Below are 56,910 nucleotides of genomic sequence, written 5' to 3'. Positions count from 1 at the left end.
CGTCGACGACGACATCGCCGCTCAGGCTGCGCTCGTCACCCGGCATGATCTCGAAATCTCGCAGCTGACCGGCCAGTCCGAGACGGCCCGGTCGCGGCTGGCCGCTGTACGCGGCGAACAACTACGGCAGCAGAACGCCCTCGACGCGGCGTTCGATCGCAGCGAGAAGGCACAAAGTCAGCTGGCCGAGCTCGAAACGGCCGTGACCGAGGCCGCCGAAGAACCAGACTCCGACGACCTGTCCGAGGCACTCGCACTGGCGCAGACCGCAGTGCAGCGCGTCGAGGCCGACGTGGAACGACTGCGCGATGAGCTGCACCAGCACGAACGCGAGCGCGACGCCCAGGCGGCCCGGCAGGGTGCATTTTCCCTCGCACTCGACCAGAAAGACGGTTCCTCCGCACTCCTCGGCGCGCAGCTCCCCGGTATCCGTGGCCTGGTGGCCGATCGGGTGCGCGTGCAACCCGGGTTCGAGGCGGCGATCGCCGCCGCGCTCGGGTCTCTCGCCGACGCGGTGCTGGCCGACAACCGCGAGGCAGCACTGGAAGCCATCGGCCACGCCCACACCGACGATCTCGGCCGGGTCGAACTCCTCATCGCGGACGGTGCCGACACCCTGGCTCCGGGCGTTGATTCCAGCGTTGATCTGGGCGCGGGCATCCGTTGGGCGACGTCGGTCGTCGACGGGCCGGCCGGAGTGCGTGCTCTGCTCGCCCAGACCGTGATCGCCGACGATCTCGCCGTAGCCCGCGCCGCCCAGCTGACCGACACCGTGACGATCATCACACTCGTCGGTGAGGTGCTGGGCCCGTGGGTCGTGCGCGGCGGATCCGGCGCCCGGCCGAGCAAACTCGAACTCGTCGCCGAACGCGACACCGCCGCCGAAAAGCTAACCACCGTCACAGCACTGATCGAGCGGGTGCGCTTCGACCTCAGCGATCAGCGTACCCTGCTGCACGCGCACAAAGAGCAGTCGGTCAGCGCGCGGGCGGCCGTGCGCGCCCTCGAAACGCAGCTCGCCACTCAGACGGAACGCCGCGGCCGCCTCACCGTGCAGGCCGACGCCGCGACCGCCGACCTCGCCCGGGTCAGCGCCGCCCTGACACTCGCGACCCGCGCCGTCGAAGAGGTCGAAGCCGTCGTCGCCGAGGCGTCCGCCACGCTGGTCACCGCCCAGTCCCGGCCACGACCCCTCCTCGATGCGACCGTGCGCGATGCGCTCTACCGTGAGCTGGAGGTCGCCCGGGATCGTGAGGTGGAAGCTCGCCTCCAAGTTGAAACGGCCCGCGAACGGGTGCGGGCCGGTGAGGCACACGTCGTCGCCCTGACCGAGCAGCTCGCGGCCGAGCATACGGCCGCCGAGGCCGCGGCCCGGCGCGCCGTCATTCGCCGCCGCCAAGTGGATGCCGCTTCCCGCGTTGCCGAGGCGCTCCCGGCCGTGCTCGCCGCGGCCGACCGCTCGGTCGCCGAGGCCCGGCTGCGTCTGGCCAGCGCCGAGGCCGAACGCACCAGTCAGAACACCGAACTGCAGCAGCTTCGCCTCGACGAGAGCGCCTGGCGTGAGCGGCTGGCCGCGATCACCGAGAACGTGCACGGTCTCGAACTCGAGATCTACGAGAAGAAGCTGCACCTCTCGGCTCTGCTCGAACGGGCCGGCAGCGAACTGGGCCTGACCGAAGACGTGCTTGTGGCCGAGTACGGGCCCGATCAGCTGATCCCGACCGACGGCATGATCGTCTCTGACGACTCCGGCGCCGACAGCACCCCGCACGCCAGTGGGGCCAGTGAACGCGCTGCCGGTGAGCGCGACAGCGACAACCGCACCGCGAGCGATCGCGACATCGCGGGCCGCAGAGCCGACGGCATCCGCTTTAATCGGGCTGAACAGCAGAAGCGGTTCGCGGCCGCCGAACGCAAGCTCGGCCAGTTGGGCAGGGTCAACCCGCTCGCGCTCGAAGAATTCGCCGCGCTCGAGCAGCGGCACCGATTTCTCACCGAACAGCTCACCGACCTCACCGAAACTCGCAGCGACCTGCTCACCATCATCGCCGACATCGACGAGAAGATGCAGGCCATCTTCTCCGACGCCTTCGACGACACCCAGGCGGCCTTCGCCGAGGTGTTCCCGGTGCTGTTTCCCGGCGGCAGCGGCAGTATCTGGCTCACCGACCCCGATGATCTGCTGACGACCGGCATCGAGGTGTCGGTCAAACCGGCCGGCAAGAAGATCGAACGGCTCTCGCTGCTCTCGGGCGGTGAACGTTCCCTCGCCGCGGTCGCTCTGCTGATCGCCATTTTCAAGGCCCGCCCCAGCCCGTTCTACATTATGGACGAAGTGGAAGCGGCCCTTGACGACGCCAACCTCGGCCGGCTGCTGACCATCTTCGAAGATCTGCGCGAAACCAGCCAGCTCATCGTCATCACGCACCAGAAACGCACCATGGAAATAGCGGATGCCCTCTATGGCGTCAGTATGCGGCAAGACGGGGTCAGCGCCGTCGTCGGTCAGCGCGTGGGGACTCGTGCTGACCAACGAGAGCGCGACCGGGAACCGGCGGCGTCCTGACCGCTCGGCGTCTGCCGTCTGCTAACCTGAGCCTGAAATCATGCACATTATTCGACTTGACTCTCTTCGACCCGCCCCCTGGCGTAACGGCGGAGGGACCACCCGCGAGGTGGCGTCCTTCCCCGCCGGCGCGGTGGACTTCGACTGGCGCATCAGCATCGCCGACGTGACCGCGGCCGGTGATTTCTCGAGTTTTCCAGGGGTCGACCGCATCCTCACGGTGATCGAGGGCGAGCTGATGGTCGTGATCGTCGATGGCGAAGAGCACGCCATGGAGCAATACCGGCCATTCCGGTTTTCCGGTGACAGCGCGACGAGCTGCGCCCTGCCGGTCGGCGATACCAGAGACCTGAATGTGATGACGAGGCGCGGAGCATTCAAGGGCTTTCTGTCGATCGTCGAGCTGTCGAAGAAACGCGCCCACCCGGTGTTCGACGACCAATTCGCCCTACTGCTGAAGGGGTACGCCGTCGTGACCGCCGGCGGCGAGGAGGCCAAGCTGGGTGCCCTCGATACCGTGCGCGGCGACGATCCAGCCCCGGAAGTTCTCGGACGGGGATTCCTCGCCGTCATCACCCTGGAAGCGGTTCCGACCTAAGCGGATGCTGTTGCGGCATTCGCCACCGCTTCGTTGCCGAGCAAGCCTGCGGCATACAGAATCACGAGCGCGATGAGAAGTGCTCCTGCAATGAGCAGTGCTACCCACATTGCCGGCCTCAAGCCCGAGCCTTATCCATAGCGTGCAGAATATCAGTCGCGCCGTTACCCCTGCGGCGGCACCGCGGAGATGATGGGGTGGTCCTTGGCGAGCACGCCGACCTTGGCCGCGCCGCCCGGGGAGCCGAGGTCGTCGAAGAATTCGACGTTGGCCTTGTAATAGTCGGCCCACTGTTCGGGCAGGTCGTCTTCGTAGTAGATGGCCTCGACCGGGCAGACCGGTTCGCAGGCGCCGCAGTCGACGCACTCATCGGGGTGAATATAGAGGGAGCGTTCGCCTTCATAGATGCAGTCCACCGGGCATTCGTCGATGCAGGCACGATCTTTCACATCGACGCAGGGCAGCGCAATCACATAGGTCACAGTGTCAGCAACGCTTCCGTGCGAGAGATCGCAACCTGTTCGGCCCGAGAGACGACTTTGACTCGCTCCCGACCGGGAGTGACCAGGTCCTGCGCGCCGAGCAGCTGCTCGTGCGCGTCCAGGGTGCGCCAGCCCGCCCAGGTCGTGAACTCGACGCCGCGCTCCGCCAGCAGGGTCAGAATCGCCTCCGCTGATTCGTCAGCCGTTTCGCCGGAGACGAGCGCGGGCAGGTCGGCCACGAGCCGGGTCACCGTCTCGAGGGCGTCGCTCTTGGTATGGCCGATCAGGCCGACCGGGCCGCGCTTGATCCACCCGGTGGCGTACAGCCCGGAAAGAGGCTCGCCGGCGGCATCAAGCACCCGCCCGCCGTCGTTCGGAATGACGCCGCGCACGGCGTCGAACGGCACCTCGGTCAGAGCGCTGCCCCGATAGCCGACCGCGCGATAGACGGCCTGCACCGGGTAGTCGACGATCTGGCCGGTCGACCGCACGCCACCGTCTCCGGTGTGTTCGGTACGTTCAAAGCGGATGCCTTCCACTCGTCCATCGCCGTAGACCTCGACCGGCGAGTGCAGAAAGTGGAGGTGCAGGCGACGTGAGGCGCCGAGCGGAGCCTTGGTGAGCCATCCGTTCAGCGTGCGGGTCATGATCTTGACCTGGTTGTTGCTGGCGACGAGCTGTTCGCTGTGCGAATCGGGAGTGAAGTCTTCGGCGTAGACGACGAGGTCGACGTCGGGAATATCGGCGAGTTCGCGCAGTTCGATCGGGGTGAATTTCACCTGTGACGGCCCGCGGCGGCCGAACACGTGCACGTCGGTCACCGGGGATCCGGCGAGCCCGGCGTAGACCGAGGCGGGAATGTCGGTGCTGAGCAGATCGTCGGCGTGCTTGGCCAGGATGCGGGCCACGTCGAGGGCGACGTTGCCGTTTCCGATGACGGCCACGTCGGTCGCGTCGAGCGGCCATTCCAGCGGCACATCGGGGTGGCCGTCGTACCAGGAGACGAAGTCGGCGGCGCCGAACGAGCCGGGCAGGTCGATGCCGGGAATGACGAGCGGGGCGTCGAGAATGGCGCCGGTGGCGAAGATGACCGCGTGGTAGTGCTCGCGCAGATCAGCCAGGGTCAGGTCGGTGCCGTAGGTGACGTTGCCGATGAAACGAATGATGCCTGCGTCGAGCATCTCCTGCAACGATTTGACGATGCCCTTGATGCGCGGGTGGTCGGGGGCGACGCCGTAGCGAATGAGTCCGTAGGGGGCCGGCAGCGCATCGAACAGGTCGATGGCCACGGTGTGACCGGTTTCGAGCACGAGTCGGTTGAGAATATTGCCGGCGTAGATTCCGGCCGGGCCGGCGCCGATAATGGCAACGCGCAGTGCACAGGGAGAGGGGGTCATAAGGAGCCTTTCAAACAAAGGGAAGAAGAGTGGATGCGGGCGGGTCAGCGCAGGCCAGCGGCCATCAGTCCGCGGCGGCGCAGCAGGCGACGCTCGATCGGGGCGAAGATCACGAGTTCCACCAGGATTCCGACGAACAGAATCACCAGGATCGTGGCGAGCACCCCGGACAGGTCGGCAAGCTCGCGGCTTTGGTGCAGCATGGAACCGAGACCGAAGCCGATCGTGCCGCCCATGGTGATGATCTCGGCGGCCATGAGTGAGCGCCAGGCGAAGGCCCAGCCCTGCTTGAGGCCGGAGAAATAGCCGGGCAGGGCGGCGGGCAACACCACGAGGGTCGCCATCTGCAGGTGCGAGGCGCCGAGTACCGTGCCGACGCGGCGCAGCTGCGGTGGAATCTGGTCGACGCCCGAGACGAGCCCATTGGCAATCGAGGGGACAGCGCCCATCAGAATGACGAAGTACACCGTGGCGTCGGTGAGGCCGAACCACATGATCGCGGCGGGAACCCAGGCGACCGAGGGGAGCACCTGCAAGCCGGAGAGCAGCGGTCCGAGCGCACGCCGCACCGGGCGGCACTCCGCGAGCAGCAGCCCGATCGGGGTGCCGATGGCGATGGCGATGAGAAAGCCGAGACCGCCGCGCTCGAGGCTCGTCGATACCGCGAGTTGCAGGCGGTCGCTCGACCAGGCACTCACGAGGGAATCGAATACGTCTAAGGGGCCGGGAGTGAGGTCGGGCCGGGGTTTGACGATGAGAATGTAAACCTGCCAGGCCGCGACCAGCGCAATGAGCAGCAGAATCGGGGGAAGGACACCGTCGAGGGTGCGGCGAAAGGCGCCGCGGGGCGTTTCGGGAACGGCCTGCAGCGAATCCAAACCGGCTTCGAGGCGGCGCAGTTCGTCGTGGCTCGGGTCGTTGGTTGCTCCGCCACGAATGGTGTCGGTGCGAGCATCAAGCGGCATTGCGGCGGATCTCCTCGCGCAGCTGGTCAGTGATTTCGTCACCGAGGCGGGCGACCTCGGGGGACTCGATCCGGCGGGAGCCGGTGTCGGTGATGGTCCATTCGTTGACGATGCGGCCTGGGCGTGAGGACATCAGCAGAATGCGCTGTCCCAGCCGTGCGGCCTCGCGCACGTTGTGGGTGACGAACACGATCGTGCGGCCGGTCTGGCGCCAGACCCGTTCGAGTTCTTCGTGCAGCAGGTCGCGGGTGATGGCGTCGAGCGCGGCGAAGGGTTCGTCCATCAGCAGCACCTTGCGGTCCTGCGCGAGCGAGCGGGCCAGGGCGACCCGCTGCCGCATACCCCCGGAGAGTTCGTGCGGGCGTTTGTCGGCGGCATCGGCGAGGTTGACCAGGTCGAGCAGTTCGAGGGAATCCGCTCGGCGGTCCTTGCGCGGAACCCCGCGCAGTTTCAGGGCCAGCTCCACGTTGCGGCCGGCCGTCAGCCACGGAAACAGCGCTGCGTCCTGGAACATGACGGCGGCCTTGCCGCTCGCCACGGTGACGGCGCCCTCGGTGGGTTTCTCCAGGCCGGCAATGATGTTGAGCAGCGTGGACTTTCCGCATCCGCTTGCCCCGAGCAGGCAGACGAACTGGCCGGCTTCGATCGACAGGTTGATGTCATCGAGCACGAGCGGACCGGTGCCGTAGCGCTTACCGAGGCCATCGATCGTGATCGCGACGGGTTCGAGCGCGGTCGGGGCCGGGGCGACAGACACGCTGGTCAGGGAGGTCACGGCGACACGTCCGACCCGGCACCCGAGCCGTCGCCGGCGCGGGTGGGCTCGCCCGGCGCGGTGACGATACCGGCGGCCAGGGTTGCGCCGTCCTGCGGGTGAATGACGAGGAACGCCCCGGAGCGACGATTCTGCGCATAGCGTTCCACCGGCAAATCGCGCGACAAACGGATGTTGGCCTGCCCGATATCGTTCACGGCCAGGCTGGTGGCGGGTTCGACGCCGAGGGTCGTGAGGTCGAGGCGGCCGGTGACCTCGCGAATCAGGGCCTGCACGACGGTCGTGCCGAACTTCAGGAGCACGCGGGCTCCCGGTGCGAGCGGACGCGGGTCGAGCCAGAACAAATCGGCTTCGAGGGCGCGGGTGACCGGGGGCAGGCTGCCTGCGGCCGCGATGACGGCCCCTCGGGCGATGTCGAGGTCGTCGGCCAGGCGCAGCGCGATCGACTGGGGCGCGAAGGCCTCGTCGAGCTGCACTCCGGCGAAGTCGATACCGGTGACGGTGCTGGTGCCGCCGCCGGGCTCGACGCTCACCATGTCGCCGACCTTGATGCTGCCGCTCGCGACCTGCCCGGCGTAGGCCCGGTAGTCGCGGTAGGAATCGGCCAGTTCCGGGGAGACGACGACCGCGCCCTGCGGCCGCAGCACGAGCTGAACCGGCAGGCGGAACGCTTCGGTGGCGCGCCCGGAATCGTCGAGGTCGTCGATCACGGTGAGGGTTTCGAGCAGTTCGAGCAGGCTCGGACCGGCATACCAGGGGGTGCGCTCGGAGCGGTCGACGACGTTGTCGCCGACCAGGGCCGACACCGGAATGACGTGGACCTCCGCACGCGAGTCAGAACCGAGGCCGAGTTCGGCGGTGACCAAGCGAACGCTCGCCTCCACCTCACGGAAGGAGGCCTCGTTGTAATCGAGGAGGTCGATCTTGTTGACCGCGACGATTACGTGCGGCACGCGCAACAGGGCGACAACGCTGAGGTGCCGGCGGGTCTGCTCGAGCACGCCCTTGCGGGCGTCGATGAGCATGATGACGGCATCCGCTGTGGTGGCGCCGGTGACCATGTTGCGGGTGTACTGCACGTGGCCGGGGCAGTCGGCGAGAATGAACGAGCGGGCGGGAGTCGCGAAGTAGCGGTAGGCCACGTCGATGGTGATGCCCTGTTCGCGTTCGGCGCGCAGGCCGTCGGTCAGCAGGGCGAAGTCGATGCCACCGCTCTCGCCGCCGAAGCCACGCTCGGTGGACGTGCGGGTGACGGCTTCGAGCTGGTCGGCGAGGATCGCCTTCGAATCGTGCAGCAGCCGGCCCACCAGGGTGGACTTGCCGTCGTCGACCGAACCGGCCGTCGCGAAGCGGAACAGGGTGCCTTCGGGGGCGGCGACGGCGGCTTCCGTGGTGAGGTCCTGGGTGTCAATGGTGAGGGTCATGCGATTACTCCGTTCCGAGTCCGGCGGCCGAAACAGGCGCGCCTTGCGCTGCGGCGAGAATGCCGTTGAGCTGGGTCAGGTCAAACAAGCCATTGAGGTCGCCGTCTTTTGCGAGGCCGGCAGAGACTGCTCGTTTCAGCGAGACCGGAAAAGTGCCGGCCAGGGGGTCATTGGTGAAGTGCAGGCCGACCAATGCGCGTTCGATGACCGCGTCGGCGAGCGGCTTGCCGGTGTCGGCGGTCAGCTTCGCGTTGATCACGCCGGCCGCCTCGGCCTGGTGCTCGTTCAGCCAGGCAATGGATGCCGTGTGTCCCTCGAGCAGCGCCCGCACCGTTTCCGGGTGGTCGCGATTGAAATCAGCACCGACAAGCAGCACGGTCGTGGGGAATTCGCCCTTCGGCCACCGGGATGATTCTTCGACGAGCACGTGAGCATCCGCTTCGAGCACCAGCCGAGAGACCCAAGGTTCGGGCAGCCAGGCGCCGTCGATCTGCCCACTCTGCAGCAGGGTGAGCGCGCGGGCGTTGTCGGTCGGGGTGACCGTCACGTCGCCGCCACCGGTCGTGCTGGTCTCGTAACCCTCGTCCTCGAGCCAGGAGCGGAGGGCAACGTCCTGCGTGTTGCCGAGCTGCGGGGAGGCGAGAGTCGTGCCGGCGAGGTCGGCGGGGGAGTCGATGCCGTCGCGCACGACGAGGGCGGCGCCGCCGATTGTGGCACCCGCCACGATCACCGCGCTCTGCCCCTTGCTCTGAACAAACGTGTTGATGGCCGGGCTCGGACCGACGTAGGCGGCATCGATAGCACCGGCGCTGAGCGCCTCGATCGCGGCCGGACCGGCACCGAAAGCCTGGGCGGTCAGGGTCGTTTCGCCGAGGGCGTCGGCGAAGAATCCCTGCTCGATGCCGACCAAGGCCGGGGCATGGGTGAGGTTGTCGAAGTAGCCGAGTCGGATTTCCTGGACCGGCCCGGTGGCGGAGGCCGCGCCGGAGCATCCGCTCAGCAGCAGCGTCACGGCCAGGGTGACGCCGACCGCGGAGTTGGGGACGCGCATCAGAAGTATCCTTCCTTCTTGCGGTCTTCCATGGCGGCCTCTGAAATGCGGTCGTCGGCGCGGGTTGCGCCTCGTTCGGTGATGGTGGAAACGCCCACTTCGCGCACGACATCGGCGACGGATGCTGCGGTCGAGTCGACCGCACCGGTGCAGCTCATATCACCCACCGTGCGGTACCGAACCGTGCGCGTTTCGACGGTTTCGTCGGCACGGGGCAGGCTGACCGGGCTGACCGAGCGCCACATATTGTCGCGGCGGTAGACCTCACGCTCGTGGGCGTAGTAAAGCGGGGGCAGCTCGATGTTTTCGCGTTCGATGTAGCGCCAGACGTTGAGTTCGGTCCAGTTGCTGATCGGGAAGGCGCGCACGTGCTGGCCGACGGTGTGGCGGCCGTTGTAGAGGTTCCACAGTTCGGGGCGCTGGTTGCGCGGGTCCCACTGGCCGAATTCGTCGCGCAGGGAGAGGATGCGTTCCTTGGCGCGGGCTTTGTCTTCGTCGCGGCGGGCGCCACCGAAGACAGCGTCGTGCCGGCCGGCGGCGATGGCGTCGAGTAGCGGGAGGGTCTGCAGCGGGTTGCGGGTGCCGTCGGCGCGTTCGGCGAGACGGCCGTCGGCGACGTAATCCTCGACCTTGGCGACCGTGAGGCGCACCCCGTGCGCTGCGACGGTCTTGTCGCGAAACTCCAGCACCTCGGGGAAGTTGTGGCCGGTGTCCACGTGCAGCAGCGAGAAGGGAATCTTGCCCGGCCAAAAGGCCTTCGCGGCGAGGTGCAGCACCACGACGGAGTCCTTGCCGCCGCTGAACATGAGCACGGGCCGCTCGAACTCGGCGACGACCTCACGAATAATGTGGATGGCTTCGCTCTCGAGCACGTCGAGTTCGGAAAGGCGGTGTGCCGTCGTGGTAGTCATAGGTGGAGCCCGCATTCTGTCTTCTCGAGGGTGGCCCAACGGCCGGAACGGGGATCGGCTCCCGCCGCGACGGGCTGGGTGCACGGGGCACAGCCGATGGAGGGGTAGCCCTGCGACAGGAGTACGTTCACCGGCACGTGATTCTCGGTGGCGTAATCCATCAGTTCGTCGTAGCTCCAGGCGGCGACCGGGTTGACCTTGACCAGGCCATTGCGTTCGTCCCAGGTGACCAGGGGCGTGTTGGCGCGGGTAGGGGCTTCGTCGCGGCGCACACCGGTGAACCACAGTTCGTAGTCGCCGAGCGAACGCTGTAGCGGTTCCACCTTGCGCATGGCGCAGCAGGAGTTGGGGTCGCGGGCGAACAGTTCGGCGCCGTGCAGGGCGTCCTGCTCCGGAACTGTCGTGAGCGGCAGCACGTCAACGACAGTCACCGGAAGGGCGGCGGCGACAGCGTCGCGGGTCTCGTAGGTTTCGGCGAAGTGGTAGCCGGTATCGAGAAAGAGCACGTCGACGTCGGGCAGCTGCTTCGACACGATCTCGGGGAGTACCGCGTCGGCCATGGAGCAGGCGACGGCGACACTGTCGGCGCCGAAGTTGCGCGCGACCCAGGCCACGACCTCCGCAGCGGTGGCCTCGCGCCCGTTGGCTGCTGCGGCCGCTTCGAGTTCGGCTGAGCCAGCTTCGGCGAGGGCCTGCAGTTCGGCGGCCGGTCGGCGCGGCGGCAGGTCACGGGCAACGGATGCCGCGGCCTGTTTGACCGCGTTCAGATTGATGGCGCTCATTTGAGGTCCTCCTCGTCGGCGCGGTGCGCCCACTGGGCAAAGGTTTCGTCGTCGGTGCGGGCGGCCAGGAAACGCAGCACGAGGCTCTCGACATAGTCGGCGAGGTTCTCGGCGGTTACCTTGAGGCCGCGCACGGTACGGCCGAGGCCGGCCTCGTCACGGTCAGCGGAGACCAGGCCGCCGCCGAGGTGCACCTGGAAGCCGGGGGTGGACCCGCCGTTGCCGTCGGGCAGCAGCTGGCCCTTGAGCCCGATGTCCGCAGTCTGAATGCGGGCGCAGGAGTTGGAGCATCCGTTCACGTGCAGGCTGATCGGGTGCGGGGCATCGATTCCGGCGAGCCGTTTCTCCAGCTCGAGGATGGCATCCGTTGCCGTCTGCTTGGTCTCGACGATGGCTAGCTTGCAGAATTCAATGCCGGTGCAGGCGATGGTCGAGCGGCGGAACAGGCTCGGGCGGGCCGACAGCCCGATCTCGTCGAGGGCCGCGATCAGGGGTTCGACGTGTTCTTCGGCGATGTCGAGCACGACGAGCTTCTGGTGCGGCGTGGTGCGCAGTCGGCTCGAACCGTGGGCTTCGAGCAGGTCGGCGACACGGGTGAGGGTCTGACCGGAGATACGACCGACGAAGGGGGCCAGCCCGATGTAGAAGCGGCCGTCCTTCTGCTTGTGCACACCGATGTGGTCGCCCTGCGTCTTCGGGCGCGGTGCGGCAGGGCCGTCGGGCAGGGTATAACCGAGATATTCGTCTTCGAGAATACGACGGAACTTGTCGGTGCCCCACTCGGCGAGCAGAAACTTGAGGCGGGCCTTGCCGCGCAGGCGGCGGTAGCCGTAGTCCCGAAAGATGGAGACGACGCCGCGCCAAACCTCGGACACCTGGTCGGGAGCGACGAAGGCTCCGAGCCGTTCGGCCAGACGCGGGGTGGTGCTGAGCGCGCCGCCGACCCAGAGATCGTAGCCGATGCCGAGTTCGGGGTGCTCCACGGCCACGAGGCCGATGTCGTTGATCTCGTGCACGACGTCCTGGCTGGGGTGACCGGTGATGGCGGTCTTGAACTTGCGCGGCAGGTTGGCGAATTCGTCGGTGCCGAGATATTTGCGGGCAAGCTCGTTGATCGACTCGGTCGGGTCGATGAGTTCGTCGGAGGCGATGCCGGCCACGGGGGAGCCGAGGAACACGCGCGGCACATCACCGCAGGCCTGGGTGGTTTCGAGTCCGACGGCTTCGAGGCGGCGCCAGATTTCGGGCATGTCCTCGATCTGGATCCAGTGCAGCTGAATGTTCTGGCGGTCGGTCAGGTCGGCGGTGTCGCGGCCGAAGTCGCGGGACACCTCACCAATCACACGGACCTGTTCGGTCGTGAGCTGGCCGCCGTCGATGCGCACCCGAAGCATGAAGTAGCGGTCTTCGAGCTCTTCCGGCTCCAGGGTGGCGGTCTTGCCGCCGTCGATGCCGGGCTTGCGCTGCGTGTAGAGGCCCCACCAGCGAAAACGGCCGTGCAGGTCGGTGCCGTCGATCGAGTCGAAGCCCTGCTTGGAATAGATCTGCTCGATGCGTCCGCGCACGGCGAGGCCATTGTCGACCTGTTTCCAGACCTCGTTGCCGTTGAGCGGTTCGGTGCCGTCGATCTTCCACTGGCCGTTCGGACGGGTGGATGGCCGCGGCGAGCGAGCTGCTGCCAGCTTGGTGGCTGCCGCCGGAGCGTTCTCGGCCCCCGTCGTGACGGTGGGCACCGTCTCGGTTTCGTTCGGCACGTCGGCTCCCTCGGTTTGCGGCGCCGCTCCAATGATTTCGATCGCAGCGACCCCGCCAACGCTACTGCGACCACGGTGCAATGTCGCAGCCGAGGGTCACGTGCTGTCACACACTGTCACGCAGCGTCACACAGACCGCCGGGTACTCGGCGCGCCTTCCGGGCAGTGGATGACGGCGGCGCCTGAGTGGTGTCGCGGACATCCGCTTGGTTGGTGCCGCTCACCGGCCATTGCTGCCACGGGGACAAGCTGGTGCCGCTCGCCGCGCGCAAGGCGGCGGCGCCCCCGTAGGCTAGGGACATGGCTGAACGCACCCCCTGGTCCCTCTCCGGCGCACTGCGCGGAATGTTCACGAAGAAGACCATCGACGCGCAGACCTGGGACGACCTCGAGGACGCCCTGCTGCAGGCCGATTTCGGCCCGAATATCACCGAGTCGGTCATCGCCGACCTGCGTGCCAAGGTCGCCAAGTACAACACGACCGACCCTGCCGATTTACAGCGGATGCTGCGCGAAGGAATTGAAGAGCGGTTGTCCGTTCTCGACTCCACCCTGACCCTCTCCGAACGGCCGGCCATCGTGCTCGTCGTCGGCGTCAATGGCGTCGGCAAGACCACCACGATCGGCAAATTCGCCAAGTTTCTGCAGACCTACGGTCGCAGCGTCGTTATCGGCGCGGCCGACACTTTTCGGGCGGGGGCGGTCGAGCAGCTGGCGACCTGGGCCGAACGAGCCGGGGCGCAGATCGTGAAGCCGCAGATGACCGGCCAGGATCCGGCCTCCGTCGCCTTTCAGACCGTGGAGAAGGCGAAGAACGAGGGCATCGAGATCGTGCTCATCGACACCGCCGGGCGGTTGCAGACCAAGGGCGGACTGATGGACGAGCTGACCAAGATTCGCCGGGTCGTCGAAAAGCAGGGACCGATCGCCGAGGTGCTGCTCGTGCTCGACGCCACGACTGGTCAGAACGGGCTTGCCCAGGCCGAGGCGTTCATCGAGCACGCCGGGGTGACCGGGCTCGTGCTGACCAAACTTGACGGCTCAGCGCGTGGCGGCTTCGTGCTCGCCGTGCAGGAAAAGACCGGCATTCCGATCAAGCTGGTCGGGCAGGGTGAGGGCATCAACGACCTCACCGGTTTCACCCCGCACGTGTTCGCACAAAAACTCGTCGGCTGATGAAGAATTTAAGAGGAGCACTATGAGCATCGAACACGATTTCTTCGGAATTCTCGGCGACGAAGACGAGGGCGAGGTGTACTGGTCGGAGTCGGCTGAGCTCGGAGACCAGAGCGTCGAGATCGACCTCAGCTCGCCCGACGAAGATTCGGTCACCGCCGAAGCGCTCGATATCGCCGCGGCCATGATCGGGTCGATGGAGGACCTCGACTCCCAGGTGCGGGAATCCCTCGTCGCCGATCTGTCGGCCGAGGTCTCCGTGACCAGCCAATACATCGCCGAGCAGCTCGACGAAATGGACCAGGAAGCGATCGAAAACGCCATCATCTGGGATTCCGGCGACCAGCAGATTGACTTCCTGCGCTCGCTGCGCCTGCAGCGCATCGGCTTTCACCCGCACCGCGCCGGCAGCGAAGCGCACTTCGCGGTGCTCGAATACGCCATCAGCCCCGACGACACCGACGGCCTGCTAGTCGTGACAATCGACGTACACGGCGACACCGTCCAGGTAACCCTGGACAGCTAACCCATCATTTCCGGGCCCGGGCCCGGGCCCGGGCCCGGAAACCGGGCCCATGATTTATCGTGGGCCCGGTTCCTTAGGGTGGGCCCAGGTGAGCGCCGGCAGCCCCGAACCGGGCTACCCGAGGTGTGCGGCCTGCCCCGCGCCGAGCAGGTCTTCCTTGCGCGGGCGCACCAGGAAGAAGGCGATGGGCCCCGCCGCGAAGATAATGATGGCCGCCCACAGGAAGGCGGACTGGTATCCGCTCACGAGAGCGCCCAGCTGAACGACTTCGGTGGGAACCTTACCGATCAGGTACGAACTCACGGCAGCGGTGTACAGCGCGGTGAACAGGGCGGTTCCGAGCGAACCGCCGATCTGCTGCATCGCAGTCACGGCCGCGCTCGCCGCACCGGCATCATGCTCGGCAATTCCCGACAGAGCCACGTTCTGCAGCGGCACGAAGATCATGGCGAGTCCGGCGCCGAGCAGAATGAGCCCCGGCAGCACCTCGAGCGAATAGTTGCCGTTCACCGTGATCTGAGTCATCCAGAGCAGCCCGGCCGCGCCGACGATCGGTCCGACGGTCATCGGAATGCGCACGCCGGTACGCGCCAGAAACTTCGACAGCACGCCGGCACCGATCATGATCGTCGCGGTCATCGGCAGGGAAGCCAGCCCGGACTGAATCGGGGTGTAGCCCAGCACGATTTGAAAGTACAGGGTGAGAAACAGCAGCCCTCCGAGCAGCGCAGCACCCGAGAGCAGCGCCGTGAGGAAGGCTCCGCCGCGTACCTTGTTTGCCATAATGCGTAGCGGCAGCAGCGGATGATTCGACCGCTTTTCCACCAGCACGAACAGCACGAGCAACACCAGTCCGAGCGGGAGGCAAACGAGCACGGGCGAGCTGGCCCACCCACTCTCGGCCTGCGCGAAGCCGAATACCAGGGATCCGAGGCCGAGTGCCACGAGAATAGTCCCCGGCACGTCATATCGGGTATTTCCGTGTGCCTTGCTCTCGCGAACGACCGGGATGGCGGCCGCAATCGCCACGATGGCGATCGGCACGTTCACGTAGAGGCACCAGCGCCAGCTTGCGTACTCGGTGAGCACGCCGCCGAGGATGAGGCCGACCGCCGCGCCGCCGCCGGCGATCGCGCCGTAGACGGCGAAGGCTTTGATGCGGTCCTTGCCGCCGGGAAAGTTGACCGTGAGCAGGGCGAGCGAGGCTGGCGCGAGCAGCGCGGCGAACAGGCCCTGCAGGCCGCGGGCGGCGAGTAGCTCCCAGGTGCTCTGGGCGGCGCCGCCGAGGGCCGAGGCAATGGCGAACCCGGCCATGCCCACGATGAAGGAGCGTTTGCGGCCCCAGAAGTCGGCAATACGCCCGCCGAGCAGCAGCAGCGCGCCGAAGACAAGCGAGTACAGCGTGACGACCCAGGTGCGCTCGCCGTCGCTCATGCCGAGCGCGGTCTGTGCCTGGGGGAGCGCGATGTTCACGATGGTTCCGTCGAGTACGACGGTGAGCTGGGCGAGCGCCACGATGGCCAGCAGCAACCACTTTCGTGGGTGGGGCGCGGTGGCCGCCGACGCGGGCGGGGCAGAACTGGACTGGTTTGTACTGATACCGGGCATAACAATGACTCTATCGTGCAAACCGAACGAACTAGTTCGTTTTGTGAAGTATAGTGAAAACATGGCACGCGACGGAGCAGACCCCCAGACCCGCATTCTTGAGGCGGCGCGCACCGAATTCGCCGCCTACGGACTAGCCGGGGCCCGCATCGACCGCATCGCCAAGAGCGCCGCGGCGAGCAAGGAACGCCTCTACGCCTACTACTCCGACAAGCAGCAGCTGTTCCTCGAGGTGTTGGAGCTCAACCTGCGCGAGTTCGCGAGCGATGCCGTGCTCACCGACAATGACGTGCCGGCCTTCGCCGGAGCGCTGTTCGATCACGGAATGCTGCACGGTGACCACCTGCGCATGATCGACTGGGCCCGCCTCGAGACCGATGGTACCTGGCTGCCGGCCCTCGAGGTCATGCTGGGCTATCGGGACGAACAGGTGCGGCGCATCCGCTTGGCACAGACAGCCGGTCGGGTCGATGCTTCCTGGCAACCGGTGCAGCTCATGACGCTCATCTTCGGCATCGCCTCAGCCTGGGTTCACGAGCCCGGGGCGGTGCTCGCGCACGGGGGCCCTCCTCCGGACGTGACGGCAATCGCGGTTCGCCGAGCCAACGTCGTTCGTGCGGTCGAGCGGCTGATTGCACCGAGTGTGGCGGCGCAGAACTGACGCTCGCCCGAATTTGACGGAACCGCGCCTCAGCATCCGTTTCGAAGTAGCAGCGGCCACCGGTTAAACTAAACGCATCATGGCAACTTTTGGAAACCTCTCAGATCGTCTTGCCGAGACGTTCAAAAACCTCCGCACCAAGGGCAAGCTCAGCGCAGCGGATGTCGACGGCACCGTTCGTGAGATCCGTCGCGCCCTGCTCGACGCCGACGTCGCCCTCGAGGTCGTCAAGGATTTCACCGGCAAGGTGCGCGAGCGCGCCCTCGGCGACGAGGTCAGCAAGGCGCTGAACCCGGCCCAGCAGGTTGTGCAGATCGTCAACGACGAGCTCATTACGATTCTCGGCGGCCAGCAGCGCCGGCTGGAATTCGCCAAGAAGCCGCCGACCATCATCATGCTCGCGGGCCTGCAGGGTGCCGGTAAGACCACCCTCGCCGGCAAGCTCGCGAAGTGGCTCGCCAAAGACGGCCACACCCCGCTGCTCGTCGCCGCCGACCTGCAGCGCCCCAACGCGGTCACCCAGCTCGAGGTCGTCGCTAAACAGGCCGGTGTCGCCGTCTACGCGCCCGAGCCCGGAAACGGTGTCGGCGACCCGGTCAAGGTCGCCCGCGACGGCGTGAAGTACGCCCTGCAGAAGGTTCACGACGTCGTCATCGTCGACACCGCCGGACGTCTCGGTGTCGACGCGGAGCTCATGAAGCAGGCCGCCAACATTCGCAAGGCGATCGATCCAGACGAGGTGCTCTTCGTCATCGACGCCATGATCGGCCAGGACGCCGTCGCCACGGCGAAGGCCTTCCAGGACGGCGTCGACTTCACCGGCGTCGTGCTCACCAAGCTCGACGGTGACGCCCGCGGTGGCGCCGCCCTGTCGGTCGCTTCGCTCACTGGACGCCCGATCATGTTCGCCTCGACCGGTGAAGGACTCGACGACTTCGAGCCGTTCCACCCGGACCGCATGGCCGGTCGCATCCTTGACCTCGGTGACATCCTCACCCTGATCGAGCAGGCGCAGGGTGCCTTCGATGAGGACGAGGCCCGCAAGGTCGCCGAGAAGTTCGCGACCGACTCCTTCACCCTCGACGACTTCCTCGGCCAGATGCAGCAGCTGCGCAACATGGGTTCGATCAAGAAGATGATGAGCATGCTGCCCGGCGCCGGCGCCATGAAGGCGCAGCTCGAGAACTTCGACGAGCGCGAGATCGTGCGCACCGAGGCCATCATCCAGTCGATGACCAAGCTTGAACGCACCACCCCGAAACTGCTCAACGGATCGCGCCGCATGCGCATCGCGAAGGGTTCGGGCATGACCGTCACCGAGGTGAACCAGCTTGTGCAGCGCTTCGAACAGGCCGCCAAGATGATGAAGACAGTCGCCAAGGGTGGCATGCCCAATATCCCCGGCATGGGCCCCATTCCCGGTGCCGGCTACGGCGGCAAGCCCAAGCAGGTGGCCAAGAAGAAGGGCTCCAAGTCGGGCAACCCAGCCAAGCGCGCTGCCGAGAACGCCGCGATTGCCTCGGGCGTTAAGTCTGCCGGTGAGTCTTCCAAAGCGGATGCCGCCGGCTCCGGTTTCGGCCTCGGCTCCGGCGCCCAGCCGGGTAAGGGCAAGGCCGGCGGCCCCACCGAAGAGGAAATGGCCGCGCTGCAGAAAATGCTCGGCCGGTAGTATCCGTTTGGGGAAAGCCTTTGGTGGGCCGGGCCCGCCTTACGGAAGCGGGCCCTTGATGGATCATGGGCCCAGTTTCCGGGCCCGGGCCCGGTCGCAGAAGGTGGGCCCAATCTGCTCGCTGAGTCCGTGGACCGCGCGTAACTCCTGCAAATCGTGAGCGCCAGAAGCCCGTTCCGTGCAAATTACTGGGATCTGCGGTGATCGCCGAAGAAATGGCAGGAGTTGTGCGCGTGCAGTGGCCTTCGGTCGGCGCTGGAGGCCTGGAGGCCTGGAGGCCTGGAGGCCGGGGGCCTGGGCGCCGGGGCACGAACCGTGGGCGGTCTTAGGCTGGACGCATGACTTCGACGGCGAACCACAACGTGCGCATCGGTGTGCAGATCGCCCCGCAGCACGCCCAATACTCCAAGATTCGCGACACCCTCACCGAGGTCGAGGCCCGAGGCGCCGACATCGCCTTCAACTGGGACCACTTCTTTCCGCTCACGGGCGAGCCCGATGGTCTGCACTTCGAGTCGTGGACCATCCTCGCCGCCTGGGCCGAGCAGACCACGACCCTCGAGTTCGGCGCCCTGGTCAACTGCAACAGCTACCGGAACGCCGACCTGCAGGCTGACATGGCGCGCACGATCGACCACATCAGCGGCGGTCGCTTCATCTTCGGCACCGGCGCGGGCTGGTTCGAGCGCGACTACCAGGAATACGGCTACGAGTTCGGCACTCCCGGCACTCGGCTGAACGCCCTCGATGCCAGCCTGGGCCGCATCGAGGCCCGCTGGGCCAGGCTCAACCCGCCGCCCACCCGCGACATCCCGGTGCTCATCGGCGGTGGCGGCGAAAAGAAAACCCTGCGCATCGTCGCCCAGCACGCCGATATCTGGCACTCGTTCTCCAACCCCGAGGTGCTCGAGCACAAGCTCGGAGTACTCGGCGCCTGGTGCGACGAGGTCGGCCGCGACCTGAGCGAGATCGAGATCTCCACCGAGCTGCGCGGCCGCACGGTGGACGACGCTGACGCGCTCTACGACCTCGGCACGCGCCTGTTCACCGTAGGAATCTCCGGCCCCGACTACGACCTCGGCCAGGCCACCGACTGGCTGGCCTGGCGCGACAGCAAGAACGCCTGACCCGAGCGGATGCTGCTGCGCGGCCCCGCGCTGCTTGCGCGGCTGGTGTGCGCCGCGCGCGAGCCAACAAGGGGCGCCCGTGCAGCGAACCGGCGCGTGGCGACCGCACGGCTTGGGCGCGCGTGCATCCAACGCGCTAGCTCCCGAGCCCCTCCGCGAGCTCGTGGCTGAGCGCCGCAACCACCGCCGGCAGGCTGCCGTCATGCGTGGCCGCGACGGCGAGCTGCCGCTGGTAGCTCCCGCCCTCATCGATGATGCGGTGCAGTCCGAGCAGCTCCGGCAGGCAGCCGAGCCGCTCGGCGACGGGGGAGAGGGTCTCGATGAGGCGACGCACATCATCCGTTACCAGGCATTCGGCGCCCGCAGCATCGAGGATGATCTCGGCGTCGAGCCCGTAGCGGGCGGCCCGCCACTTGTTCTCGCGCACGAACCACGGCTGCATGCGCGGAACGTCTTCCCCCGCGTCGAGGCGGGTGGACATCCACTCGACCAGGCACTGGATGAACGCGGCGATCGCGCCGAGCTCCACGGACGTCGAGACGCCGTCGCAGACTCGAATCTCGATTGTGCCCCAGCGCGGCGACGGGCGAATATCCCAGCGCACCTCGGTGACGTCCTCGATGATGCCGGTCACGGCCATGTCGTCGACGTAGCGCTCCCAGGCTTCCCAATCGGGCAGGTCCCAGGGCAATCCAGCGGTCGGCAGCTGCTGGAACATGAGCGAGCGGTTGCTGGCATAGCCGGTGTCGACCCCGGCCCAAAACGGGCTCGACGCGCTCAGCGCCTGCAGGTGTGGCACGTAGGTGAGCAGGCCGTTCATGATCGGAATGACCTTGGCCTTGTCCTCGATGCCGACGTGCACGTGGATTCCCCAAATCATCATATTGCGGCCCCACCACTGGGTGCGGTCGATGAGCTTGTGATAGCGGGCTTTGTCGGTGACGGTCTGGTCGAACCACTGCGCAAACGGATGCGATCCGCTGCAGATCAGGTCGACCTCGCGTCCCGAAAGCACGCGGCGCACCTCGCCGAGCTGGTCGGCGACATCCGCTACCGCACCGCCTACGGTGGTGTGCACGCCCGAAACCAGCTCGACCGTATTGAGCAGCAGCTCGCCGGTGATCGTTGGGTGGGCCGAGCCGTCGGGGCCGCGCAGGGCGTCGAGCACTACGTCGGCGATATTGACCAAATCGCCGGTCGAGCGGTCGACGAGGGCGACCTCCCACTCGATGCCCACGGTGGATCGGGCGGATCGGGCGAATTCCAGTGGCACGGGGGCTCCTTGAGTGGGCCGGTAAAAGTCGTTGAGGTCCGATTATCACAATGCCCGCAATCTCTGACAGAATGATTAGTCGCGATCCGTTGTGCCCGACCCTCTATCTCGGTGCAACGTGATCCTATAGAGCTTATGCCGAGTGTGCCCCCACGCTCACGGCCCAAGGTTCGCCAAACAACGAATTAACACTGGAGAATTGTGGCTGTCAAAATCCGTCTGAAGCGCATGGGCAAGATCCGTGCACCGTACTACCGCATTGTCGTTGCCGACGCGCGCACCAAGCGCGACGGTCGTGTCATCGAAGAAATCGGCATCTACCACCCCACGGAGGAGCCCTCGGTCATCGAGGTCAAGTCCGAGCGTGCGCAGTACTGGCTGAGCGTCGGCGCTCAGCCGACCGAGCAGGTTGCTGCACTCCTCAAGCTCACGGGCGACTGGGGCATCTTCAAGGGCGACAAGAACGCTAAGAACACCGTCAAGGTGAAGGAACCGAAGGTCGCTTTCGTCGCTGACGAGAAGAAGAAGCCGGTTCTCAAGCCCAAGGCCGAGAAGCCGGTCGTCAAGGCCCCCGAGGTTGCTGCCGAAGCAACCGAAGAGGCGTAACTGTTGCTTGCTCCCGCGCTCGAACACCTCGTCAAGGGGATCGTTGATCACCCCGATGATGTGCACGTTGCAGAAAAGAACTCGCCCCGAGGCGAGGTGCTCGAGGTTCGTGTGAACCCCGAGGATCTCGGCCGGGTCATTGGTCGTGCCGGTCGCACAGCCAAGGCCCTGCGCACCCTCGTTGCGGCTCTGGCCGATGGTCGACGCGTACGTGTCGACGTCGTCGACACCGATTTCTAGTTCAGTGAACGACACGACGGTGAACGATAGCGAGAAGGACCGCACCCAGCAATTACGGGTGGGGCGCCTGACTAAGGCTCACGGCCTCAAGGGAGCAATCAAGCTCGAACTGTTCACGGATGACCCGGGACGACGTTTCGTCCCGGGCGCCGTGTTCACCCTGCAGGTTCCGACCGGGTCGGCCTGGCACGGCAAGACGATTGAACTCGTCGAGCTGCGCTGGTATAACCAGCACGCGGTCGGTTTTTTTAAGGATGTTCCCGACCGCTCCACGGCAGAAACGCTCGCCAAGGCGATCCTCTGGATCGACGCGGACGTCGCCGAGCAGTCGGATGAAGAAGACGCCTGGTACGACCACCAGCTCGTCGGGCTCGCCGTCATGCGTGACGGTGTGCGCATCGGCACCATCGGTCGCCTCGAGCACATGCCCGCGCAAGATCTGCTGATCGTGAAGACGCCCACCGGCGACGTCATGATCCCCTTCGTGAAGGCCATCGTGCCGAGCGTCGATGTGAAGGCCGGCATCGTCACCATCACCCCGCCGCCCGGACTGCTCGAAGAGCTGCCCGAGGACCCGGCCGATGCTGCAGCCGACGCCGTGGCCGAACCGGTCTCTGAAACGGATGCCGCGGCATCCGCTCTCGAGACCGACCGCCCGTAACGCGCTCCATTCACAGCGCGCGGGACTTGCGCCGCTGCGCGGGAGGCGCAACTCCCGCGTACTGGCGCAGTTCCCGCGCAGGGCGAGGCGCCGGTCACGAGTGGTACCGCCCGGCCTACACGTTGAGCCGGTAGCCTCGTTTGACCACGGTTGCAACCAGTCCGGGCACGGCGAGCGTCTGCCGCAGGCGGCTGAGCGATACCTCCATGGCGTGATCGTCGGAGTAGCCGGCCAGCGCGAGGTCTTCGCGGGAGACGACCGCTCCGCGCGCCCGCACGAGAGCGCGCAGAATGGCGAGTGCCGTCGGGGGAAGCTGCACGCGTTCCTCGCCGATCTGCACGATCGAACCACGCAACTGCAAGAGTCCGTTCTGGGTTTCGATGCGCTCGACCATGTTCTGTTCCAGGTGTTCGCAAACCAGGCGAATCAACGCGCCCATGCGAAACCGGGTCGGTTGAATCGGCGCGATCCCCGCGGCAATCAGCGGCGCACTGGTCACCGGTCCGACGGCGGCCGCGCAGACCTGAGTCTGTAACGCTGCAATCAGCTCGGGGTAGACATCCATTCCCTCTGCCGCGGTGAACAGGGCGTGCACGGCCGGGGCGCTCGTGAAGGTGACGCAGTCCAGCTGACGGGAGCAGATGGCCTCGACAAGCTTGTAGACGCGCGCGTCGCTGTCGTCCATGGCAATCCAGCGGTACGGCGCCACGACGAGCACACGCTGATGCACGGCGCGCAGCCGGTCGAGTTGTACCTCATCGGTGGCCCCGTGCACCTGAATTCCGATGGTCAGTCCCGGCGGATACTCGGCCAAAACCTTGTCAACGAGCGAGGCGGTCGTCTCTGAATCGCTCATTCCAGAGTCATTGAGCCCGGTTGCGCGAATGCCGCCGCGGGCCTTGGGCCCTCGCACCAGAATCGTGGTGTCGGCGAGCGCATCGGTCAGTTCGGAGCCGATTCCGTCGGCCTCGGCCACCTCGAACCAGCGCCGTACGCCGTAGCCGGTCGTCGCGAGCAGTAGATCGGGCCGCGCGGCGATCATGGTGCGGGTATCGTCGAGCAGCGGGCCATCCTGCTGCGAGTGGGCGATGCGCAGCGTCGGTGCGTGAACGACCCGCGCGCCGCGTCGTTCGAAGGCGTCGATCAGGTCGCTTGAGCGGCGATCACTGGTCACGCCGATGCGAAATCCCTCGAGCTGGTTTGGCTGCAGAAACGGGGCAGCGACCTCAATGGGCTCGGTCGCTCCCGGCAGGCGTACGTGCTGCGCCTGCCGGTCCGGTGCCGGCAGCTGCGAAGCGGATTCCGCCGGCTCGCCTCCCGAAGCAGCCTCGGCCCCGTCGTTCGTCGCCGCCATCAGTCGGTCACCGAAAATTCGGCGGCGCGGGCCACGAGGTCGTTCGCGGCCGCGTCACCGCTGAACGCGAGGCGTACGACCTCGCCGACGACCAGCACGGCGGGGCTGCGTACGCCGGCCGCGGCCGCATCGGCCAGCACCGTCCCGAGCGTGCTCACGGTCGTGCGCTGGGTGGCACTGAAGCCGCGCTCGATAATCGCCACCGGCATGCCGACTGGCATGCCGTGGCGGAGCAGGCCCTGGCTCAGGGTCGGCAACGTGCCGACTCCCATCAGCACGACGATGGTGCTGCCGAGCAGAGTGAGACCCTCGAGCTCGTTGTCGGTGAGCGGCGCGTGGCCGCTGATCACGGTGAACGCGTGGCTGATGCCGCGGTGGGTGAGCGGGATTCCCGCCGCCGCCGGAACGGCGATCGCACTGGTGACGCCGGAAATCACGGTCACTGGAATGCCGTTGCGGTGGCAAGCCAGAACTTCTTCGCTGCCGCGCCCGAAGACATAGGGGTCGCCTCCCTTGAACCGCACCACGCGCTTGCCAGCCAGGGCATGTTCGACAATGAGTTCTTCGATGCCGGTCTGCGAGACCGGATGGCTGCCGGCGCGCTTGCCGACGTCGATGAGGACCGCGTGGGGCGCGAGCAGGGCGAGTTCGTCGTTCGGGGCGAGGCGGTCGAACAACACGACATCCGCTTGAGCGATGGCCGTCACTGCTGCGACGGTCAGCAGTCCGGCGGCGCCGGGGCCCCCGCCCACGAGTGTGACTGATCCGGTGCTGACTGACCCAGTCGTTCGGGAATTCTGGGCTGTCATTTGCTTACTCTTTTCGTACAGGAATGCGGCTTCCGCTTAGGAGAACAGTACTCGACGAGGCTCGCTCGGCCGGGGTCGCCGGCCGGATTTGGTCACGCTCCGTAACGAGCACGATGCTCGGGTCGGGTTCGGTCGGCGCGTTCACGAAGGAACGGAACCGGCGCAACCGCTCCGGATCAGCGAGCGTCGCCGCCCACTCGTCCTCATAGTTGTCGACGTGGGCGAGCATGGCCTGTTCGAGTTCCTCGGCCAATTCGAGCGAATCATTGATAACCACGTCGCGCACGTGCTCCAGGCCGCCCTCGAGGTCTTCCATCCAACGGGCGGTGCGCTGCATCCGATCGGCCGTGCGAATGTAATACATCAGGTAGCGGTCGATGTACTTGATCAAGGTTTCTTCGTCGAGGTCGGTCGCGAGTAGCTGCCCGTGGGCCGGCTGAAAGCCGCCATTGCCGCCGACATGCATGTTCCAGCCGTTGTCGCTCGCGATGATGCCGACATCCTTGGCGCGGGCCTCTGCACACTCGCGGGCGCAGCCCGAGACCCCGAACTTGAACTTGTGCGGCGCGCGCAGCCCGCGGTAACGCAGTTCCAGGCGGATCGCGAGGCCGACGGCATCCTGTACTCCGAATCGGCACCAGGTTGACCCGACGCACGATTTCACGTTGCGCAGCGCCTTGCCGTAGGCCTGCCCGGATTCGAATCCGGCGTCGACCAGGATTCGCCAGATGTCCGGCAGCTGCTCCAACCGCGCACCGAACAGGTCGATTCGCTGGCCGCCGGTGATCTTGGTGTAAAGGTCGAAATCGAGAGCGACCTGCGCGATCACGGCGAGTTTGGTCGGAGTGATCTCGCCGCCCGGAATGCGCGGAACGACGGAGTAGGTGCCGTCTTTTTGCATATTGGCCATGGCGCGGTCGTTGGTGTCCTGCAGGGTGCCGCGGCCGGCATCCAAAATGTAGGCGGTGTTCTGACTGGCCAGAACCGAGCCGAGGGCGGGCTTGCAGACATCGCAGCCGCGGCCGGTTCCAAAGCGGGAGAAGATCTCATCGCTCGACGTGAGGCCGAGCACCCGCACCGATTCGAACAGTTCCTGCCGGCTTAACTCGAAGTGTTCGCACAGCGCGTGCGACACGGTTTGACCGGATGCCGTCAGCTCGGCCTCGAGGATCTTCTTGACCAGCGGCACGCACGACCCGCACTGGGTGCCGGCCCGGGTGCACACCTTGAGCGCGCCGAGTTCGGTGCAAGCTTCCGTTTGGTGTTCATTGTTCACATCGGCGCCGCGCACGGCGCTCCGCACCGTTCCGGCCGAGACCATGTTGCAGGAACAGACCAGCGCGTCGTCGGGCAGTTCGTCGCCGGCCGGAGCCTCGGTGCCGGCGGCCGAGAGGTAGGCGGCGGGTTCGCTGCTGAGCTCGCGGCCGACCATGGGGCGCAGGGCCGAGTAGGGCGTGGCGTCGCCGACGAAGATGCCGCCGAGCAGGGTCTTGGCGTCGTCGGTCATGACGAGCTTTTGGTACAGGCCGCGGGCCGGGTCGGCGTAGACGATTTCGAGCGACCCCGCCGTGGTGGCAAGTGCGTCGCCGAAACTCGCGACGTCGACGCCGGAGAGCTTGAGCTTGGTGGCCTCGTCGACGGTTGTGAACTCGGCGCTGCCACCGAGCAGCCGGTCGGCCACGACCTCGGCCATGGCGTTGGCCGGGGCGACGAGGCCGACGCAGCGGTCGTTCCAGCTGGCAACCTCGCCGATGGCCCAAATATTCGCATCGCTCGTGCGGCAGTCGTTGCCGATCGTGACGCCGCCGCGGGTACCGACGGCGAGTCCGGCGTCCCGGGCGAGCTCGTCGCGCGGGGAGATGCCGATCGCGTAGACGACCATATCGGCGGCGATCGTACGGCCGTTGCCGAGTTGCAGGCCGGTCACTGCGGTGTTGTCATCGTTCGTGAGAATGGTGCGGGCCCGAGTGCCGAGGTGCAGCTCGATGCCCTGGGCCACGATGAGCCGGCCGAGGGCCTGTCCGCCGCCCTCGTCGAGCTGGGCCGACATCAGCCAGCCGCCGGAGTGTACGATGGCGGATTCGGCGCCGAGCTTGTGCAGTCCGCCGGCCGCTTCGAGGCCGAGCAATCCGCCGCCGGCCACGACGACCTTGGGGGTGCGGCCGAGTGAGGCCGTGAGGGCGGCGAGTTCGTCGACGAGGGCGTCGACGTCGTCGACGGTGCGGTACACCCGAATGTGATCGCGACCGGGCATCTCCGGAACGGGCGCGCTTGACCCGGTGGCGAGCACGAGGTCGTCATACTCGAGCACGGCGCCGGCCCCGGTTGTGACTGTCTGGTTGACCCGGTCGATGCGGGTGGCGCGTTCGTTGATGCGCAGGGCGATCCGTTCGCTGTCCCACGGCGCGGTGGGCTCCAGAGTGAGGTCGATCATTCCGGCGAGCCGCTGGCTCAGCGCGACCCGGTCGTAGGGGCGGTGGTTCTCCTCGGCCAGCACGACGATCGACAGGGTGTGCTCGATGTCGCGGGAGTGCAGGGCGTCGGTGAGGCGGTGGGCAGCGGGTCCGCCGCCGATCACGATGACCCGGCGCGGCGTCTCGGCAGCGGGAATAGCGGCATCCACTTTGCTCGTCGATGTGACGGCGTGTGTCGCAGTCCCAGCGGTTGTTGCAGGGTCTGGGGCAGAATACGCGGAAGCGGTTTCATTCGAAGCTGGCATCAGCATCCTTTCGAAGCGGGGCAATTGTGAGCGTAGTTCGGGGCAGTTTCCCCCTCGTGTCGCTCGTGTGTCCCGTGCTGGTCGAAAGCCCCACAGCGGCGCACCCCCGCTGTGAGGCGAGTTTCACGGCGAGGAAACATAGGGGGCGTCTGGTCGAAATATGGCCCGCCTACCGTGGGATCAACGCACAAACGCGACAACCCAGGGAGCGCACCATGACGATGACAACCGCCGAGTTTCGCCCTACCGTTGCACTGACCCGCCCCACCCTGGTCTGGGAGCGCGCCTGCGCCGTGGCCGATCTGGAACTCAGCTGGGGCGAAGCGGCCCTCATCCGCGAAAACCAGATCGCCCTGTTTCTGCTCTCGCCCACCGAAATCTACGCCGTCGACCACCGCGACCCGCACACCGAGGCCCACGTCATGGCCCGCGGCATCGTCGGCTCCAAGGGCGACCGCCCCACCATCGCCTCCCCGCTGCACAAAGAGGTCTATGATCTCGGCACCGGAGAATGCTTCACCAACCCGACGCTCGTACTGAACACCTACGAAACCCGCGTGGTCGGCGGTTTCATCGAGGTCGCCGTCGAGACTAAACGGCACGCCCCCGAACTACTCAGTGCCGCATGACCCTGCTCGGCGAACGACTCAGAACCGACCAGGTGCGAACCATTCCGGCTCGCGCCCCCCAGGCTCGCACCGACCAGGTGCGAGCGGATCGACCCCGCAGCAATCAAGCGGATGCCGCGCCCCAGACGGCACTACCCGCCGCGCTCGTCGCCATCTCGCACGGCACGAGTTCTGCTGACGGGCAGGCCGCCATTGCCGCCCTCGTCGATGCCGTCGCGCTCGCGCGCCCCGATCTGAGCGTGACCGGCGGTTTCGTTGACGTGCAACAACCGGATATCGCGGCCAGCCTCGGCGCGCTGCGCCCGAATCGCGCCGCAGTGGTGGTGCCCCTGCTGCTTTCCGCCGGCTATCACGTGCACGTCGATCTGCAACGCGAGTCCCGCGTGCCCGGCCGCGTGACCACCGTCTCCCGGGCCCTCGGCCCCGATGATCGCCTCATCGATGTGCTCGAGCACCGGCTCGCCGCCGCCGGATTCACCGCCCAGCCCGGCCGCGAGGTCGTCCTCGCCGCTGCCGGTTCCAGCGACACACGCGCGGTCGAGGACTGCCGCCGAATCGGCGAGATGCTGGCGCAGCGCCTCGGCGTGCGCGTAACGGTCGGTTTTTTGTCCGCCGCCTCGCCCCGACTGGCGTGCGCCGTCACCGAGGCCCGCCTCCGCAGCGACAGCGTCACCGTGAGTACCTACTTGATGGCACCGGGATTTTTCTTCGACCTGACCCGCGCCCAGAGCGCCGGTGCCGAGTCGGTCACCTCTCCACTGCTGGTGCCGGGCGAACCAGCCCCCGCTCCGCTGGTCGATTTGGTCGTCGGCCGGTACCTTGAGGCGAAAGCGCACGCCGGACTCTTCTAGAATTTGACCATGCGCATCGACATTGTCACCATTTTTCCCGAATTCTTCGATGTGCTCGATCTGTCGCTGCTCGGCAAGGCTCGCCAGAGCGGACTGATCGAACTCGGCGTGCATAACCTGCGCGACCACACCCACGACCGGCACCACTCGGTCGACGACACGCCCTATGGCGGCGGTGCCGGCATGGTCATGAAGGCCGAACCGTGGGGCGCAGCCCTCGACGCCATCCTCGGCGCCGCTCCCGAGGCCGTAGCGACCGAAGCTGTAGCGACCGACGCCGCGGCCGTAGCGACCGAGGCTGCCGCAACTGAAACGCCGACCGCCGTCAACGCCGCCGACGACGGCCCGATCCTCATCTTTCCCTCCCCGGCCGGCGCTCAGTTCACCCAGGCGATGGCCCGCGAACTCTCGCTCGAGCAGCACCTCATTTTCGGCTGCGGCCGGTACGAGGGCATCGACCAGCGCGTCGTCGACCACTATGAAGCCCGCGGCCGGGTGCGCCTGGTTAGCCTCGGCGACTACGTGCTCAACGGGGGAGAGGTTGCCGTGATGGCCATGATCGAAGCCATCGGACGCCTCATCCCCGGCGTCGTCGGCAACCCGGAAAGCCTCGTCGAGGAATCCCACGAAGACGGCCTGCTCGAATACCCGAGCTACACCAAACCGTCCAGCTGGCGCGGCCTCGACGTACCGCCCGTGCTGCTCAGCGGCAACCACGGCGCCATCAGCACCTGGCGCCGTCAGCAGCAGATCGAACGCACCGAACGGGTGCGCCCCGACCTGATGTCACCCGATCTTCTGCCCCCAGCGAACGCCAAGCAAAGCCCCAGCCGCCGTCGATAAACTGGCGCGGTGATCATCCGCCGCGTTTTCTACCACTGGCAATTCATTGCCGCCGGAGCCCTGCCGCTCTGGCTCCTCGTCGGGTCCTCGATCTTTGGATCGGGCGCCTGGGCCGTTCTGGGCATCTTCTTCGGAGCCGTGCTCATCGGCCTCGGGCTTCTCCTCGTCGCCCTCCTTTTCTTTGCGCGCAAAGAGGTGCGCGAAACCCGCGCCGTCTCCTACGCCGACGTCGGCGTTCTCACCCTCTGGCACACCCTCATCATCGCGATCCCCTTTTCCGCGGATGCCGCCGGCTGGCTCAGCGTGTTGGTCATCGTCGGCGGGCTGGCCGTGTTCTGGTTTGCACTCTGGGAGCTGTTCGACTCCGCCAAGCGTCGAATGCGCGCGATGGTCGACCTGGTGGAGCAGACGGCACGCGGGCAGTCTGCACCGGCCGCGCCGGGGCATCCACTGCCCCATGTGTCGCCGAAGACGACCAGGCCAACGCCCGGCTTTGGCCGTACGGGCACCCCGGAGGTCATCGTCATCGAAGAAAAGCGCGACCGCATCTAACTCAATCGAGCCCGACTTTGCAGCCGGGCCTCGTTCATGGCAGAATAGGCGATTGTGCCGCTGCAGGACTCTGCCACAGGGGAACCTGCTTTGTGCGGCGCACAACTCATACTGATTGCTTCGAATGAAGCACCTAGCGTAGTCGACCTGTGGCGGGTACAGAGAGCGAAACAACATGCATATTCTCGACGCGGTAGACGCCCCATCACTGAAGAAGGATCTTCCTGACTTCCGTGCCGGCGACACCGTCAAGGTTCACGTCAACATCATTGAGGGAACCCGCTCTCGTATCCAGGTCTTCCAGGGAGTCGTCATCGGCCGCTCCGGCGAAGGCGTGCGCGAAACGTTCTGCGTTCGCAAGGTCAGCTTTCAGATCGGCGTCGAGCGTACCTTCCCGGTGCACTCCCCGGTCATCGACCACATCGAGATCGTGACCCGCGGCGACGTTCGTCGCGCGAAGCTGTACTACCTGCGCGACCTGCGTGGCAAGAAGGCCAAGATCAAGGAAAAGCGCTAACTTTCGCGCTGACCCAAGGTCCAACCGGATTCTTACTGAGCTCCCCATCACCTAAACTGATGGGGAGCTCAGGCGGTTAAATGACAGATGAAGTGCTCACCTCCAGGTCCGATCATCGGGTGTCAGAGTCGAAGAGGTCCCGAAGCAAAATGGCACGAAGTACGAAGGCGCCCAGCAAGAAGCGCAGCGTCTTGCTGTTCATTCGCGACCTGTTGATCATTTTCGTGGTGGCTTTGCTGATCTCGTTTTTGATCAAGACCTTTCTGATTCGGTCGTTCTACATCCCGTCCGGGTCGATGGAGAACACCCTGCAGGTGGACGATCGCATCATCGTGAACCAGCTCGAACCCGAGCTCATCCCGGTCACGCGCGGCGATGTCGTCGTATTCAAAGATCCGGGCGGATGGCTGCTGCCGCAGGCCGAGATCGTGCAAAACCCGATCGTTGCCGGCGCCGACTGGCTGCTCTCGGTCGTGGGCCTGTCTGCCCCCGACAGTAACGACCACCTGATCAAACGGGTCATCGGCCTGCCCGGCGACCACGTCGTCTGCTGCAACGCCCTCGGCCAGATGAGTGTGAACGACGTTCCGCTCGACGAATCCGCCTACGTGCTGCTGCCGGCCGGCGAGGCCAAGGTCTCCGACATCGACTTCGACGTGACCATCCCGGACGACTCGCTCTGGATGATGGGGGACAACCGCTACAACTCCAAGGATTCCCGGTTCAACGGCGAGACCGCCGGTCAGGGCTATGTGCCCGTCGAGAACGTCGTCGGGCGGGCTCTGGTCGTGAGCTGGCCGCTGGCCCATTGGGCCTGGCTCGATGACTACCCCGACGTCTTCCGCGAGGTCGAGCAGGCCGAGCAGGGCACCGAGTAGTGGCAGTATCTGATCCCACCCTCGACGTGGAGTTCGACCTGCTGCACCGCGGCGCGAGCTTCGTCATCGGGTGCGACGAGGTCGGCCGCGGTGCCCTCGCCGGGCCGGTGGCCGTCGGATTCGCCGCGGTGAACGCATCCGTTCTGACCATGCCCCTTGGACTGCGCGATTCGAAGATGCTCAGCGAGCCGCGCCGCGAACTTCTTGCGCCGCTCGCCGCGGCCTGGGCGACGTTCTCGGCTGTCGGACTCGCCTCGGCCGCGGAGGTCGACGAACTCGGCATCATCGCCTGCCTCGGCCTGGCCGGCAAGCGTGCCCTGTCCGACCTGTATGCGCAGGGCGTCGACGTGGCCGGCAGCATCGTGCTGCTCGACGGCAGTGACGACTGGTTGAATAAGGCGCTGGCCACCCCGCTGAACGTCGTGACCCGCATCAAAGCCGACCGGGATTGCGGGTCGGTCGCGGCGGCATCCGTTATTGCGAAGGTATACCGCGACCGTCTGATGATCGCGGCGCACGATGACGAACCTGGCTACGGCTGGGCGTCGAATAAGGGCTATGGCAGCGCGGCGCACATGAGCGCGATCGACCTGCTCGGACCGAGCCCTTTACATCGAAAATCGTGGCTGAAAATCTCATTGTAAGATGAGGTCACCATGGAAGAAGACGAAATCGAGGACTACGACCGAGAGGTCGAGTTGGCCCTGTACCGGGAATATCGAGACGTCGTTGGCCAGTTCCAGTACGTTGTCGAAACCGAACGACGCTTCTACCTCGCGAACGAGGTCGAGTTGGTGCGCCGTGACACTGAGCACGACTTTTATTTCGAACTGACTATGAAGGACGTCTGGGTCTGGGACGTTTACCGCTCCGACCGGTTCGTGAAGTCGGTACGCGTGCTGACCTTCAAGGACGTCAACGTGGAAGAGCTCGCGTCGAAGGACTTCGAACTTCCCAAGGAACTTGCGCTCGACGAGTAAGGAACGACTCCGGTGCCCTGGGTGGCCGGGGATATCGCCATACTGACTAATGAAGGTTAAGGAAGGCAACCCTGTGATCCAGGACGCTGATCGTGCCCGTGCAACGTGGAGCAACCGCGAGGCTCTCGCCGAGGCGATGATTCCCCTGATCGGCCGCCTCTACCGCGACAACAACGTGGTGACGAGCGTCTACGGGCGCGGCCTGGTCAACAAGTCGGTCATCGGCCTAATCAAGGCACACCGCTTCGCGCGTCATATAGCGGATGTTGAGTTGCCGCTCGACGAGACGCTGCCGATTCTGCAGGCCCTCGACGGGTTGGGTCTCGGTGCTGCCTCGGTCGACCTGGCCCGCCTCGCCCTCGGCTTTCGCGAGCAGAACGACCGAGTCACCCTCGAGGAATACCTGCGCGGCGAACTCGCCGATGTGGTCGGCCAGCACGGACGGGACGGTCGCTCCAGCACCGACGTGGTGCTCTACGGGTTCGGCCGGATCGGCCGACTGCTCGCGCGCATCCTGATCGAGCACGCCGGTGGTGGCCAGGGGCTCCGTCTGCGGGCCATCGTCGTGCGGCGCGGATCCGCCAATGACCTGGTGAAGCGCGCGAGCCTGCTGCGCCGCGACTCGGTGCACGGCCCCTTCGAGGGCACGATCACCATCGACGAAGAGAACAACACCATCCTCGCCAACGGCACGCTCATCCAGGTGATCTACTCCGGCGACCCGGCCAGCGTCGACTACACGCAGTACGGCATTCACGACGCCATCGTCGTCGACAACACCGGCAAATGGCGCGACGAAGAAGGCCTGTCGCAGCACCTGAAATGCCCCGGAGTGTCCCGGGTGCTGTTGACCGCGCCGGGCAAGGGCGCGCTCAAGAACATCGTGCACGGCATCAACCACGGCGACATCCTGGCGAGCGACCGCATCATCACCGCTGCGTCCTGCACCACGAACGCGATCACCCCGGTGCTCAAGGCGATCAATGACCGCTACGGCATCATCGACGGCCACGTCGAAACGGTGCACTCCTTCACCAACGACCAGAACCTGATCGACAACTTCCACTCCGGCGACCGCCGTGGTCGCTCGGCCGCGCTCAACATGGTGATCACCGAGACCGGTGCGGCGAAGGCCGTCGCCAAGGCTCTGCCCGAGCTCGCCGGCAAACTCACCGGCAACGCGATTCGCGTGCCCACGCCCGACGTGTCGATGGCCATCCTCAACCTCAACCTGGCCGAAGCCACCGATAAGGACGAACTCAACACCTACCTGCGCACCATGTCGCTGCACTCTTCGCTGCACCGGCAGATCGACTACATCGACTCGCCCGAGGTCGTCTCCAGCGACTTTCTCGGCTCGCGTCGCGCCGGTATCGTCGACGGGCTGGCCACCATCGTCACCGAGCAGAAGGCCGTGCTGTACGTCTGGTACGACAACGAATTCGGCTACAGCTGCCAGGTCATTCGGGTACTCGAGGAGATGGCCGGCGTGCACGCGCCCATCTTCCCGGCCATCCTCGCCGCTGAGGCCCTCGAGCCCGTCGCCTAACAATGTGATTTGCACCGGGCCCGGGCCCGGAAAGTGGGCCCATGATCTATCACGGGCCCAGCTTCCTAAGGTGGGCCGGGGGATGTGCTCGCGTTCCGCTGGCGGTCCGCGGAGTCGGCGGGTCACCCGCTCCTCGCTCAGACATCGAGGGTAAGCAGGGAAGCCCGCCGCCGCCGCTTTCGCGTAGCGTAACCTCAACACCGGGTTAGCGCGGCTCGCAGATGACCACGGGAATGTCGCGGTCGGTTTTTGCCTGGTAGGCGCCATAGCCGGGGTAGGCGGCCACGATGCGCGGCCACAGCGCGGCTTTCTCAGCGGATGTCGCGGTGCGCGCCCGAAAAGGCCGCGTCACCCCGCGAATGGTCAGGTCTACGTCCGGCTGCGCCACGAGGTTGCTGTACCAGAACGGATGCCGGTCGTCGCCGCCCTTGGACGCCACCAGCACATACCGCCCGCTCTCATGAATCGGCGCCGTGAGCATCGTCGACCGAGGAAGCCCGCTGCTGCGGCCGATCGTGTGCAGTTCAACGGTCTGCATGGTGCCGATGGTCCAGCCGAGGCGTCCGCCCGTGAGGGCCAGAATCATCCGGTGCACACCATTCATGGCGCGCATTGTGAAATCGGTCACCCGGTCACCCGGTTGCGCAGCGTGGTCATAAGCCCAGCGTACGTGGCCACTGGCGATAGGTTGAAGGAATGACTCCAACAATGATGCTCAGCACGATTCTTCGCGAAGCGGGCTCGGCGCGCCCCTACGCCGACAGCCGCCCGCTGACGTTTGAGCAGATTCCGGTGCCGGTCCCGCGCGCCGGCGAGGTGCTCGTGCGCATCGAACGGGCCAGCCTCTGCCACTCGGACCTGTCGGTCATTGACGGTTCGCGCCAGCGCCCCCTGCCGATGGCGCTCGGCCACGAAGCCGCGGGAACCGTTGCCGGCCTCGGCGACGGCATCGATGATCTCGAGCTCGGCGACCGGGTCGTTCTCGTGTTCGTGCCGAGCTGCGGCGACTGCCGCGCCTGCCGGGCCGGGCGGCCAGCACTCTGCCACCGCGGCGCCGAGGCCAATGGAACCGGCGACCTGCTGCACGGCTCGGCCGTGCTGGTGGGCGGAGCGGGGGAGCGTATCAACCACCACCTGGGCGTCTCGGCGTTCTCCCAGTACGCCGTCGTCGCCCGCGAATCCGTCGTGGTGATCGACCAGGATGTTCCGTTCGAGGTTGCTGCAATGTTCGGCTGCGCGGCCCTGACCGGCATCGGCGCCGTGCTGGGCACCGGCGCCCTCGCGCCCGGCCAGTCGGTGATCGTGTTCGGTCTCGGCGCGGTCGGCCTGATGGCGGTCATGGCCGCCGCGCAGGTCGACGGCACGACCGTGATCGCCATCGATCCGCTGCCCGAAAAACAAGCCCTCGCCGTGCGGTGCGGCGCCGACCACGCCGGATCGCCCGAGCAAGCAGCGGAGCTCGTGAACACGCATGCCGGCGACGGTGTTGATCTCGCCATCGAGGCGGTCGGCAGCGCCCGGGTCATGGAGGCGAGCCTCGCCCTGCTCACCCGCGGCGGCGCGCTCGTCTCGGTCGGCCTGCCGCACCCCGAGCAGACCATCACAACGCCCGCGCTGCAGTTCGCGGGGCTCGGTCGCCGGCTGCTCGGCTCCTATATGGGCGACTCCGTGCCGAGCCGGGACATTCCGGCCTACCTGCAGCTCTGGCGCGACGGCAAGCTGCCGGTCGAGCTGCTGCACACCGATACGCGTCCGCTCGCCGACCTCAACGAGAGCCTGGATGCGCTCGTCGCCGGCGAGGTCGTGCGCCGCTTGTTCGTGCTGCAGGACGAGTAGCCGCCCCGGTCTGTTCTGCACCCCGACGCAGCCTGCTCCTGCTGCGGGTAGCCTCCTCCACAGCGCCCGGATCGCCGCATTCTGGACCAATGCGGTGGCGGCCCGGCCACGGCGCCCCGCGAGCGGTCACTCTGGTTCTCGGAGGCACTCGTGGCGCGCAAAGACGAAGTCGGCAAACTCGGTGAAGAGCAGGCCGCTCGCTTTCTGGAGGGTGCCGGCTACACAATTCTGACCCGCAACTGGCGGTGCGCCGAGGGAGAGATCGACCTCGTCGCACAACGCGGTTCTGCGGTGGTTTTTGTCGAGGTGAAGACGCGCAGCAGCCTGAGCTTTGGGCATCCGTTTGAAGCCATCACCGTGAAAAAACTTGCCCGCATGCGCCACCTCGCCGCGGCCTGGTGTGTGCAGGCCGAGCGGTGGCCGCGCCAGATTAGGCTTGACGTCATCGCCGTGATCGCCCCGCGGGGCCGCGAACCGGTCATCGAACACCTCGAGGGCGTGTTCTGATGGGGATCGCCCGCACCCATGCCGTGGCGCTGCTCGGCCTGACCGGAGCGCTCGTCGAGGTCGAGGCCGATATCTCGGCGCAACTGCCCGGCATGATTCTGATCGGCCTGCCCGACGCTGCCCTGTCCCAGGCGACCCAGCGGGTGCGTGCTGCGGCCGCCAACAGTGGATGCCCCCTCACTGTTCACCGCCTCACCATCAATCTGTCGCCGGCCGCGCTGCCCAAACACGGTGCCGGGTTCGACCTCGCGATCGCCCTGGCTTGCCTCGCCGCCGACAGCACCATTTCGCAGGTGTCGGTGGGCAAGGTCGTGCACTTCGGCGAGCTTGCCCTCGACGGGCGGCTGCGACCGACCCCGGGAATCCTGCCGGGCGTGATGACCGCCGCCCGCCTCGGTCACACGACCGTGATGGTACCCATCGGCAATGAGGCGGAGGCGCGACTCGTTCCCGATATTCGAGTGATCGGCGTCGCATCGCTGCGCGATGCGGCGATCTGGCATGGGGCAAACCTCCCGACGATTCCGGTCGAGCCGATCCTGGCGACGACCGTACCGAGCAGTCTGGCTGCCGAACCCGACCTCGCCGACGTGATCGGCAACGACGACGCCATCCTGGCGCTGCAGATCGCCGCCGCCGGTGGGCACCACGTTTTTCTGCTCGGCCCGCCCGGCGCCGGCAAGACAATGCTCGCGGCCCGACTGCCCGGGCTGTTGCCCGATCTCGACCCGGCCAGCTCGCTCGAAGTCAGCTCCCTGCGCTCGCTCAGCGGTCTCGGACTCGGCGATGCCCTGATTACCCGGCCGCCGTGGGAAGCGCCCCATCACACCGCAACGGCCGCAGCCATGGTCGGCGGCGGCAACGGGCAGATTCGTCCCGGTGCTGCCTCGCAAGCCTCGCACGGAGTGCTGTTTCTCGATGAAGCCCCCGAATTCGCTTCGCCGGTGCTTGACGCGCTGCGCCAACCGTTGGAATCCGGCTGGATCAGCATCCACCGGGCCAATGCCGTCGCCCACTTCCCGGCCAGTTTCCAACTGGTGATGGCGGCCAATCCGTGCCCCTGCGGGCAGTACGGGGCCGGCGACCTGAGCTGCACCTGCCCGCCGAACGCGCGCCGCCGCTATCTTGCGCGCATCTCCGGTCCGCTGCTCGACCGCATCGACATCCAACTCAACGTCAAGCGCATTACCGCCGCCCAGCTGCGCCTCGCCGCCGGCACCCAGCGCGTCACGAGCATTAGCGCCCGGGATCGGGTGGTGGCCGCTCGGGCTGCAGCAGCCGAACGGCTGGGCAGCACGCCGTGGACCGTGAACTCCCAGGTGCCCGGACCGTGGCTGCGCGGTGCCCCGGTGCGGCTGGCCCCGGCATGCACGGCGGGCCTGGATCGCGCCCTCGAACGTGGCGGAATCACCATGCGCGGCTACGACCGGGTGCTGCGCATCGCCTGGACCCTCGCCGACTACGACGGTCTCACCAGTCCCGGCGCCGACCAGGTCGGTCAAGCCCTTTACCTACGCAAAGGAATGACATCATGAAGCTGTTTGGTCTGGACGAATCCCGGGTCAGGGCACTCACCGCCGGTGTGCGCGGTGGGATGCCAGCGGCCGGTGACGGACCGCAGACCTGCGACGGCACCGCGGCTGCAGGCCAGAACCTGGTCCCGATTTCGAGCGCCAAGACACCAGGTCTGGCCGGCAGCGCAGGCGTAGCTGATAGCACAGATCGGGCCGTCGGTGCAGATCGGGCCGTCGGTGCAGACAGGAGCGGCACGACCAACGGCGCCGCCATGGAAATCGAGACCGCAATGGTCGCCGAGGTGTTCGCCCGCGCCGCGTGGTCGGGCATCGCCGAGCCGGGCGACGGCATGGCGGGAGTGCTCGTGGCGAGCCTCGGTGCCAGCGTCGCCCTGACCGCTATTCTCGAGGCGTGGAGCCCGGTGCGCCTCGGTGCCCTGGTGCGCGACGCGCTCTCCGGCGACACGACGGTCGGCCCGAGTGTGCTGTTCGCAGTGAGTCCGTCCATCGATTTCAGCGAAGCGGATGCCGACACCAGCGCCGAACTCGAGGCCGCGTTAGACCAGGGGCTGCAGCGCTGGCGCCCGCGGCTCAACTCGACCGAGGTCATCCGCTCGCTGCAACAGGCGGCCCGCGTCGAGGCTCGTTTGCTGCTGGCCACGGATTCCCTCTGGCCGGCGGCTCTCAATGACCTCGAGAAGCACGCCCCGCTTGCCCTGTGGTGGCGTGGCGGACCCGGTGCCCTCGCCGCGCTGCCCAACTCCATCGCACTGGTCGGGGCGCGGGCCGCCACCGGATACGGCGAGCACATCGCCATGGAAGCTTCGGCGGGGCTGGTCGACCGTGGCTTCGCCATCGTTTCCGGTGCCGCGTACGGCATCGACGGGATGGCCCACCGGGCCGCCCTGGCCAGTGACGGTCTGACCGTGGCCTTTCTCGCCGGGGGAGTCGACCGGTTTTACCCGAGTGGCCACGACTCCCTGCTCACCCGCATCGTGGCCTCCGGCGCGGTCGTCTCCGAGCTTCCCTGCGGCGCAGCACCCACGAAATGGAGGTTTCTGCAACGAAACCGGCTCATCGCCGCGTCCAGTGCGGCGACGGTCGTGCTTGAGGCCGGCTGGCGGTCCGGCTCGCTCAACACAGCCGGCCATGCCTCCGCGCTCGGTCGCCCGCTTGGCGCGGTGCCCGGCCCGATCACGAGCCCGACCTCGGCTGGCTGCCACCGCCTCATCCGGGAGTTCGCCGCGGTGTGCGTGACCAACCCGACCGAAATGGCCGAGCTGGTCGGCGATCGGTCGATTCAGGTGCCCTTGGCCAATTTCCACCTGGAAGCGGGGCCCAACACCGATGCGGGCCCCGGTCCGATTCCCCGCACGAGCGACCAGGTGCGCGTGTTTGATGCTCTCAGCGGTCGCTCGCCGCGCACGGTCGCCGACCTGTCACGCCGAGCCGGGCTGTCGAGTGCGGCCGTGCGCGGCGCCCTGGGCGGCCTCGACCTCGACGGGGCCGCCCAGGAACGCGAGGCTGGCTGGGTGCGCCGCGCGTAAGGCGCGTATGGGGCTACCAGGAGCCAGCTGGAGCGGCGCTCCCGTGGCCGGGCGTGCGGCGTCACTGGATGGTGGTCGGATGCGGCCGTTAGATCCGCAGGGTCAATTTCGATCGTCCGTTGCGGGGCTATGGATCGCGTGCGGGTGTGGGTGCGGAGCAGGGCACGTGGCGTCCGGCCGGCGCTGCACTATGTCGTTGGCTGTGTCCACAACTGTGCCCATCGCTGCCGCCAAGTCCGGGACCACTGCTATGTCCTCGGCCCCGTCCATGGTCGAGCAGGCTCGCTTCACGGCGGCGCGGGAGAACGCGACGTCCGCGGCATCCGTCGACCAGTTGCTCACCGAGATGCGCAGAATGTCCCGGTCGTGCCAGAGCGACCCCGACATCCACGCTGAGCCGTGGGCAATGAGCTGTTGCGTCACCCGCCGGGTGCGAGCGTCGCGGTCGAAACTCACGCACACCTGCGTGAACACCACCTCGTTGAGGACCTCGACCCCCGGCATCGACCGCAGTCCATCGGCCAGGGCACGCGCATCGGCCGCGAGACGGTCGACCAGCGCGATCGTGCCATCACGACCGAGGGATCGGAGCGCCGCCCAGACTGGAACGCCTCGCGCCCGACGGGACAGCTCCGGCACCTTTTCGAACGGGTCGCCCGGGCCAATGTTGCCGGCGTGCCGTCGGCCGCTACCCACAGGCCGAAAGCCCCGTCCACGTGCACCCAGGCTCCCTGCCGCTTCGCCACGTCGATCGCTGCACCCATCGGGTCGGATGCTCCAGAACCCACTGCCGACCGGCGGCAAGACCGACGAAATTGGCCATCGTCGCGCCCGTCGTGAATCCGACATCGGATCCGAGAGGAAGCCCGAGCATATCGAGGATCCAGCCCGCAGCGTTCTCGTCAAGTACGGCAGTCGCGGGAGTGGCGAAGCGCATTCCGGCGTTCTGGTCCCACGCGGTCACCAACCAGTCGGCGGCGAGGGCTGCGGGCAGGGTCCCCCCAAGCACCCAGCCGAAGAAGCGGCCGGACGGCAGTGCCATCAGTCCGGGTTCCGCGAAGGGAGTGACGTAAGCCAGGCTTGGGCGTGCAACAGCGCACGGTCCAAAGCCTGGGTGTAGGAGTCCGGGTGGGCAGACATGCCGCCGTGATAGCCCTGGGTGACCGGCCTGTCGGTGGCAGCCCGTAGGGTGGATCCCAACGACGGGACGGGAAATGGCGAGCATGCAGTGGGGCCAGTATGCGCCCGCCGACAAGATTCTGGTTCACCTCAGCGACACCCATTTTCTAGCGGATGCCGCGGCGCTGTACGGCACCGTCGACACCGACACCACGGTGCATCGTGCCCTCGAACAGCTGCACCGGTCGGGCATCCGCCCCGATGCCCTCATAATCACCGGTGATGTCGCCGATCGTGGCGAAGCGGATGCCTACCGCCGCATCCGCGGCATCGTCGAAGCCGTCGCGGCCCAGTGGCAAGCGAAGGTCATCTGGGTGATGGGCAACCACGACCAGCGCGCCGCTTTTCGGAGCGTCCTACTCGGGCAGGATCAGCCGGGCGAAGCGGCGCGCGCAGCTGATCAAGGCACTGTCGACCAAGGCCGCGTCGACCAGGACCCCGTCGACCAGGACCCCGTCGACCAGGACCCCGTCGACCAGGTGCACGACCTCGACGGCCTGCGAATCATTGCCCTCGACACCAGCGTGCCGGGCTATCACCACGGTGAGATGACCGACGCGCAGCTGGAGTGGCTGCGCACGGTGCTCAGGACGCCCGCCCGTCACGGCTCCATTCTGGCGCTGCACCACCCGCCGATTCCCACCCCGCTGCCGTTGATGAGCCTGCTCGAACTGCAGGAACAGCCGCGCTTGGCGGCGGTGCTGGACGGCAGCGACGTACGCGCGATTCTCGGTGGTCACCTGCACTATGCGACCCAGGGCCTGTTCGCCGGAATTCCAGTCTCCGTGGCCGCGGCCACCTGCTACACGATGGATCTCAGCGCTCCCGAGCGTGAACTGACCGGCGTCAAAGGCGGCCGCACCGTCAACCTGCTGCACGTCTACGCCGACCAGATCACGCACTCGCAGGTACCGATCGGCGCCTTCGATACGGCCACCCATTTTCCGGCCGACTATGTCGATCGACTGGCCATCCTGTCACCCGAAGCCCGACTCGAAGCCTTTTCCCGCCAACAATGATCACGCGAAGTGTCCCAGCGCCAGCAGACCAACTCGACCACGAACGGATGCCGTTCGGCCCGCCAATTCTGCCCCCGTGCCGCGGGTCGCGCGCGGCACGCTCGCTGCCGAGACGAAACTGAACCCGTGCCCCTGACCGACGACATCGACGCGTTTCTGCGATACCTGAGCGCGGAGCGTGGCTACTCGGCGCACACCGTTCGGGCGTACCGCACCGATCTGGCGCAGCTGGCCGCGTTTGCTGCGGAACGTGGTAGCGCGGCATCCGCTGATCTGACCCTGGAGCTGCTCCGGGAATGGCTGTGGGTGGGTACCCAGGCCGGCCTCGCCCGCGCGACGCTCGCCCGTCGGTCGGCGTCGGCGCGCAGCTTCACCGCCTGGCTGGCGCGGGCCCGCGACGACAGCGTGGATCCGGCCGCTCGCCTGCGCTCGCCGAAGCCTGGCCACACGCTTCCCCGCGTGATCACCCACACCCAGATGAGCGAGTTGCTTGAACTGCTCACGACCCGCGCGCACGGGGAAGTGGAGGCCGGCGGTAGGCCAGATGGCGCCGAGTCCGGGACCCGCATCGATCGCGAACCTGCCGTGCGTGATCTGGCCGCGCGTGATCTGGCGATCGTCGAACTGCTCTACGCCTCGGCCCTGCGTGTTTCCGAACTCGTCGGACTCGACGTCGCCGACGTCGACCTCGACCGGCTGACCGTGCGGGTCACGGGCAAGGGCTCCAAGGAGCGCGTGGTGCCGTTCGGCGTGCCGGCGCAGCGTGCGATCGTGCACTACCTCGGCCAGGCCCGCCGCTCGCTCGTGGAACACGCGTCGAGCTCGGGCCCGACGTCAGCGCCCGGCGCCACAGCACCCGGCACCACCGCGTTGTTTCTTGGCCGCCAGGGTCAGCGTCTGGGCACACGCGGGGTCTACCGACTGGTTGCCACCCTGCTCGCCGAGGTTCCCGGAACCGGTCCGGCGGGTCCCCACGCCTTGCGACACACCGCGGCCACCCACCTTCTCGACGGCGGCGCCGACCTGCGGGCCGTGCAGGAGCTGCTCGGACACGTCAGCCTCGGCACCACCCAGATCTACACGCACGTCTCCGCCGAACGGCTCAAGGCCAGCTACGGACTGGCCCACCCCCGCGCCTGACCGCCAGCGTTGGTTCCTCGTTTCGACGTCGCGCTGACCTGCCAGTACGGCGCACCGTCACGGGCCGGCCGGAAGTAACACGGCCCGCTGCAAGCCGCCGAGATAGAGCAGCGGCGACACGTAGTTCCCGTGCAGGCGTACCCCCAAGTGCAGGCAGCCCGGCGGGCAATGACCGCCCGTCGCCACAGTTCCGATCTGCTGCCCGCCCTGCACCCGGTCGCCCTCGGCCACGAGCGCCAGCACCGGCTCCACCGTTGTGATCAGATCACCGACCTGGGTGATGGAGAGCACCGGTCGATCAACGACCACGCCGGCGAATGATACGACGCCGTCGTGCGGAGCCAGCACGGTATCGCCGGTCTGCGCCGTCAGGTCGATGCCGCGATGACCGGCAGCATAGGGCATGACCGGCGCAATGAACGGGGCGATCACCCGGTGCGGCTCCGGGAGCGGCCAGCGCCAGCCATCCACTCCCGGCGTCACGACCGCCGGGGGAACCGCGCTCGCCGTGGCAAACGGACTCCCGAGGAGAATGAGCAGCATCACAGCGGATGCCGCCAGGCGGCGAATCGCGAGATTGCGTAACGTATGCATGGGGCCAGCCTGGCCGGGTGGCGCCTCGGGCGAACAGCTCGTGGGCGCATTCGTGCAGAGGACATAACGACCGCTGCGGTGGAGGAGCTGTTTTCCTACGGTCCGGTCTCGACCACCCGGCCGACGGTGATACGCTATCCACAGCAGCGCTTCGTGCGCTGACTACGCGTGCCCATTTGGCCGCCATGTCCAATCGGTCCCGTACAGCCAGATTCATGCACAGCGAATCTTGCAGGTACAGGGCGGACATGTGCCGGGTACCAGGAGTGATGATCGACCGATCATCGCACAAACCGATTGGTGTGCGTGCGAGCGCGCATCAGAACAGGAGTACGGCACATGGCCGTCGTAACCATTCGCCAGCTGCTTGACAGCGGCGTGCACTTCGGGCACCAGACCCGCCGTTGGAACCCGAAGATGAAGCGCTTCATCTTCACCGAGCGTTCCGGCATCTACATCATCGACCTGCAGCAGTCGCTCGGGTTCGTTGACAAGGCCTATGACTTCGTCAAGGAGACGGTTGCCCACGGCGGCACCATCCTCTTCGTTGGCACCAAGAAGCAGGCCCAGGAATCCATTTCAGAGCAGGCGCAGCGCGTAGGCCAGCCCTACGTCAACCAGCGCTGGCTCGGTGGACTCCTCACCAACTTCCAGACCGTTTCCAAGCGTCTGGCCCGCATGAAAGAACTCGAAGAGCTCGACTTCGAAGACACCGCCAAGAGCGGTTTCACGAAGAAGGAAATGCTCATCAAGAAGCGCGAACTCGTCAAGCTGCACAAGAGCCTCGGCGGAATCCGCAACCTCACGAAGACCCCGTCTGCGCTGTGGGTTGTTGACACCAACAAGGAACACCTCGCTATTGACGAGGCGCGCAAGCTCGGCATCCCCGTCATCGCCATCCTCGACACCAACTGCGACCCCGACGACGTGCAGTACCCGATCCCGGGCAACGACGACGCCATCCGCTCCGTTGGCCTGCTGACCCGCATCATCGCGGACGCGGCAGCCGAGGGCCTGATCCAGCGCCACGCCAAGCCGGAGGCTGAAGTTGAGCCCCTCGCCGCGTGGGAAGCTGAACTGCTTCAGGCCTCCGACGCCGAAACCACCCCCGCGCAGTCCTCTGCCGAGACCGAGAAGGTTGCCGACGCTACCGTCGTCGCCGACGAGGCCGTCGTTGCAGAGCCCTCCGTCACCATCGCCGACGCTGTCGCCGACTCCGACGTTGCCGCCGTACTGGCTGCCGTCGCCGATGAGCCGACCGTTGCCGCCGAAGAGACCAAGTAAGGAACCCGGTATGGCAAACTTCACACTCGAAAACGTCAAGGCTCTCCGCGAGAACCTCGGCACCGGAATGGTCGACACCAAGAACGCCCTCGTTGAAGCCGACGGCGACATGGACAAGGCCATCGAGATCCTGCGTCTCAAGGGTGCAAAGGGCAACGCCAAGCGCGCTGACCGTTCCACCTCTGAGGGACTCGTCGCTGCCAAGGAAATCGGCACGACCGCGTACATGATCGAACTCGCCTGCGAGACCGACTTCGTCGCCAAGGGTGACAAGTTCGTCGTTCTGGCCGACAAGGTGCTCGACGCGATCGCCGCCGCTGGCGCGACGACGGTTGAGGCTGGACTGGCCGCAACGGCCGGCACCCAGACCGTTGCCGAGCTCATCGACGGCGAAGCGGCCATCATCGGCGAGAAGTTCGAACTTCGCCGTGTTGCCGCCGTCACCGGCGAATCGTTCTCGATTTACCTGCACAAGACCAGCAAGGACCTGCCCCCGCAGGTCGGCGTTGTTCTCGGCTTCTCTGGAGCCGACGTGGAGACCGCTCGCAGCGTCGCCCAGCACATCTCGTTCGCCAACCCCGAGTACCTCGCGGCCAGCGATGTTCCTGCTGACCTGGTGGAGACCGAGCGCAAGATCGTCACCGAGATCTCGAAGAACGAGGGCAAGCCGGAAGCGGCACTGCCCAAGATCGTTGAGGGACGCGTCAAGGCGTACCTCAAGCAGGTCGCCCTGCTCGAACAGGACTACGCCAAGGACAACAAGGTGTCCGTTGCGAAGGTCCTCGACGATGCAAAACTGACCGTGTCGGGCTTCGCCCGGTTCAAGGTCGGCGCCTAACAACGAATGACGGAGGTCGGATTGCGAAAGCAATCCGGCCTCCGTTTTTGTGTGTGCCCCCTGGGGTACGCGCACGCTCTTGGTAGTTTGGTAACACCCCACTTCGGAAGGCCCCGCACGCCATGACTGACACGGCCAGCACGCACACCCATAACAGCCCGGCCAGTACTTTTTCTGTACCGGTCAGGCCCACCGCTATCGTCAAGAAACGACGAGTGCTTCTGAAATTGTCGGGTGAGGCCTTTGGCGGCGGCGCCGTCGGAGTCAACCCGGATGTCGTCAGCTCGCTGGCCCGTGAAATCGCCGAGGGCGCCAAGCAGGTCGAGGTCGCCATCGTCGTCGGCGGCGGCAACTTCTTCCGCGGCGCAGAGCTCTCCCAGCGCGGCATGGACCGTGGCCGCGCCGACTATATGGGCATGCTCGGCACAGTCATGAACGCTCTGGCCCTGCAGGACTTCCTGGAGCAGGCCGGCGCTGAAACCCGGGTGCAGTCCGCGATCTCGATGACCCAGGTCGCCGAGCTGTATATTCCGCGCCGCGCCGAGCGTCACCTCGAGAAGGGCCGCGTCGTCATCTTCGGTGCCGGCGCCGGACTGCCCTACTTTTCCACCGACACCGTCGCTGCCCAGCGCGCCCTCGAAATCGATGCTGACGTTGTGCTCGTGGCAAAAAACGGTGTCGACGGCGTCTATTCCGACGACCCTCGCACCAACCCCGATGCGCAGAAGATCCACCACATCACCTACCTCGAGGCGCTGCAGCGCGGGCTCAAGGTGGTCGACTCCACCGCTTTCAGCCTGTGCATGGACAACCACATGCCGATGCAGGTCTTCGGCATGGCCCCGGAAGGCAACGTCACCGCCGCCATTCTGGGCACCGATCTGGGCACGCGCGTCTCCAACTAGAATTATTCCACCACCAATAAAGGAGTCACCGTGATCGCGGATGTTCTTTCCGACGCCACTGCGCGCATGAATCGGGCCCTCGAGGCCGCCAAAGATGATTTTGGAACCGTGCGCACTGGACGTGCCAACCCGCAGATGTTCGCGAAAATCCTGGTGAGCTACTACGGCACCATGACCCCGCTGGAGCAGCTCGCTTCCCTGCAGAACCAGGAAGCCCGCACCATGCTGATCGGCCCGTACGACAAGGCGGCCCTGCGCGACATCGAGATCGCCATTCGCGACACTCCGAACCTGGGCGCCAACGTCGGCAACGACGGCACCACCATTCGCGCGACCCTCCCAGAGCTCACCACGGAACGCCGCAAGGAATTCGTGAAAATCGTCAAGGCCAAGGCAGAGGATGCCCGCATCTCGGTGCGAAACATCCGTCGCAAGGCCAAGGATGAGCTCGACGCGCTCAAGAGCGAGGTCGGCGACGACGAGGTCGGTCGGGCCGAGAAAGAGCTGGAGCTGATCACCAAGAGCCACGTGGACGGCATTGATGACGCGTTCAAGCGCAAGGAAGCCGAACTCCTCGAGATCTAGGGAGCCTTCAGATGACCGAGAAACCCGGGAACGACCAGCCGCCCAAGCGCGGTCACGGTGTCAGTCGTGCCGAGTTTCGGGCGCAAGTGAAGACGACGCGGGCCGATTTTGAACGTCAGGTGCAAACTACCAAGGCTGATTTCGAGCGGCAGGTGCAGGCGACGCGTGCCCAGCTCGATGCCACCAACGAGCGCATTGAAGCCCGTACCGGGCGCAACCTCATTCTCGCGATACTGATCGGGCTCGTGCTCGGCGGTTCGATGCTGGTCAGCCTCATCATCGTCAAGCAACTGTTCATGATCTTCGCGGTCGTGATCGTCGCCTTCTGTGCCTTCGAGCTGGCCCAGGCGCTGCGGCACGCGGGACGTAATGTTCCGCGCATCCCGGTCCTCATCTCTGCCGTCGCGATCGTCCCGGCCGCGTTCTACGGCGAGGCGACCGGCCAGTGGCTCGTGATGCTCGGCGGGATCGTGCTGATCGCCCTGTGGCGGCTGGCGCTTCTGGTGATTCCGTCCCATCGCGCCCCGGCCCGGTCTATTGTCGGCGACGTGGGCGGCGGCATCCTGATTCAGGTCTATGTCGTGTTCCTAGCGAGCTTCGCCGTGCTACTCGTCGCCCAGCCCGAGGGGCAGTGGTGGGCGCTCGCCTTCCTGATCCTGGTTATTTCCGCCGATACCGGGGCCTACGTCAGCGGGCTCAATTTTGGCAAGCATCCGATGGCACCCTCGATCAGCCCCAAGAAAACCTGGGAAGGCTTTATCGGTGCCGGCCTGATCTGCATGATCGCCGGCGTTCTGCTGTCCATCTTCATGCTGGATCAGGAGTGGTGGTTCGGCCTGGTCTTCGGCCTCGTGATTCTGCTCACGGCGACGTTCGGCGATCTGGCCGAATCGCTGATCAAACGCGACCTCGGGATCAAGGACATGAGCTCCTGGCTGCCCGGGCACGGCGGTTTTCTGGACCGGCTGGACTCGATCCTCCCGTCGGCCGCCGCGGCCTACGCCCTCTACCTGGTCTTTGCGTGAGCCGAACCGATTCGCTCCCCGTCAGCACAACCGAGACAATGAGGCTATGAGCACCATATTTCCCCGAGTGGCCAAGAAAACTCTCGGCTACAACGTGAGTCAGGTCGATACTTTTCTGGCCGCGGCCCGACGCGCCTACGATCGGCACGACCTGACCGACAGTGAAACGGATGCCGACACCGGCGCGAAGGGGACCGAGGCCATCCACACCATCGTCGCGGACAAGGCAGCCGCGGAGGCCGAGCGAACCGGCGCGACCTTGACAGCCGAAGCCATTCGACACACCGCCTTCGCCATGCACAAGGGCGGATATTCGCCGGAACATGTCGACGCCGCACTGGAGCGACTCGAGGACGCCTTTGCCGTCCGGGAACGCGATCACGCCTCGCGCACCGGGGGAGAGCAGGCCTGGACGGTCGGCGCCGAGAATGCGGCCACGGTACTTGTTGCCCGCCTCAGCCGTGCGCCCGGGCATCGATTCACCCGTACCAGTGTGCTCGCGGTCGGCTACAAACGGGTCGATGTCGATCGGTTCGCAAACAAACTGGTGAAGTATTTTCTGGACGGTCGTAAGCTTACCGTCGACGAAGTACGAACCGCCGTTTTTCGCCCTGAACGGGGCGGATACCGCGAAGGCCAGGTCGATCTGGTGCTCGACAGCGTCGTCGACGTGATGCTGGCGGTACGTTGATTTGGTGACCGTTATCTGGCCGTTACCAAAGATGTGGGCTAGGGTCATCTAGTAATGGGTAGGCATCTGCAACGAATCGAATGCGTCCCGGCCAAGGCGCGGCCGCCGGTTCGTCGAACTCGGCGTCGGGCCAAGCCGTCTCACTTTCTGTTCGGATTCACCGCCGCCTTCGCGTTCGTGCTCGTGACCGTCGTCGATCCCTACTCGGGTGCCACTGCATCCCCCTACTTTCAACTCGCCGGCAGCACCACCGACGAGGGGCCGGCCCAGGCCGTGCTCGTGGCCGGCAGCTACACAAATACCATCACTCGCGACGGCTTCACCGTCACCGAGAAGCCCAAACCAGTTCCGGTGGTCGTCGCCGTGGAAAAGAAGCGAAGCGTCACCGCCCCGTCTGCCGCTGTGCCGGATCCCGGCTCGGCTCAGGCTTACGCCTACGATGCTGTCGCGGGTCGCGGCTGGGGCGAAGACCAGTACAACTGCCTGGTCTCGCTGTGGCAGAAGGAATCAGGCTGGCGTGTGAACGCCGAGAACAGTTCGAGTGGAGCCTACGGCATCCCGCAGGCGCTTCCCGGCTCCAAAATGGCCACGGCCGGTGACGACTGGGCGACCAACGCCGGAACCCAGATCGAGTGGGGCCTCAGTTATATCACCGGCCGCTACGGCACCCCGTGCGGTGCCTGGGCCAAGTCCCAGGGTTCCGGCTGGTATTAGCGCTTACCCTTCTGATTTACGGCGTCGTCGGGCAGCAATTAGACTGTTGTGATGGCGCGCAGCAATCGACCCCGAGGCCGCAAGAGCGCTCCGCGAGACGATGGCGAAGGCGCTGACCTGAACGACCTGCTGGCGGGTTGGCGCCGCAGTGAGGTGCGCCGCGACGGACTGTGGCACGTTCAACCGGTGCCGGCCATGCAGGCCGCGAAGACCTATCTGTGTCCCGGCTGCACCCTCGACATCGTGCCCGGTACGGCGCACATGGTCGCCTGGCGCGGCGACGGAGTGCTCGGCGATGCGGCCGACCTGGCCAACCGGCGGCACTGGCACACTCACTGTTGGAGAATCAAATGATCGAGGAGACGTCCGTGACCCTGCCGGTCGGCATTCGTGGCGGCATCGAACTGCCCGCCAGCATCGAGCACATTGAACTGAAAACCAGCGATGGCCTCACCCTGGTGGGGGAGTTGGCGACCCCGATCGGGCGTACGCCGGTGGCGACGCTCGTGACGCTGCATCCGCTGCCCACGGCCGGTGGATTCATGGACTCGCACATTCTGCGCAAGGCGGCCAACCGCCTGCCGGCGATGGCCGATCTGGCCGTACTGCGCTTCAACACCCGCGGGACCTCGTCGCCGCGCGGCACCAGTGGCGGTGACTTCGGGGAGGGCATCACCGAACGCGCCGACGTGGCCGCGGCGATGGCCTTCGTCGCCGAACGCCAGCTGCCCAATCCGTGGCTGGTCGGCTGGTCCTTCGGCACTGAGCTCGCCCTCAAGTACGGGCTGGAGCACCCGATCCGCGGTGCCATTCTGCTGTCACCGCCGCTGCACCGCACGACGAAGGCCGAACTGGCCGCGTGGGCCGGGAATGAGCGGCAGCTGGTCGCGGTCATTCCCGAATTCGACGATTACCTGCGACCGGATGCCGCTCGCTTGCGGTTCGCGAGTGTGCCCAGCCTTCGGTTCGTCGCCGTCGAGGGCGGCAAACACCTCTGGGTCGGCGAAAACCTGACCCGGCGGGTTCTCACCGAGATCGTCGCCACCGTTAACCCCGCCGCGCTGCCACTACCCATCGAATGGACGGACGGCCTGCGCGACCCGTCCTAAGCCGGTTGTAGCAGCTAGAGCTCGTTCTGGCGGGGGATGACGACCTGCTTGACGATCATGATGACCGACGCGGCGACCGGGATGGCGATCAGCGCGCCGAGAATGCCGAGCAGGCTGCCGCCGGCCAGGGCCGCAATCACCACGACAGCGCCCGGAACCGACACGGCGCGGCTCATGATGTTTGGGCTGAGAACGTATGCTTCCACCTGCATATAGATGAGGTAGTAGATGGCGGCGGCCAGCGCGGTCTGGGGTGAGCTGCCGATCTCGGGAATCAAACAGGTCAGCACGATGATGACCGAACCCGAGATGGTTCCGACGAGCGGAACGAGCGAGAGCAGAAAAGCGATGAAGGCGAGCAACGCCGGGAACGGTGCGCCGATGATCGAGAGAAAGATGAAGCTCAGCACGCCGTTCACCGAGGCGAGCGCGGCCTGTCCCACGATGTAGCGGCCGACGGCCGTGGTGATCTGCTCACTGATATCGGTGAAGCGCTCCCGCTTTGAAGCGGGAACCAGCTGGTAAGTGGCGCGCTTCATGCTGTTGAGGGAGGCGGTGAAGTACAGCGTGAGAATGAGAATGATGAGGGCACCGAACAGGCCACCGACAAACGCGAGGCCCGACTGAACGATCGTGGTCGTGATGTTGGTGAGGTTGCCGCCCAGAGAATCGGTGACGGTCTTGGTGATCCCCGTGATGTCGAGGCCGGGAAACTGCTCTTGCAGATCACTCAGAAACGTTGAACTGTTCACCGCCTTGACCAGATCCGGAATGAGCTGGGACAGCTTGGAGACCTGGTCGACGATGATCGGAGCGATTGCGAACACGACACCGGTGAGCACACCGAGCACGGCGGCGACCACGGTCAGAATGGCCGCCCAGCGGGGAAACCGCTTCTTCTCCAACCAGGAGACGGCCGGGTCGAGGCCGAGCGCAATGAATAGCGCGGCTCCCACGTAGATGATGATCGTCTGCAGGGTGATCACCGAAGTGATGATCAACAAGCCGAGGCCTACGCCCAGGGTGCCGACGAGTCCGAACCTAAACGCATTCTGAATTTTCACGGGTCGTCTCCAGGAGTAGGGAATTACTCGGCTGCGACCCGTTCTGCCTGGGTCAAAACGCTGCGCAGACTTTCAAAGTATCCTGCCACGGCATCGCGCTCAATTCTAATCTGCGCCATGCGATCTTCCGCGTCAGCGACCAGGGCACGCGACCGTGTCGTCGCATCCTCGACGAGTGCCGAAGCGCTGGTCTGGGCGTCGTGCAGAATGCGTGCGGCAGTCTCGTCGGCGTGGTCCTTGTTGGCCTTGGCCTCCGCCCGGGCTCCCGCGTCCAGCTGCTCGTTGAGCGTACGCAGTTCGAGCGTACGCTCAGTGGTCTCGGCGAGCTGCCCGGCGGCATCCGTCTGGAATTTCTGCGCCAGTGCCACCGCCTCCTGGTGCGAGGTGAGGTGTTCCTGCTCTGCTTCGTCGCGGCGGGCTTTCAGCTCGACATCGAAGTCGGCTCGGGCCTGGTCAATTTCTCTGGCCAGCTGGGCGGCCTCGTGCTGGCCGGTCTTCCGGGTCGCGGCGAGCTCGGTTTGTACGTCGATGCGGGCCTGCTCGGCCTCGGCCTCGGCCTCGAGGCGGGCTTGCTGGTTGTCCCTGGTCAGGTCGGCGCTGGCCTGTTCCACGTCGGCGGCCAGGGCGGCACGTGCCTGCTCGATCTCGCGATCGGCCGTGACGCGCTTGCGCTCGAGGTCGCGGGCGAGGTCAGTCTGGGCCTGCGCGCTTTCGACCTCGGCGACTGCGCGGGCCTGCTCGATTTCGCGGGCCACGTCGATGCGGCCCTGTTCCACCTCGGCGGCGAGCAGGGTGCGTGCCTGCTCGGCTTCGTGTGCGCGGCTCAGGCGGGCTTCTTCGGTGTCGCGCGCGAGATCCACACGAGCCTGGTCGGTTTCGGCAGCCAGTGTTACGCGGGCCTGGTCGGTTTCCTGGTTGAGCGTCGCGCGCTGCTGGTCGAGTTCCAGCGCTACTTCGGCGCGAATAAGTTCTGTTTCGCGCGTCAGGCCGGCCGCTTCTTCGCGAGCCTCGGTGGCCTCACGCTGCGCGACGACGCGCACCTCGGCGGCTTCGCGATCCGCTTCAGAGCGGATGGCTGACACCTCACGTTTCACTGTGGCTCGGGCCTCGGCCGCCTCGGTGGCGACAGAGCCGCGAATCAGCGAGGCGTCCCGGGCAGTGTCCTGCATGACCCTCGCCTGCTCGTCCTGGGTACGTGCGCGTAAATCATCCGTTTCAATGCGAGCATCGTCGAGCAGTCGGCGAGCTTTGACGGCGGCGTCGGAAAGGGTGCGCTCGGCCTGCTCAGTGGAATTCCGTCGCAGCTGCTCGACCTCGTCGCTGGTCGTGGCGCGCAGTTTCTCCGCGTCGATATCGGCCTGGGCGATGACGCGGGTGGACTGTTCCTCGGCGACGCGAAGGGTGTTTTCCAGTTTCGTGCCCAGACCGGAGAACGTGGGACTGCCGACCTCTTCGATCTCGGCGGTGAGGTCATCGATGCGGGCGGCCAATCGTTTGACCTCGCGGCCGGCCTCAGCATTTTGGGTATTGGCCTGGATGAGTTGTCGGCGCAGGGATTGAACAGCCTTGGCGACCTCATCCTTGTCATAGCCACGAAAGACCTGGGTGAAATCGGCGTCGTCGTCAGACACTTGTACTCCTTACACGCGGGGCCCGGCCCCTCAATGGATCGTGCATTACGGGGCACCCGACCAATTTTAGTGTGTTGGTGCCCCGCACGGTACGCGCCGGCTGCCAAATGGAGGCTGAACGGCTATTAGGCTCCTTTCAGGCGAACGGAGTAACGTTGAAAACCGTGTCTGAGGACTTTCAGTCACGTGGTTCAGCCAAAGTGACTGAACAGTACCAACCAGCTCAATTGCTGAAGGGTGATACGTGCGTTTTGTTCTAGCCATCGTGGCATTCGTGCTTGCCGCCGTGATGATCGTGCTCGGCATCGCGCAGCGAACTATCCTGCTCGAACCAGCCTTCAGCTCACTAACCTCGACCGCCACCGGCGAGACTTTGTACACCGTGATCGACCCGAGCGCCCTCGCGGCCTCCCCGGGGAGCCAGACGATCAACGTACGCGGCGAGGGACCTATCTTTTTGGCCTACGGGCGCTCCGAAGACGTGGCCGCCTGGATCGGTGATGACGCCTACGCCACCGTGGCGCTGAGCGAAAAAACGGGCGAACTGACCTCCACTGTCACGGCTGCCGTCGAACCCGACACGGACGACGACAGCTCGGATGAGCCGGTTGCCGCCGATGCTGCCGAGCCTCTGATCGTCAATCCGGCCGGTTCCGACCTGTGGCTCGAGGAGGTCAGCGACACGGATTCGTTGACGACCACGCAGACCCTGCCGGAGGGCATCTCGGTGCTCGTTGCTTCGGACGGAGTCGAACCGGCGCCCGCGAATATCCGTTTGTCGTGGGCATCGGATAATTCCACCCCGTGGGCCGGCCCGCTGCTTGCCGGTGGCGCCCTGTTGCTGCTGTTCGGACTCGTGTTGTACCTGCTGGCCCTGTTGCACCTGCGCCGGTCCCGGCGACCGCGCCGCAACGTTCCGCGCGGACCGCGCCTGCCGCGGCTGCCGCGCGCACCCCGGCCGAAGGCCATCAAGGCCAGTCAGATCACCTCGTCGCGCCGTGGTATTGCCCGTCGCACCGCGATCCTGCCGATGATTTTGGTGTCCGGTCTCGCTCTGAGCGGATGCTCGGCCGATCTCTGGCCGGATTTCAGCGCAACGACGACGGAAACGGCGACCCCGACCCCGACTCCGGTGTCTACCGACTCGGTCGAAGCGGCCGCCGAGCTGGCACCGCCGGCCGTCACAGTCCCGCAGCTTGAAATCATTATGGGCGAGATTTCGCTCCTGACAGCGGATGCCGATGCGACCCTCAACGCGGACACTCTCGCGACCCGGTTCACCGGACCCGCGCTGGAACAGCGCCTGGCCAACTACGCGATTCGGGCGGTCGACGCGACAGTGCCGCCACTGCTGGCCTTGCCGGGAGCCCCACTCACCTTCACGCTGCCGCAGCAGACGAATTCCTGGCCGCGAGTGGTGATGACGGTGATTCAGAACGAAACGGATGCCGAGATTCCACCGACCGCAATTATTCTGCAGCAGGAATCACCGCGGGCGAATTACCTCATCGAGTACGCCTTCCAGCTTGAGCCGGCTGCGCGGGTGCCCGAAGTTGCTCCGGCCCTGATCGGGGCGCCGGCGATCGCCCCCGACAACAAACTCCTGCTCTTGCCGCCGAACGAATTGGCCGCGGCCTACGCCGATGTGCTCCTGCAGGGCGCTGCGAGCCCGTCCGTCGACCTGTTCGAAGACGAAGTGGATGCCTTCCGCGCCCAGTTTGACGCCAGTCGCGCCGACCGGCAGGCGACCCTGCCCGCCACCGCATCGATCGAATTCGGCACGGCGGCGGGGGACGGCAGCACTGTCGCCCTGGCCACCAACGACTCGGGCAGCATCGTGGCGGTCAGCGTCAACGAGACCGAGATCGTCAAACCGATCAACGACGGTGCCACGGTCAGCCCGAGCGGTGCTGCTAGCAAGGCACTGTCGGGAATCTCGTCGTCGTCCAAGGGCATTCTCAACACCTACAGCGACCAGCTGTTGTTCTACGTGCCGACGGCCGGATCGAGCGACAAAATCATCCTCCTGGGCTTTGCCCAGGGCCTCACCCAATCTGCGGAGCTTCCATGACCAACCTGCCCCCGTCCGGATCCAACCTGCGCGGAGCGGTTGACCTTTCCTCGCTCGTCAACCGTGGCCAGGCGGCAGCGCCCGCAACACCCGGTGCCGCAGCGGCACCAGCGGCTGCTGGCGTGCCCGCCGGTGTCGTGCCGGTGCCGAGCCTCGTGCTCGACGGCACCGACGCGAACTTCGGTGAGCTGCTCGAGCTGTCTTCGCGCGTTCCGGTTATCGTCGGTCTTTGGGCCTCGCGGAGCGAACCGTCCACGGCGCTGATGACCGTGCTGGAGAAGCTGATCACCGATCTAGCGGGCCGATTCGTACTGGCCCGCGTCGACATCGACGCCAACCCCCAACTCGCCCAGGCGTTTCAGGCCCAGTCGGTGCCCACGGTCGCGGCCGTCATCACCGGCCAGCCGGTACAGCTGTTCAACGGCCCGCTGGCCGAGGAGCAGATCAGCGACGTGCTCGGCCGCGTGCTCGAACTTGCTGCCCAGCAGGGCGTGACCGGCACGGTCGAGGCGCCGGCCGCCGCCGCAGACGGAGAACCGGCCGAGGTCGTCGAAGAGCCCCTGCCGCCGCACCACGTCGAGGCCTATGCCGCGATCGAGGCCGGCGATTATGCCACCGCGCAGAGCGAATACCGCACGGCGATCGCCCAGAACCCGAATGACACCATGGCCGTCGCCGGCCTTGCCCAGGTCAGCCTGCTGGCCCGCCTGCAGGGCAAAACGATCGACCAGATTCGGAACGGTGCCGCGTCTTCTCCCGACGATCTCGACGCGCAGTTGCTGGTCGCCGACCTCGACCTGTCCGGTGGGCACATCGAGGACGCCTTCGACCGACTGCTGAGCCTGTTCCCGGCCCAGCCGGCTCCCGGCCGCAACGCTATTCGCGAGCGCATCCTCGAACTGTTCGAGGTCATCGGCCAGGATGACCCCAGGGTCCCGCCGACTCGGTCCCGGCTGACGGCCCTGCTCTACTAGCGTCCTGAGGCGGAAGCCTGCCGTTTCACGGATTCGGGGACCTGTTTCAGATTAAGGACCTGACGAACGCGGCGACTGCTGCACGAACGGATGCCGTCGCCTCGGCCGCCGCCGACGTTTTAGTCGGAGGCGCCGGTCATCTGCTGCGCGAAGCAGGTGAGCGGCTGCCGGTCGGACGCGTCGAAACCGCCTTTGACCAACGCGGGTGGCCTGCGAAACCTGGCCATCCCCCGTTGGTCGAGCCTATCGAGGCCCCCAGGGATCAACGATGGCAACTTGCGAAACCCGGCGACTTCCGTTGGTCGATCCCGTCGAGACCGCTGTGGATTGGCCTGAGCGGTCTGGAGAACCCGGCCATTTGTCGTTGGTTGAGCTTGCCGAGACCGCCATGAACCAGCGCGAGCAGGCCTGCGAGACCCGCCCGNCCGTTGGTCGAGCTTGCCGAGACCGCCATGGACTGGCCTGAGCCGTCTCGACAACGCGTGGTCGGCCCGAATGCATATTCGCACATAAATCCAAACATATCTGAGAATCTCTCGACTCTGGCGCATGGTTTTGGTATACTTCTTCTCTGAGCCAGAGCGGCGATACTCCCCAGCCGGGCCGTGTCGATCCGTTCTTCGCGGCTCACGACTACCCGCCGTCCACACCCGAGGAGCGCGCCGAGTTCGAGGTGTTCTGGGCGCAGTGTCAGGCTGATTGGCGGCTCCAACTGGCCGAGGGGCTCGGAGACTGCGCCCCATATGAAGA

Annotated in this window: 54 protein-coding genes and 1 pseudogene (1 of these 55 only partly in view); 36 read left to right on the top strand and 19 right to left on the bottom strand. The window is 66.3% G+C overall.

Annotation, left to right across the window (positions count from 1 at the left end):
* Together smc and CXY80_RS11455 are read left to right on the top strand one after the other, a co-directional pair.
* Positions 1-2,566 carry the 3' portion of a chromosome segregation protein SMC gene (smc, locus tag CXY80_RS11460; RefSeq protein WP_104132588.1) on the top strand. 1,100 nt of this gene lie to the left of the window's left edge, so only the last 2,566 of its 3,666 coding nucleotides appear in the window; its start codon lies beyond the left edge, outside the window; its stop codon occupies positions 2,564-2,566.
* Positions 2,567-2,606: 40 nt separating this feature from the next.
* A complete protein-coding gene (locus CXY80_RS11455; RefSeq protein ID WP_092449242.1) occupies positions 2,607-3,164 on the top strand; it encodes a HutD family protein in 558 nt (185 codons plus the stop codon).
* Between the two features lie 164 nt (positions 3,165-3,328).
* Here the strand turns inward: CXY80_RS11455 and fdxA are convergent, their stop codons facing one another.
* Genes fdxA through CXY80_RS11410 form a run of 9 tightly spaced genes read right to left on the bottom strand, consistent with a single transcriptional unit; the run spans position 3,329 to position 12,684 of the window.
* Complete coding sequence (gene fdxA, locus CXY80_RS11450; RefSeq protein ID WP_104132587.1) at positions 3,329-3,646, bottom strand: ferredoxin; 318 nt, start codon at positions 3,644-3,646, stop codon at positions 3,329-3,331.
* The gene (locus CXY80_RS11445; RefSeq protein WP_104132586.1) at positions 3,643-5,043 is read right to left on the bottom strand and encodes an FAD-dependent oxidoreductase; all 1,401 of its coding nucleotides are present in this window, start codon (positions 5,041-5,043) and stop codon (positions 3,643-3,645) included. Before CXY80_RS11445 ends, fdxA begins: the two co-directional genes overlap by 4 nt.
* A gap of 44 nt (positions 5,044-5,087) precedes the next feature.
* Entirely contained in the window at positions 5,088-6,008 is a 921-nt protein-coding gene (locus CXY80_RS11440) for an ABC transporter permease (protein WP_104132585.1), read from the bottom strand.
* Positions 5,998-6,783 carry an ABC transporter ATP-binding protein gene (locus tag CXY80_RS11435; RefSeq protein WP_092449238.1) on the bottom strand — a complete coding sequence of 262 codons (786 nt, stop codon included), beginning with the start codon at positions 6,781-6,783 and terminating at the stop codon, positions 5,998-6,000. Before CXY80_RS11435 ends, CXY80_RS11440 begins: the two co-directional genes overlap by 11 nt.
* A complete protein-coding gene (locus CXY80_RS11430) occupies positions 6,780-8,207 on the bottom strand; it encodes a sulfate adenylyltransferase subunit 1 (RefSeq protein WP_104132584.1) in 1,428 nt (475 codons plus the stop codon). Before CXY80_RS11430 ends, CXY80_RS11435 begins: the two co-directional genes overlap by 4 nt.
* A gap of 4 nt (positions 8,208-8,211) precedes the next feature.
* Positions 8,212-9,258: an ABC transporter substrate-binding protein gene (locus CXY80_RS11425; RefSeq protein ID WP_104132583.1), complete on the bottom strand. Its 1,047-nt coding sequence runs from the start codon at positions 9,256-9,258 to the stop codon at positions 8,212-8,214.
* Complete coding sequence (gene cysD, locus CXY80_RS11420) at positions 9,258-10,169, bottom strand: sulfate adenylyltransferase subunit CysD (RefSeq protein ID WP_233195300.1); 912 nt, start codon at positions 10,167-10,169, stop codon at positions 9,258-9,260. Before cysD ends, CXY80_RS11425 begins: the two co-directional genes overlap by 1 nt.
* Positions 10,166-10,951, bottom strand: coding sequence for a phosphoadenylyl-sulfate reductase (locus tag CXY80_RS11415; protein WP_092449234.1), 786 nt, complete (start codon positions 10,949-10,951; stop codon positions 10,166-10,168). Before CXY80_RS11415 ends, cysD begins: the two co-directional genes overlap by 4 nt.
* Positions 10,948-12,684, bottom strand: a complete 1,737-nt coding sequence (locus CXY80_RS11410; protein WP_104132679.1) for a nitrite/sulfite reductase — start codon at positions 12,682-12,684, stop codon at positions 10,948-10,950. The genes CXY80_RS11415 and CXY80_RS11410 overlap by 4 nt, the downstream gene beginning before the upstream one ends.
* A gap of 321 nt (positions 12,685-13,005) precedes the next feature.
* Between CXY80_RS11410 and ftsY the strand changes: the two genes are divergently transcribed.
* On the top strand, positions 13,006-13,881 hold the full coding sequence (gene ftsY / locus CXY80_RS11405) for a signal recognition particle-docking protein FtsY (RefSeq protein ID WP_104132582.1): 876 nt from the start codon (positions 13,006-13,008) through the stop codon (positions 13,879-13,881).
* A gap of 22 nt (positions 13,882-13,903) precedes the next feature.
* Positions 13,904-14,407, top strand: a complete 504-nt coding sequence (locus tag CXY80_RS11400; protein WP_092449232.1) for a DUF2004 domain-containing protein — start codon at positions 13,904-13,906, stop codon at positions 14,405-14,407.
* Between the two features lie 114 nt (positions 14,408-14,521).
* On the opposite strand, the gene CXY80_RS11395 is transcribed toward CXY80_RS11400, so the two are convergent.
* Positions 14,522-16,015, bottom strand: a complete 1,494-nt coding sequence (locus tag CXY80_RS11395; RefSeq protein WP_104132581.1) for an MFS transporter — start codon at positions 16,013-16,015, stop codon at positions 14,522-14,524.
* 61 nt (positions 16,016-16,076) lie between these two features.
* On the opposite strand from CXY80_RS11395, the gene CXY80_RS11390 reads away from it, so the two are divergent.
* The 3 genes from CXY80_RS11390 (at position 16,077) to CXY80_RS11380 (ending at position 19,472) form a co-directional block, all read left to right on the top strand.
* Positions 16,077-16,676 (top strand): TetR family transcriptional regulator, encoded by a 600-nt coding sequence (locus CXY80_RS11390; protein ID WP_158251637.1) that lies wholly within the window; start codon positions 16,077-16,079, stop codon positions 16,674-16,676.
* A gap of 79 nt (positions 16,677-16,755) precedes the next feature.
* On the top strand, positions 16,756-18,345 hold the full coding sequence (gene ffh / locus CXY80_RS11385; RefSeq protein ID WP_092449230.1) for a signal recognition particle protein: 1,590 nt from the start codon (positions 16,756-16,758) through the stop codon (positions 18,343-18,345).
* A 338-nt stretch (positions 18,346-18,683) separates the two neighbouring features.
* Positions 18,684-19,472 (top strand): LLM class F420-dependent oxidoreductase, encoded by a 789-nt coding sequence (locus CXY80_RS11380; RefSeq protein ID WP_104132580.1) that lies wholly within the window; start codon positions 18,684-18,686, stop codon positions 19,470-19,472.
* A 136-nt stretch (positions 19,473-19,608) separates the two neighbouring features.
* Here CXY80_RS11380 and CXY80_RS11375 read toward each other — a convergent pair whose 3' ends face one another.
* On the bottom strand, positions 19,609-20,745 hold the full coding sequence (locus tag CXY80_RS11375) for a glutamate--cysteine ligase (protein WP_092449228.1): 1,137 nt from the start codon (positions 20,743-20,745) through the stop codon (positions 19,609-19,611).
* Between the two features lie 201 nt (positions 20,746-20,946).
* On the opposite strand from CXY80_RS11375, the gene rpsP reads away from it, so the two are divergent.
* From rpsP to rimM, 3 genes are read left to right on the top strand one after another with little or no spacing between them, the layout of a single operon-like run.
* Positions 20,947-21,351, top strand: a complete 405-nt coding sequence (gene rpsP, locus CXY80_RS11370) for a 30S ribosomal protein S16 (RefSeq protein ID WP_092449227.1) — start codon at positions 20,947-20,949, stop codon at positions 21,349-21,351.
* A gap of 3 nt (positions 21,352-21,354) precedes the next feature.
* Positions 21,355-21,591 (top strand): RNA-binding protein, encoded by a 237-nt coding sequence (locus CXY80_RS11365; RefSeq protein ID WP_035879344.1) that lies wholly within the window; start codon positions 21,355-21,357, stop codon positions 21,589-21,591.
* A 4-nt stretch (positions 21,592-21,595) separates the two neighbouring features.
* Positions 21,596-22,252, top strand: coding sequence for a ribosome maturation factor RimM (gene rimM / locus CXY80_RS11360; protein WP_233195299.1), 657 nt, complete (start codon positions 21,596-21,598; stop codon positions 22,250-22,252).
* A 115-nt stretch (positions 22,253-22,367) separates the two neighbouring features.
* On the opposite strand, the gene CXY80_RS11355 is transcribed toward rimM, so the two are convergent.
* Genes CXY80_RS11355 through nirB form a run of 3 tightly spaced genes read right to left on the bottom strand, consistent with a single transcriptional unit; the run spans position 22,368 to position 27,038 of the window.
* Positions 22,368-23,606, bottom strand: coding sequence for a uroporphyrinogen-III synthase (locus CXY80_RS11355; protein WP_092449225.1), 1,239 nt, complete (start codon positions 23,604-23,606; stop codon positions 22,368-22,370).
* Positions 23,606-24,415, bottom strand: a complete 810-nt coding sequence (gene cobA, locus CXY80_RS11350; RefSeq protein WP_104132579.1) for a uroporphyrinogen-III C-methyltransferase — start codon at positions 24,413-24,415, stop codon at positions 23,606-23,608. The genes CXY80_RS11355 and cobA overlap by 1 nt, the downstream gene beginning before the upstream one ends.
* 4 nt (positions 24,416-24,419) lie before the next feature.
* On the bottom strand, positions 24,420-27,038 hold the full coding sequence (gene nirB / locus CXY80_RS11345; RefSeq protein ID WP_233195296.1) for a nitrite reductase large subunit NirB: 2,619 nt from the start codon (positions 27,036-27,038) through the stop codon (positions 24,420-24,422).
* 311 nt (positions 27,039-27,349) lie between these two features.
* Between nirB and nirD the strand changes: the two genes are divergently transcribed.
* The 9 genes from nirD (at position 27,350) to CXY80_RS11300 (ending at position 33,933) form a co-directional block, all read left to right on the top strand.
* Complete coding sequence (nirD, locus tag CXY80_RS11340) at positions 27,350-27,763, top strand: nitrite reductase small subunit NirD (RefSeq protein ID WP_233195293.1); 414 nt, start codon at positions 27,350-27,352, stop codon at positions 27,761-27,763.
* Positions 27,760-28,614 carry a sirohydrochlorin chelatase gene (locus CXY80_RS11335; protein WP_092449223.1) on the top strand — a complete coding sequence of 285 codons (855 nt, stop codon included), beginning with the start codon at positions 27,760-27,762 and terminating at the stop codon, positions 28,612-28,614. The genes nirD and CXY80_RS11335 overlap by 4 nt, the downstream gene beginning before the upstream one ends.
* A 9-nt stretch (positions 28,615-28,623) precedes the next feature.
* Positions 28,624-29,457, top strand: coding sequence for a tRNA (guanosine(37)-N1)-methyltransferase TrmD (gene trmD, locus CXY80_RS11330; protein ID WP_104132578.1), 834 nt, complete (start codon positions 28,624-28,626; stop codon positions 29,455-29,457).
* A 9-nt stretch (positions 29,458-29,466) separates the two neighbouring features.
* A complete protein-coding gene (locus tag CXY80_RS11325) occupies positions 29,467-30,009 on the top strand; it encodes an MFS transporter (RefSeq protein WP_104132577.1) in 543 nt (180 codons plus the stop codon).
* A gap of 175 nt (positions 30,010-30,184) precedes the next feature.
* Positions 30,185-30,526, top strand: coding sequence for a 50S ribosomal protein L19 (rplS, locus tag CXY80_RS11320; RefSeq protein WP_092108884.1), 342 nt, complete (start codon positions 30,185-30,187; stop codon positions 30,524-30,526).
* A 149-nt stretch (positions 30,527-30,675) separates the two neighbouring features.
* On the top strand, positions 30,676-31,404 hold the full coding sequence (gene lepB / locus CXY80_RS11315) for a signal peptidase I (protein ID WP_104132576.1): 729 nt from the start codon (positions 30,676-30,678) through the stop codon (positions 31,402-31,404).
* On the top strand, positions 31,404-32,048 hold the full coding sequence (locus tag CXY80_RS11310) for a ribonuclease HII (RefSeq protein ID WP_092449219.1): 645 nt from the start codon (positions 31,404-31,406) through the stop codon (positions 32,046-32,048). The genes lepB and CXY80_RS11310 overlap by 1 nt, the downstream gene beginning before the upstream one ends.
* 12 nt (positions 32,049-32,060) lie before the next feature.
* Positions 32,061-32,384 carry a DUF2469 family protein gene (locus CXY80_RS11305; RefSeq protein ID WP_092449218.1) on the top strand — a complete coding sequence of 108 codons (324 nt, stop codon included), beginning with the start codon at positions 32,061-32,063 and terminating at the stop codon, positions 32,382-32,384.
* 49 nt (positions 32,385-32,433) lie between these two features.
* Entirely contained in the window at positions 32,434-33,933 is a 1,500-nt protein-coding gene (locus CXY80_RS11300; RefSeq protein ID WP_104132575.1) for a glyceraldehyde-3-phosphate dehydrogenase, read from the top strand.
* 205 nt (positions 33,934-34,138) lie between these two features.
* Here CXY80_RS11300 and CXY80_RS11295 read toward each other — a convergent pair whose 3' ends face one another.
* Positions 34,139-34,561: a nitroreductase family deazaflavin-dependent oxidoreductase gene (locus tag CXY80_RS11295; protein WP_233195291.1), complete on the bottom strand. Its 423-nt coding sequence runs from the start codon at positions 34,559-34,561 to the stop codon at positions 34,139-34,141.
* A 68-nt stretch (positions 34,562-34,629) separates the two neighbouring features.
* Here CXY80_RS11295 and CXY80_RS11290 point away from each other — a divergent pair, with 68 nt between their 5' ends.
* The 4 genes from CXY80_RS11290 to dprA all read left to right on the top strand — a co-directional run bounded on the left by CXY80_RS11290 (position 34,630) and on the right by dprA (position 39,337).
* The gene (locus CXY80_RS11290) at positions 34,630-35,769 is read left to right on the top strand and encodes an alcohol dehydrogenase catalytic domain-containing protein (RefSeq protein WP_104132573.1); all 1,140 of its coding nucleotides are present in this window, start codon (positions 34,630-34,632) and stop codon (positions 35,767-35,769) included.
* A gap of 150 nt (positions 35,770-35,919) precedes the next feature.
* A complete protein-coding gene (locus CXY80_RS11285) occupies positions 35,920-36,276 on the top strand; it encodes a YraN family protein (RefSeq protein ID WP_104132572.1) in 357 nt (118 codons plus the stop codon).
* Positions 36,276-37,811 (top strand): YifB family Mg chelatase-like AAA ATPase, encoded by a 1,536-nt coding sequence (locus tag CXY80_RS11280; protein WP_092449213.1) that lies wholly within the window; start codon positions 36,276-36,278, stop codon positions 37,809-37,811. The genes CXY80_RS11285 and CXY80_RS11280 overlap by 1 nt, the downstream gene beginning before the upstream one ends.
* The gene (gene dprA / locus CXY80_RS11275; RefSeq protein ID WP_233195289.1) at positions 37,808-39,337 is read left to right on the top strand and encodes a DNA-processing protein DprA; all 1,530 of its coding nucleotides are present in this window, start codon (positions 37,808-37,810) and stop codon (positions 39,335-39,337) included. The genes CXY80_RS11280 and dprA overlap by 4 nt, the downstream gene beginning before the upstream one ends.
* Positions 39,338-39,616: 279 nt before the next feature.
* Here the strand turns inward: dprA and CXY80_RS11270 are convergent.
* Positions 39,617-40,477 (bottom strand): annotated as a pseudogene (locus CXY80_RS11270) (aspartate aminotransferase family protein); the annotation flags it as partial.
* 74 nt (positions 40,478-40,551) lie between these two features.
* Here CXY80_RS11270 and CXY80_RS11265 point away from each other — a divergent pair.
* The gene (locus CXY80_RS11265; protein WP_104132571.1) at positions 40,552-41,535 is read left to right on the top strand and encodes a metallophosphoesterase; all 984 of its coding nucleotides are present in this window, start codon (positions 40,552-40,554) and stop codon (positions 41,533-41,535) included.
* A gap of 126 nt (positions 41,536-41,661) precedes the next feature.
* The gene (locus tag CXY80_RS11260; protein WP_233195288.1) at positions 41,662-42,675 is read left to right on the top strand and encodes a tyrosine recombinase XerC; all 1,014 of its coding nucleotides are present in this window, start codon (positions 41,662-41,664) and stop codon (positions 42,673-42,675) included.
* 57 nt (positions 42,676-42,732) lie between these two features.
* Here the strand turns inward: CXY80_RS11260 and CXY80_RS11255 are convergent, their stop codons facing one another.
* Entirely contained in the window at positions 42,733-43,269 is a 537-nt protein-coding gene (locus tag CXY80_RS11255) for a murein hydrolase activator EnvC (RefSeq protein WP_092449211.1), read from the bottom strand.
* 339 nt (positions 43,270-43,608) lie between these two features.
* Here CXY80_RS11255 and rpsB point away from each other — a divergent pair, with 339 nt between their 5' ends.
* The 9 genes from rpsB (at position 43,609) to CXY80_RS11210 (ending at position 50,420) form a co-directional block, all read left to right on the top strand.
* Complete coding sequence (rpsB, locus tag CXY80_RS11250) at positions 43,609-44,553, top strand: 30S ribosomal protein S2 (RefSeq protein WP_092449210.1); 945 nt, start codon at positions 43,609-43,611, stop codon at positions 44,551-44,553.
* A gap of 10 nt (positions 44,554-44,563) precedes the next feature.
* Positions 44,564-45,391 carry a translation elongation factor Ts gene (tsf, locus tag CXY80_RS11245; RefSeq protein WP_104132570.1) on the top strand — a complete coding sequence of 276 codons (828 nt, stop codon included), beginning with the start codon at positions 44,564-44,566 and terminating at the stop codon, positions 45,389-45,391.
* 122 nt (positions 45,392-45,513) lie between these two features.
* Positions 45,514-46,296: a UMP kinase gene (pyrH, locus tag CXY80_RS11240; RefSeq protein WP_092449208.1), complete on the top strand. Its 783-nt coding sequence runs from the start codon at positions 45,514-45,516 to the stop codon at positions 46,294-46,296.
* A 30-nt stretch (positions 46,297-46,326) separates the two neighbouring features.
* Positions 46,327-46,881 carry a ribosome recycling factor gene (gene frr / locus CXY80_RS11235; protein WP_092449207.1) on the top strand — a complete coding sequence of 185 codons (555 nt, stop codon included), beginning with the start codon at positions 46,327-46,329 and terminating at the stop codon, positions 46,879-46,881.
* An 11-nt stretch (positions 46,882-46,892) separates the two neighbouring features.
* On the top strand, positions 46,893-47,906 hold the full coding sequence (locus CXY80_RS11230; protein WP_092449206.1) for a phosphatidate cytidylyltransferase: 1,014 nt from the start codon (positions 46,893-46,895) through the stop codon (positions 47,904-47,906).
* 46 nt (positions 47,907-47,952) lie between these two features.
* Complete coding sequence (locus CXY80_RS11225) at positions 47,953-48,597, top strand: DivIVA domain-containing protein (protein ID WP_104132569.1); 645 nt, start codon at positions 47,953-47,955, stop codon at positions 48,595-48,597.
* 54 nt (positions 48,598-48,651) lie between these two features.
* Positions 48,652-49,311, top strand: coding sequence for a lytic transglycosylase domain-containing protein (locus tag CXY80_RS11220; protein WP_104132568.1), 660 nt, complete (start codon positions 48,652-48,654; stop codon positions 49,309-49,311).
* A 51-nt stretch (positions 49,312-49,362) separates the two neighbouring features.
* The gene (locus tag CXY80_RS11215) at positions 49,363-49,665 is read left to right on the top strand and encodes a hypothetical protein (protein WP_174775294.1); all 303 of its coding nucleotides are present in this window, start codon (positions 49,363-49,365) and stop codon (positions 49,663-49,665) included.
* Positions 49,662-50,420 (top strand): alpha/beta hydrolase, encoded by a 759-nt coding sequence (locus CXY80_RS11210; protein ID WP_104132567.1) that lies wholly within the window; start codon positions 49,662-49,664, stop codon positions 50,418-50,420. The genes CXY80_RS11215 and CXY80_RS11210 overlap by 4 nt, the downstream gene beginning before the upstream one ends.
* 14 nt (positions 50,421-50,434) lie before the next feature.
* Here the strand turns inward: CXY80_RS11210 and CXY80_RS11205 are convergent, their stop codons facing one another.
* Both CXY80_RS11205 and CXY80_RS11200 read right to left on the bottom strand, forming a co-directional pair.
* Complete coding sequence (locus CXY80_RS11205; protein ID WP_092449202.1) at positions 50,435-51,484, bottom strand: AI-2E family transporter; 1,050 nt, start codon at positions 51,482-51,484, stop codon at positions 50,435-50,437.
* A 23-nt stretch (positions 51,485-51,507) separates the two neighbouring features.
* Positions 51,508-53,115 carry a hypothetical protein gene (locus tag CXY80_RS11200; RefSeq protein ID WP_104132566.1) on the bottom strand — a complete coding sequence of 536 codons (1,608 nt, stop codon included), beginning with the start codon at positions 53,113-53,115 and terminating at the stop codon, positions 51,508-51,510.
* A 244-nt stretch (positions 53,116-53,359) separates the two neighbouring features.
* On the opposite strand from CXY80_RS11200, the gene CXY80_RS11195 reads away from it, so the two are divergent.
* Positions 53,360-55,186 (top strand): hypothetical protein, encoded by a 1,827-nt coding sequence (locus CXY80_RS11195; protein WP_104132565.1) that lies wholly within the window; start codon positions 53,360-53,362, stop codon positions 55,184-55,186.
* Positions 55,183-56,160, top strand: coding sequence for a tetratricopeptide repeat protein (locus CXY80_RS11190; protein WP_104132564.1), 978 nt, complete (start codon positions 55,183-55,185; stop codon positions 56,158-56,160). Before CXY80_RS11195 ends, CXY80_RS11190 begins: the two co-directional genes overlap by 4 nt.
* The last annotated feature ends 750 nt before the right edge of the window (positions 56,161-56,910 follow it).

The sequence above is a fragment of the Cryobacterium sp. M91 genome (assembly GCF_002929615.1).
GTDB lineage: Bacteria > Actinomycetota > Actinomycetes > Actinomycetales > Microbacteriaceae > Cryobacterium > Cryobacterium levicorallinum.
The sequence above is the reverse complement of the archived record's forward strand: the minus strand, read 5'-3'. Positions and strand labels throughout refer to the sequence as shown.

What these genes read in the sequence shown, in the direction of transcription:
- CXY80_RS11455 (WP_092449242.1), top strand. Translation starts at nt 2,607, where the DNA reads ATGCACATTATTCGACTTGACTCTCTTCGACCCGCCCCCTGGCGTAAC.
- CXY80_RS11445 (WP_104132586.1), bottom strand. Translation starts at nt 5,043, where the DNA reads ATGACCCCCTCTCCCTGTGCACTGCGCGTTGCCATTATCGGCGCCGGC.
- CXY80_RS11440 (WP_104132585.1), bottom strand. Translation starts at nt 6,008, where the DNA reads ATGCCGCTTGATGCTCGCACCGACACCATTCGTGGCGGAGCAACCAAC.
- CXY80_RS11430 (WP_104132584.1), bottom strand. Translation starts at nt 8,207, where the DNA reads ATGACCCTCACCATTGACACCCAGGACCTCACCACGGAAGCCGCCGTC.
- CXY80_RS11425 (WP_104132583.1), bottom strand. Translation starts at nt 9,258, where the DNA reads ATGCGCGTCCCCAACTCCGCGGTCGGCGTCACCCTGGCCGTGACGCTG.
- cysD (WP_233195300.1), bottom strand. Translation starts at nt 10,169, where the DNA reads ATGACTACCACGACGGCACACCGCCTTTCCGAACTCGACGTGCTCGAG.
- CXY80_RS11415 (WP_092449234.1), bottom strand. Translation starts at nt 10,951, where the DNA reads ATGAGCGCCATCAATCTGAACGCGGTCAAACAGGCCGCGGCATCCGTT.
- ftsY (WP_104132582.1), top strand. Translation starts at nt 13,006, where the DNA reads ATGGCTGAACGCACCCCCTGGTCCCTCTCCGGCGCACTGCGCGGAATG.
- CXY80_RS11400 (WP_092449232.1), top strand. Translation starts at nt 13,904, where the DNA reads ATGAGCATCGAACACGATTTCTTCGGAATTCTCGGCGACGAAGACGAG.
- CXY80_RS11395 (WP_104132581.1), bottom strand. Translation starts at nt 16,015, where the DNA reads ATGCCCGGTATCAGTACAAACCAGTCCAGTTCTGCCCCGCCCGCGTCG.
- CXY80_RS11390 (WP_158251637.1), top strand. Translation starts at nt 16,077, where the DNA reads ATGGCACGCGACGGAGCAGACCCCCAGACCCGCATTCTTGAGGCGGCG.
- ffh (WP_092449230.1), top strand. Translation starts at nt 16,756, where the DNA reads ATGGCAACTTTTGGAAACCTCTCAGATCGTCTTGCCGAGACGTTCAAA.
- CXY80_RS11380 (WP_104132580.1), top strand. Translation starts at nt 18,684, where the DNA reads ATGACTTCGACGGCGAACCACAACGTGCGCATCGGTGTGCAGATCGCC.
- CXY80_RS11355 (WP_092449225.1), bottom strand. Translation starts at nt 23,606, where the DNA reads ATGGCGGCGACGAACGACGGGGCCGAGGCTGCTTCGGGAGGCGAGCCG.
- cobA (WP_104132579.1), bottom strand. Translation starts at nt 24,415, where the DNA reads ATGACAGCCCAGAATTCCCGAACGACTGGGTCAGTCAGCACCGGATCA.
- nirD (WP_233195293.1), top strand. Translation starts at nt 27,350, where the DNA reads ATGACGATGACAACCGCCGAGTTTCGCCCTACCGTTGCACTGACCCGC.
- CXY80_RS11335 (WP_092449223.1), top strand. Translation starts at nt 27,760, where the DNA reads ATGACCCTGCTCGGCGAACGACTCAGAACCGACCAGGTGCGAACCATT.
- trmD (WP_104132578.1), top strand. Translation starts at nt 28,624, where the DNA reads ATGCGCATCGACATTGTCACCATTTTTCCCGAATTCTTCGATGTGCTC.
- rplS (WP_092108884.1), top strand. Translation starts at nt 30,185, where the DNA reads ATGCATATTCTCGACGCGGTAGACGCCCCATCACTGAAGAAGGATCTT.
- lepB (WP_104132576.1), top strand. Translation starts at nt 30,676, where the DNA reads ATGGCACGAAGTACGAAGGCGCCCAGCAAGAAGCGCAGCGTCTTGCTG.
- CXY80_RS11305 (WP_092449218.1), top strand. Translation starts at nt 32,061, where the DNA reads ATGGAAGAAGACGAAATCGAGGACTACGACCGAGAGGTCGAGTTGGCC.
- CXY80_RS11300 (WP_104132575.1), top strand. Translation starts at nt 32,434, where the DNA reads ATGAAGGTTAAGGAAGGCAACCCTGTGATCCAGGACGCTGATCGTGCC.
- CXY80_RS11290 (WP_104132573.1), top strand. Translation starts at nt 34,630, where the DNA reads ATGACTCCAACAATGATGCTCAGCACGATTCTTCGCGAAGCGGGCTCG.
- CXY80_RS11280 (WP_092449213.1), top strand. Translation starts at nt 36,276, where the DNA reads ATGGGGATCGCCCGCACCCATGCCGTGGCGCTGCTCGGCCTGACCGGA.
- dprA (WP_233195289.1), top strand. Translation starts at nt 37,808, where the DNA reads ATGAAGCTGTTTGGTCTGGACGAATCCCGGGTCAGGGCACTCACCGCC.
- CXY80_RS11265 (WP_104132571.1), top strand. Translation starts at nt 40,552, where the DNA reads ATGGCGAGCATGCAGTGGGGCCAGTATGCGCCCGCCGACAAGATTCTG.
- CXY80_RS11255 (WP_092449211.1), bottom strand. Translation starts at nt 43,269, where the DNA reads ATGCATACGTTACGCAATCTCGCGATTCGCCGCCTGGCGGCATCCGCT.
- rpsB (WP_092449210.1), top strand. Translation starts at nt 43,609, where the DNA reads ATGGCCGTCGTAACCATTCGCCAGCTGCTTGACAGCGGCGTGCACTTC.
- tsf (WP_104132570.1), top strand. Translation starts at nt 44,564, where the DNA reads ATGGCAAACTTCACACTCGAAAACGTCAAGGCTCTCCGCGAGAACCTC.
- pyrH (WP_092449208.1), top strand. Translation starts at nt 45,514, where the DNA reads ATGACTGACACGGCCAGCACGCACACCCATAACAGCCCGGCCAGTACT.
- CXY80_RS11230 (WP_092449206.1), top strand. Translation starts at nt 46,893, where the DNA reads ATGACCGAGAAACCCGGGAACGACCAGCCGCCCAAGCGCGGTCACGGT.
- CXY80_RS11225 (WP_104132569.1), top strand. Translation starts at nt 47,953, where the DNA reads ATGAGCACCATATTTCCCCGAGTGGCCAAGAAAACTCTCGGCTACAAC.
- CXY80_RS11220 (WP_104132568.1), top strand. Translation starts at nt 48,652, where the DNA reads ATGGGTAGGCATCTGCAACGAATCGAATGCGTCCCGGCCAAGGCGCGG.
- CXY80_RS11215 (WP_174775294.1), top strand. Translation starts at nt 49,363, where the DNA reads ATGGCGCGCAGCAATCGACCCCGAGGCCGCAAGAGCGCTCCGCGAGAC.
- CXY80_RS11210 (WP_104132567.1), top strand. Translation starts at nt 49,662, where the DNA reads ATGATCGAGGAGACGTCCGTGACCCTGCCGGTCGGCATTCGTGGCGGC.
- CXY80_RS11190 (WP_104132564.1), top strand. Translation starts at nt 55,183, where the DNA reads ATGACCAACCTGCCCCCGTCCGGATCCAACCTGCGCGGAGCGGTTGAC.